The sequence below is a fragment of the Catellatospora chokoriensis genome, assembly GCF_011297315.1.
Lineage (GTDB): Bacteria > Actinomycetota > Actinomycetes > Mycobacteriales > Micromonosporaceae > Catellatospora > Catellatospora citrea.
Genome location: NZ_JAAOTI010000013.1, coordinates 57,223 through 114,775 on the forward strand (window position 1 = coordinate 57,223; position 57,553 = coordinate 114,775).

The 57,553-nt window shown below is 73.1% G+C and carries 48 protein-coding genes and 1 tRNA gene (1 of these 49 cut by a window edge); 17 read left to right on the top strand and 32 right to left on the bottom strand.

Translation table 11 applies throughout. The features are described from left to right. Positions 1-485 carry the 5' portion of a sigma-70 family RNA polymerase sigma factor gene (locus tag HAV39_RS20350; protein ID WP_191840787.1) on the bottom strand. The gene continues 52 nt to the left of window position 1, outside the view, so only the first 485 of its 537 coding nucleotides appear in the window; its start codon is at positions 483-485; the stop codon falls past the left edge of the window. Between the two features lie 145 nt (positions 486-630). Here HAV39_RS20350 and HAV39_RS20355 point away from each other — a divergent pair, with 145 nt between their 5' ends. The 3 genes from HAV39_RS20355 to HAV39_RS20365 all read left to right on the top strand — a co-directional run bounded on the left by HAV39_RS20355 (position 631) and on the right by HAV39_RS20365 (position 4,694). After that, positions 631-3,882: a S8 family peptidase gene (locus tag HAV39_RS20355; RefSeq protein WP_191840788.1), complete on the top strand. Its 3,252-nt coding sequence runs from the start codon at positions 631-633 to the stop codon at positions 3,880-3,882. A 141-nt stretch (positions 3,883-4,023) separates the two neighbouring features. Continuing rightward, positions 4,024-4,371: a type II toxin-antitoxin system RelE/ParE family toxin gene (locus HAV39_RS20360; RefSeq protein ID WP_191840924.1), complete on the top strand. Its 348-nt coding sequence runs from the start codon at positions 4,024-4,026 to the stop codon at positions 4,369-4,371. After that, a complete protein-coding gene (locus HAV39_RS20365) occupies positions 4,368-4,694 on the top strand; it encodes an XRE family transcriptional regulator (RefSeq protein ID WP_191840789.1) in 327 nt (108 codons plus the stop codon). Before HAV39_RS20360 ends, HAV39_RS20365 begins: the two co-directional genes overlap by 4 nt. A gap of 188 nt (positions 4,695-4,882) precedes the next feature. Here HAV39_RS20365 and HAV39_RS20370 read toward each other — a convergent pair whose 3' ends face one another. Then, positions 4,883-6,037, bottom strand: coding sequence for an acyl-CoA dehydrogenase family protein (locus HAV39_RS20370; protein ID WP_191840790.1), 1,155 nt, complete (start codon positions 6,035-6,037; stop codon positions 4,883-4,885). Between the two features lie 246 nt (positions 6,038-6,283). Between HAV39_RS20370 and HAV39_RS20375 the strand changes: the two genes are divergently transcribed. Beyond that, positions 6,284-7,636, top strand: a complete 1,353-nt coding sequence (locus HAV39_RS20375; RefSeq protein WP_373311694.1) for a UDP-glucose dehydrogenase family protein — start codon at positions 6,284-6,286, stop codon at positions 7,634-7,636. Positions 7,637-7,892: 256 nt separating this feature from the next. Then, positions 7,893-12,950 (top strand): SCO7613 C-terminal domain-containing membrane protein, encoded by a 5,058-nt coding sequence (locus HAV39_RS20380; protein WP_191840791.1) that lies wholly within the window; start codon positions 7,893-7,895, stop codon positions 12,948-12,950. A 149-nt stretch (positions 12,951-13,099) separates the two neighbouring features. Here the strand turns inward: HAV39_RS20380 and purE are convergent, their stop codons facing one another. The 5 genes from purE to HAV39_RS43295 all read right to left on the bottom strand — a co-directional run bounded on the left by purE (position 13,100) and on the right by HAV39_RS43295 (position 20,152). After that, complete coding sequence (purE, locus tag HAV39_RS20385) at positions 13,100-13,606, bottom strand: 5-(carboxyamino)imidazole ribonucleotide mutase (RefSeq protein WP_155369605.1); 507 nt, start codon at positions 13,604-13,606, stop codon at positions 13,100-13,102. 67 nt (positions 13,607-13,673) lie between these two features. Next, on the bottom strand, positions 13,674-14,819 hold the full coding sequence (locus HAV39_RS20390; RefSeq protein ID WP_191840792.1) for a 5-(carboxyamino)imidazole ribonucleotide synthase: 1,146 nt from the start codon (positions 14,817-14,819) through the stop codon (positions 13,674-13,676). A 15-nt stretch (positions 14,820-14,834) separates the two neighbouring features. Next, positions 14,835-17,012, bottom strand: coding sequence for an asparagine synthase-related protein (locus HAV39_RS20395; protein ID WP_191840793.1), 2,178 nt, complete (start codon positions 17,010-17,012; stop codon positions 14,835-14,837). Between the two features lie 128 nt (positions 17,013-17,140). Beyond that, positions 17,141-19,153, bottom strand: coding sequence for a thioredoxin domain-containing protein (locus HAV39_RS20400; RefSeq protein WP_191840794.1), 2,013 nt, complete (start codon positions 19,151-19,153; stop codon positions 17,141-17,143). A 132-nt stretch (positions 19,154-19,285) separates the two neighbouring features. Continuing rightward, complete coding sequence (locus HAV39_RS43295; protein WP_280528746.1) at positions 19,286-20,152, bottom strand: flavoprotein; 867 nt, start codon at positions 20,150-20,152, stop codon at positions 19,286-19,288. Between HAV39_RS43295 and HAV39_RS20410 the strand changes: the two genes are divergently transcribed. Further along, positions 20,084-21,172: a DUF3626 domain-containing protein gene (locus HAV39_RS20410; RefSeq protein ID WP_191840796.1), complete on the top strand. Its 1,089-nt coding sequence runs from the start codon at positions 20,084-20,086 to the stop codon at positions 21,170-21,172. The genes HAV39_RS43295 and HAV39_RS20410 overlap by 69 nt on opposite strands. A 98-nt stretch (positions 21,173-21,270) precedes the next feature. Here the strand turns inward: HAV39_RS20410 and HAV39_RS20415 are convergent, their stop codons facing one another. The 5 genes from HAV39_RS20415 to mca form a co-directional block, all read right to left on the bottom strand. Continuing rightward, positions 21,271-21,981, bottom strand: a complete 711-nt coding sequence (locus HAV39_RS20415; RefSeq protein ID WP_120316955.1) for a PspA/IM30 family protein — start codon at positions 21,979-21,981, stop codon at positions 21,271-21,273. 16 nt (positions 21,982-21,997) lie between these two features. Beyond that, complete coding sequence (locus HAV39_RS20420) at positions 21,998-23,608, bottom strand: TPM domain-containing protein (protein ID WP_191840797.1); 1,611 nt, start codon at positions 23,606-23,608, stop codon at positions 21,998-22,000. 61 nt (positions 23,609-23,669) lie between these two features. After that, positions 23,670-26,207 carry a putative bifunctional diguanylate cyclase/phosphodiesterase gene (locus HAV39_RS20425; RefSeq protein WP_191840798.1) on the bottom strand — a complete coding sequence of 846 codons (2,538 nt, stop codon included), beginning with the start codon at positions 26,205-26,207 and terminating at the stop codon, positions 23,670-23,672. Between the two features lie 108 nt (positions 26,208-26,315). Continuing rightward, a complete protein-coding gene (locus HAV39_RS20430) occupies positions 26,316-26,537 on the bottom strand; it encodes a hypothetical protein (RefSeq protein ID WP_120321494.1) in 222 nt (73 codons plus the stop codon). A gap of 5 nt (positions 26,538-26,542) precedes the next feature. Continuing rightward, positions 26,543-27,433: a mycothiol conjugate amidase Mca gene (gene mca, locus HAV39_RS20435; RefSeq protein WP_120316958.1), complete on the bottom strand. Its 891-nt coding sequence runs from the start codon at positions 27,431-27,433 to the stop codon at positions 26,543-26,545. Positions 27,434-27,512: 79 nt separating this feature from the next. On the opposite strand from mca, the gene HAV39_RS20440 reads away from it, so the two are divergent. Together HAV39_RS20440 and greA are read left to right on the top strand one after the other, a co-directional pair. Continuing rightward, a complete protein-coding gene (locus HAV39_RS20440; RefSeq protein ID WP_239120441.1) occupies positions 27,513-27,956 on the top strand; it encodes a DUF4307 domain-containing protein in 444 nt (147 codons plus the stop codon). 122 nt (positions 27,957-28,078) lie between these two features. Then, entirely contained in the window at positions 28,079-28,567 is a 489-nt protein-coding gene (greA, locus tag HAV39_RS20445; protein ID WP_191840799.1) for a transcription elongation factor GreA, read from the top strand. A 69-nt stretch (positions 28,568-28,636) separates the two neighbouring features. Here greA and ilvA read toward each other — a convergent pair whose 3' ends face one another. The 3 genes from ilvA to HAV39_RS20460 form a co-directional block, all read right to left on the bottom strand. Further along, positions 28,637-29,863: a threonine ammonia-lyase gene (gene ilvA, locus HAV39_RS20450; protein WP_191840800.1), complete on the bottom strand. Its 1,227-nt coding sequence runs from the start codon at positions 29,861-29,863 to the stop codon at positions 28,637-28,639. Positions 29,864-29,972: 109 nt separating this feature from the next. After that, the gene (locus HAV39_RS20455; protein WP_191840801.1) at positions 29,973-30,185 is read right to left on the bottom strand and encodes a hypothetical protein; all 213 of its coding nucleotides are present in this window, start codon (positions 30,183-30,185) and stop codon (positions 29,973-29,975) included. Positions 30,186-30,298: 113 nt separating this feature from the next. Further along, positions 30,299-31,690 (bottom strand): amidase, encoded by a 1,392-nt coding sequence (locus tag HAV39_RS20460; RefSeq protein ID WP_239120440.1) that lies wholly within the window; start codon positions 31,688-31,690, stop codon positions 30,299-30,301. A gap of 96 nt (positions 31,691-31,786) precedes the next feature. On the opposite strand from HAV39_RS20460, the gene HAV39_RS20465 reads away from it, so the two are divergent. After that, positions 31,787-32,407, top strand: a complete 621-nt coding sequence (locus HAV39_RS20465) for a hypothetical protein (protein ID WP_191840803.1) — start codon at positions 31,787-31,789, stop codon at positions 32,405-32,407. Between the two features lie 106 nt (positions 32,408-32,513). Here the strand turns inward: HAV39_RS20465 and HAV39_RS20470 are convergent, their stop codons facing one another. Next, positions 32,514-33,650: a cystathionine gamma-synthase gene (locus HAV39_RS20470; RefSeq protein WP_191840804.1), complete on the bottom strand. Its 1,137-nt coding sequence runs from the start codon at positions 33,648-33,650 to the stop codon at positions 32,514-32,516. Positions 33,651-33,680: 30 nt separating this feature from the next. On the opposite strand from HAV39_RS20470, the gene msrA reads away from it, so the two are divergent. Both msrA and HAV39_RS20480 read left to right on the top strand, forming a co-directional pair. Then, positions 33,681-34,337: a peptide-methionine (S)-S-oxide reductase MsrA gene (gene msrA, locus HAV39_RS20475; RefSeq protein ID WP_191840805.1), complete on the top strand. Its 657-nt coding sequence runs from the start codon at positions 33,681-33,683 to the stop codon at positions 34,335-34,337. 99 nt (positions 34,338-34,436) lie between these two features. Continuing rightward, positions 34,437-34,754 carry a hypothetical protein gene (locus HAV39_RS20480; protein ID WP_191840806.1) on the top strand — a complete coding sequence of 106 codons (318 nt, stop codon included), beginning with the start codon at positions 34,437-34,439 and terminating at the stop codon, positions 34,752-34,754. Positions 34,755-34,799: 45 nt separating this feature from the next. Here HAV39_RS20480 and HAV39_RS20485 read toward each other — a convergent pair whose 3' ends face one another. Next, entirely contained in the window at positions 34,800-35,258 is a 459-nt protein-coding gene (locus tag HAV39_RS20485) for a hypothetical protein (protein WP_191840807.1), read from the bottom strand. Positions 35,259-35,406: 148 nt separating this feature from the next. Further along, the gene (locus HAV39_RS20490) at positions 35,407-37,770 is read right to left on the bottom strand and encodes a beta-xylosidase/alpha-l-arabinosidase (RefSeq protein WP_191840808.1); all 2,364 of its coding nucleotides are present in this window, start codon (positions 37,768-37,770) and stop codon (positions 35,407-35,409) included. A gap of 366 nt (positions 37,771-38,136) precedes the next feature. Here HAV39_RS20490 and HAV39_RS20495 point away from each other — a divergent pair, with 366 nt between their 5' ends. Next, positions 38,137-38,661 carry a GNAT family N-acetyltransferase gene (locus tag HAV39_RS20495; RefSeq protein ID WP_239120439.1) on the top strand — a complete coding sequence of 175 codons (525 nt, stop codon included), beginning with the start codon at positions 38,137-38,139 and terminating at the stop codon, positions 38,659-38,661. A 15-nt stretch (positions 38,662-38,676) separates the two neighbouring features. Here HAV39_RS20495 and HAV39_RS43300 read toward each other — a convergent pair whose 3' ends face one another. Next, a complete protein-coding gene (locus tag HAV39_RS43300; protein WP_191840809.1) occupies positions 38,677-39,570 on the bottom strand; it encodes a peptidase associated/transthyretin-like domain-containing protein in 894 nt (297 codons plus the stop codon). A gap of 173 nt (positions 39,571-39,743) precedes the next feature. Here HAV39_RS43300 and HAV39_RS20505 point away from each other — a divergent pair, with 173 nt between their 5' ends. Then, complete coding sequence (locus tag HAV39_RS20505) at positions 39,744-40,655, top strand: ribonuclease Z (protein ID WP_191840810.1); 912 nt, start codon at positions 39,744-39,746, stop codon at positions 40,653-40,655. Between the two features lie 275 nt (positions 40,656-40,930). On the opposite strand, the gene HAV39_RS20510 is transcribed toward HAV39_RS20505, so the two are convergent. From HAV39_RS20510 to HAV39_RS20525, 4 genes are all read right to left on the bottom strand, one after another. Further along, entirely contained in the window at positions 40,931-41,269 is a 339-nt protein-coding gene (locus tag HAV39_RS20510; protein ID WP_239120438.1) for a hypothetical protein, read from the bottom strand. 102 nt (positions 41,270-41,371) lie between these two features. Further along, entirely contained in the window at positions 41,372-42,388 is a 1,017-nt protein-coding gene (locus HAV39_RS20515) for a choice-of-anchor A family protein (RefSeq protein WP_191840811.1), read from the bottom strand. Positions 42,389-42,578: 190 nt separating this feature from the next. After that, entirely contained in the window at positions 42,579-43,952 is a 1,374-nt protein-coding gene (locus HAV39_RS20520; protein ID WP_191840812.1) for a cystathionine beta-synthase, read from the bottom strand. 31 nt (positions 43,953-43,983) lie between these two features. Continuing rightward, positions 43,984-44,352 carry a YkvA family protein gene (locus HAV39_RS20525; RefSeq protein WP_120316972.1) on the bottom strand — a complete coding sequence of 123 codons (369 nt, stop codon included), beginning with the start codon at positions 44,350-44,352 and terminating at the stop codon, positions 43,984-43,986. 136 nt (positions 44,353-44,488) lie between these two features. Here HAV39_RS20525 and HAV39_RS20530 point away from each other — a divergent pair, with 136 nt between their 5' ends. From HAV39_RS20530 to HAV39_RS20540, 3 genes are all read left to right on the top strand, one after another. Then, positions 44,489-45,550: an SGNH/GDSL hydrolase family protein gene (locus HAV39_RS20530; protein WP_120316973.1), complete on the top strand. Its 1,062-nt coding sequence runs from the start codon at positions 44,489-44,491 to the stop codon at positions 45,548-45,550. A 67-nt stretch (positions 45,551-45,617) separates the two neighbouring features. Beyond that, positions 45,618-46,421, top strand: coding sequence for an SGNH/GDSL hydrolase family protein (locus HAV39_RS20535; RefSeq protein WP_191840813.1), 804 nt, complete (start codon positions 45,618-45,620; stop codon positions 46,419-46,421). 96 nt (positions 46,422-46,517) lie between these two features. Further along, a complete protein-coding gene (locus tag HAV39_RS20540; RefSeq protein ID WP_191840814.1) occupies positions 46,518-47,765 on the top strand; it encodes an acetyl-CoA C-acetyltransferase in 1,248 nt (415 codons plus the stop codon). A gap of 94 nt (positions 47,766-47,859) precedes the next feature. Here HAV39_RS20540 and HAV39_RS20545 read toward each other — a convergent pair whose 3' ends face one another. The 3 genes from HAV39_RS20545 to HAV39_RS20555 all read right to left on the bottom strand — a co-directional run bounded on the left by HAV39_RS20545 (position 47,860) and on the right by HAV39_RS20555 (position 49,687). After that, on the bottom strand, positions 47,860-48,156 hold the full coding sequence (locus HAV39_RS20545) for a hypothetical protein (RefSeq protein ID WP_191840815.1): 297 nt from the start codon (positions 48,154-48,156) through the stop codon (positions 47,860-47,862). 96 nt (positions 48,157-48,252) lie between these two features. Beyond that, positions 48,253-49,053 carry a Bax inhibitor-1/YccA family protein gene (locus tag HAV39_RS20550; protein ID WP_191840816.1) on the bottom strand — a complete coding sequence of 267 codons (801 nt, stop codon included), beginning with the start codon at positions 49,051-49,053 and terminating at the stop codon, positions 48,253-48,255. Between the two features lie 550 nt (positions 49,054-49,603). Next, positions 49,604-49,687: transfer RNA gene (locus tag HAV39_RS20555), tRNA-Leu, on the bottom strand. Between the two features lie 136 nt (positions 49,688-49,823). Here HAV39_RS20555 and HAV39_RS20560 point away from each other — a divergent pair. After that, entirely contained in the window at positions 49,824-51,647 is a 1,824-nt protein-coding gene (locus tag HAV39_RS20560; protein WP_191840817.1) for a hypothetical protein, read from the top strand. A gap of 89 nt (positions 51,648-51,736) precedes the next feature. On the opposite strand, the gene HAV39_RS20565 is transcribed toward HAV39_RS20560, so the two are convergent. The 6 genes from HAV39_RS20565 to HAV39_RS20590 all read right to left on the bottom strand — a co-directional run bounded on the left by HAV39_RS20565 (position 51,737) and on the right by HAV39_RS20590 (position 57,538). Beyond that, a complete protein-coding gene (locus tag HAV39_RS20565; RefSeq protein ID WP_191840818.1) occupies positions 51,737-53,062 on the bottom strand; it encodes an NAD(P)/FAD-dependent oxidoreductase in 1,326 nt (441 codons plus the stop codon). 84 nt (positions 53,063-53,146) lie between these two features. Further along, positions 53,147-53,692: a hypothetical protein gene (locus HAV39_RS20570; RefSeq protein WP_191840819.1), complete on the bottom strand. Its 546-nt coding sequence runs from the start codon at positions 53,690-53,692 to the stop codon at positions 53,147-53,149. Beyond that, positions 53,689-55,074: a DUF58 domain-containing protein gene (locus HAV39_RS20575; RefSeq protein ID WP_373311686.1), complete on the bottom strand. Its 1,386-nt coding sequence runs from the start codon at positions 55,072-55,074 to the stop codon at positions 53,689-53,691. Before HAV39_RS20575 ends, HAV39_RS20570 begins: the two co-directional genes overlap by 4 nt. Position 55,075: 1 nt before the next feature. Continuing rightward, positions 55,076-56,152: an AAA family ATPase gene (locus HAV39_RS20580; RefSeq protein WP_191840820.1), complete on the bottom strand. Its 1,077-nt coding sequence runs from the start codon at positions 56,150-56,152 to the stop codon at positions 55,076-55,078. Between the two features lie 2 nt (positions 56,153-56,154). Further along, positions 56,155-56,772 (bottom strand): hypothetical protein, encoded by a 618-nt coding sequence (locus HAV39_RS20585; RefSeq protein ID WP_191840821.1) that lies wholly within the window; start codon positions 56,770-56,772, stop codon positions 56,155-56,157. Between the two features lie 55 nt (positions 56,773-56,827). Beyond that, on the bottom strand, positions 56,828-57,538 hold the full coding sequence (locus tag HAV39_RS20590) for a DUF4129 domain-containing protein (RefSeq protein WP_191840822.1): 711 nt from the start codon (positions 57,536-57,538) through the stop codon (positions 56,828-56,830). Positions 57,539-57,553: the final 15 nt, after the last annotated feature.

The following is a 57,553-nucleotide window of genomic DNA, read 5'->3' on the forward strand; positions in this document are numbered from 1 at the left end:
GCGCGGCGACCCCGGGCGAGGTACGTCTTGACGGTCCCGACGGGCTTTTCCATCTCGGCCGCCACGTCGGCGACGCTCATGTCGTTCAGGTGGTGCAGCACGACGGCGCGGCGCTCGACGGCGCTCAACTGCTGTAACGCCTGCAGCAGGGCGACGTGGTCCTCGGTGAGTCCGGGCACGCTGAGGTCGACGGCGGCGCGGCGGTGCGCGCGGATGCGGTTGAACGCCTTGCGCCAGGTGCTCACCGCGATGCGGGAGGCGACCCGGCGGACCCAGGCCTCGGGGCTGTCCGCGTCGCGTACGGTCGACCAGCGCTGCCAGGCCCGGGTGAACGCCTCGGCGACGGCGTCCTCGGCTTCGGCGCGGTTGCCGGTCAGCGTGTAGACGTGACCCACGACCCGTCCCGCACAGGCGGCGTAGAAGGCGTCGAACTCCTCGGCGTCACTCGTCCGGCCCGTGCCCCCGAAGCCTCGTCCCGTGGTCACCCGGCGAATGCAACTCCGCCCGCGGGATCGGCCGACCGGCACCGGGCGGCATTGTGTCCGCCGTCACACACCGGTGATCAACCGGTGGACGGGCTCAAACGTCAGCGTGTCGTCCCGGGAGACACCCGGTGGCGGAGAGGACGACGTGCGACGACGGCAACGACACGCGCTCACGGCCGGGGTGCTCGCGACGGCGCTGGTCACCGCGGCCATCGCGGCTCAGCCCGCGACCGCTTCGGCGACGGGGAGCCTGGCCGCTCCACCGGGCAAAGGGCAGCAGAGCACCGGCACGCCCCGCGCCTTCACCCTGATCACCGGGGACCGGGTGTCCGTGGACGCGAGCGGTCACCTGGACATCCAGCGCGGACCGGGGCGGTCTGCCATGCGCTTCGTGAGCAGCCGGGAGGACGGCCACCAGTACGTCGTCCCGGCCGACGCGATGCCGCTGCTGCGCGACGGCCGGCTCGACCGGCGGCTGTTCGACCTCACCACGCTCGGCGGGTTCGGCTACGACGACCGGGCGGCCGAACTGCCGCTGCTGGTGGCGTACCCGGCGGACAGCTCCGCGCAGGCGCGGTCGGCCGTCACCAGCGGCGACGCGCGGGTGCGGGCCGATCTGCCCGCCGCCGACGTGCTCGCCGTACGCGCGGGCCTGGACGACCGGGCGGACCTCTGGTCGTCACTGACCCACGGCACCTCGGCGCAGCGCACGCTGACCGCCGGGGTCAGCCGCATCTGGCTGGACGGCAAACGGCGCGTCTCGCTGGACCACAGCGTGCCGCAGATCGGCGCACCGGCGGCCTGGCAGGCCGGTTTCGACGGTGCGGGTGTCACGGTCGGCGTGCTGGACACCGGCATCGACGCCACCCACCCCGACTTCGCCGGGCAGCTCGCCGCGGTCCGGGACTTCACCGGCGGGAACGACCCGACGGACAACGTCGGCCACGGCACGCACGTGGCCTCGACCATCGCGGGCACCGGCGCGGCCTCCGGCGGCCTGTACCGCGGCGTGGCCCCGGGCGCGAAGCTGGTCGTCGGCAAGGTGTGCGCCACGAACGAGTGCCAGGACTCCGACGTCATCGCGGGTATGGAGTGGGCCGCGTCCCAGGCCAAGGTGGTCAACGTGAGCCTCGGCGACACCGACCGGCCGGGCCTCGACCCGCTGGAGACCGCGGTCCAGGACCTGAGCCGCCGGTACGGCACGCTCTTCGTCGTCGCCGCGGGCAACGAGGGCAAGCCGAAGTCGATCTCCTCGCCCTCCACCGTGGACGAGGCGCTCGCCGTCGGCGCGGTCGACGCCGACGACCAGCGGGCGTACTTCTCCAGCAAGGGCCCCCGCCTCGGCGACAACCACATCAAGCCCGACATCAGCGCGCCGGGCGTCGACATCGTCGCGGCCGCCCCCGGCGGCGGCTACCAGCCCATGGCGGGCACCTCGATGGCCACCCCGCACGTGGCGGGCTCGGCCGCGATCCTCGCCGGGCAGCACCCGGACTGGACCGGCCCGCAGCTCAAGGCCGCACTGATGGACTCCACCAAGCCGGGCGGCGAGAACAGCCTCTACGAGCAGGGCGCGGGCCGACTCGACATCGGCCGCGCGGTCGCCCAGCCGGTCGCCGCCGAGATCGGCGCGATCGACTTCCCGGTCCAGCGCTGGCCGCACCCGGACGACACCCCGTTCACGCAGGTCATCGGCTACCGCAACACGGGCACCGCACCGGTCACGCTGACGCTGGGCGTGGAGAACGCCCCGGCGGGCATGGTCACCGTCAGCCCGGCCACCCTGGTGGTGCCGGCCGGCGGCCGCGCCGGGGCGACGGTCACCGTGGACACCCGGGTCGACACCCCCGACGGCGTCTACCAGGGCGCGGTCACCGCGACCGCGGCCGGCGACCTGCGGGTGCGCACCGTGTTCGCGCTCGACAAGGAGATCGAGAGCTACGACGTACGGCTGCCCCACCTCGGCCGCGACGGCAAGCCGGCCACGGACTACGAGACCGTGGCGGCGAACCTGGCCACCGGCGAGTTCACCACGCTGGCCGGAACTCCGGGCGGCGGCACGATGCGCCTGCCCAAGGGCCGCTACGCGCTGTACAGCACGATCCACGAGGGCACTGTCTCGACGCTGCTCGTGCAGCCGGTCCTGGACGTGCGCGGGCCGATCACCGAGGCGCTCGACGCGCGTACCGCCAAGCCGGTCGCGCTGACCGTGCCGCAGCGCGACGCCGCCCCGACGGCCATCAACATCAGCGCGAACTGGGACGACGGCCTGCGCTACCCGGGGGTCCAGCTCAGCGGGGAGTCGTTCCAGGACGTCTTCTTCGGCCGGATCGGGCCCGCCGTGGCCGCACCGGAGTTCGCGGTGACGCTCGGCATCGGGTTGGCCCGGCCCGGCAAGGACGGGACCTTCCGGAACAGCCCCTACACATACGACCTCGCGTACGTGAGCAAGGGTGACATGTTCACCGGCCTGGCCCGGACGCTGTCCCCGGCGAACCTGGCCACCGTCAAGGCGGAGTACCGCAGTCAGTCGGCCACGGCCACCGCTGTGCGCTACCACCGTGCGGCAGCCCCCGGCGGCCCCGGTCCGATCGGCTCGAACTCGGCGATCGACCTGCCGTTCCACGCCACCGAGTACTACAACACCGACGGCGGCCTGATCTGGACGACGACCTTCGTCGAGGGCCCGAACTCCACCACCCAGGAGACGACCTACCAGCCGGGCAAGACGTACACCCAGACCTGGAACGCGGCGCCGTTCGGGCCGACGGTGCTGGACGCCCCGAGCTGGTCGGCGACGGGATACGCGGGCCGTGACGGTGACGTGATCACGGTCCAGCCGGCCCTGTTCGCCGACGCGGCCGGGCGCCCCCTCGGGCGCGACGACCTCCAGGTCCACGTGCGGCTGTCGCGCAACGGCAAGGAGATCGGCACGGCCGAGGGCTCGTACGCCGAGTTCACGGTCCCCGCCGCGAAGGCCTCGTACAAGCTGGAGGCGACCGTCACCCGCGGCGCGCCGGACACCCTGTCCACGTCGGTCGCGGTCGCCTGGACCTTCACCTCGGCGCACACGTCCGCACCGGAGCGGTTCCCGCTGACCACGGCCCGGCCGACACCGCTGCTCGACGACACCAACACGGCGCGAGCGGGCCGGCCCATGGCCATCCCGGTGGCGCTGGACCGGCACACCACGACGGCGTCCGCGCCCTGCCGGGAACTCGGCGTCGAAGCCTCCTTCGACGACGGCCGGACGTGGGTCAGGCTGCCCGTGATCTGGGGAACGGCCCTCATCAGCCACCCGAAGCGGCCCGGCTTCGTGTCCCTGCGGGTGAAGGCCACCGACACGGCAGGCAACACGGTCACACAGACGATCGTGCGCGCCTACCGCATCGCCTGACCCAGCAGGACAGGGCCTGGCGGCTACCCGCCAGGCCCTGTCCGTGTCCGGGGCGCCAACCATCGACGATCGGCTTCCCGACGGTCTAGTATCTAGGAGTACTGAAGCCGTTAGCTTCTCCGAGTGAGCTATCGACTGGAGATGGTCAACGAGGTCCGGGACTGGTTACACCAGCTCCGGCACACCGATCGCCACACGGCGATCCTCGTCGGCCAAGCCATAACCGCCCTGCTCGACGAGGGGCCTGCCCTCGGGCGGCCGCTGGTCGATCGCATCAAGGGTTCATCGGTGCACAACTTGAAGGAGCTACGGCCGGGCTCCACCGGCGCGACGGAGATCCGGATCCTGTTCGTCTTCGACCCAGCACGCAACGCGGTGCTGCTGGTGGCCGGCGTCAAGGCGGGCAACTGGAACGCCTGGTATCGCGAGGCCATCCCCACCGCCGAGGCTCGATACAGGACCTACCTGCAGGAGAGGGATCAGGCATGAGCAGCACCTCCGGCTACGACCGGGACAGCTTCCTCACCGAGTTCTTTCCCGACCAGGCCGACCGCGCGGAGGTCGAGGCCGGCGCGGAACACCTGATCAACGTGAGTCGGGCCACACGTCTGGTCGAGATGCGCAAACGGCTCGGCCTCTCCCAGGCTGAGGTGGCCGAGCGGATGCATGTCAGGCAGGAACGCGTCTCCGCCATCGAGCGCGCCAAGGTCACGACCAGCGAACTGCGCACACTCGCCGCCTACATCGAAGCTCTCGGTGGCCGCATGGAGATCATCGCCGACTTCGGCGGAGAACGTCTCGTCGTCGGCTGAATCCGACCTGCACAACTCTCAAGAAGTCGCGCCCTCCTTGTTCGCATCGAACGTGCCGAGGTGCTTCCTGGTGCCGCAGGGTGCCTGATGCCGGCATGCCGCATTAGTCAAGGCTGACCGAACTCGGCCCATCAAAAAGCGTGCCCATGATCAATATTGACCATGGGCACGCGGTAGCCACAACGTACCTAGATGACGCCCTTGAGCAGCTGACGGGCCATGACGATGCGCTGGACCTGGTTGGTGCCCTCGTAGATCTGGGTGATCTTGGCGTCGCGCATCATGCGCTCCAGCGGGAAGTCCTTGGTGTAGCCGTAGCCGCCGAGGAGCTGCACCGCGTCGGTGGTGATCGCCATGGCCGTGTCGGAGGCGAAGCACTTGGCCGCCGCGCCGAAGTAGGTCAGGTCGGCGTCGCCGCGCTCGGAGCGGGCCGCGGCGGCGTAGGTCAGCTCACGGGCGGCGGTGAGCTTCATGCCCATGTCGGCGAGCATGAACTGCACGCCCTGGAAGTCCGCGATCGGCTTGCCGAACTGGCGGCGCTCCTTGACGTAGTCCAGGGCCGCGTCGAGCGCGCCCTGGGCGATGCCGATGGCCTGGGCGGCGATGGTGACCCGGGTGTGGTCCAGGGTGCGCATGGCGGTGGCGAAGCCGGTGCCGGGCTCGCCGATCATCCGGTCGGCGGGGATGCGCACGTTGTCGAGGTACACCTCGCGGGTGGGCGAGCCCTTGATGCCGAGTTTCTTCTCCGGCGCGCCGAAGCTGACGCCAGAATCGGACTTCTCGACCACGAAGGCGGAGATCCCCTTGGCGCCGATGCCGGGCTCGGTGACCGCGAAGACGGTGTAGTACTCGCTGACGCCGGCGTTGGTGATCCAGCGCTTCACGCCGTTGAGCACATAGTGATCTTCATCACGAACTGCCCGAGTTGTCATGGCGGCCGCGTCGCTGCCGGCCTCGGGCTCGGAGAGGCAGTACGAGAACATGCCCTCGCCGGAGGCGACCTTGGGCAGATAACGCTGCTTGAGCTCGGCCGATCCGGCCAGCAGCAGCGGCATGGTGCCCAGCTTGTTCACGGCCGGGATCAGCGAGGACGAGGCGCAGGCGCGGGCGACCTCCTCGATGACGATCGCGGTGGCGAGCGCGTCCGCGCCGGCCCCGCCGTACTCCTCGGGGATGTGCGGAGCGTGGAAGTCCGAGGCTCGCAGCGCGTCGAAGCTGGCCTGCGGGAACTCGCTCGTTTCGTCCGCTTCAGCGGCGTGCGGGGCGACCTTGGCGTCGCAGACCTCCCGCACCGCCTCGCGGATCGCCACGTGCTCCTCGGAGAGCTGGTACAGCGCGAACACCCGAGACCTCCTCTGAACCGTGCTTTCATATGGGGCGTACTGGTCGGTAGCTTAACGCTCGATCAGCAGAGGTCGTCCAGCGCCTGCCGCTAAACTTTCTTTGGGGTGGTCAAAGGCGTAGGCTCTCCAACTGCTCAAACCTGATGCCCCCACCCCTTGCGGATCAAGGAGACGAGAAGCGTGACGCTCCCGTACGCGAGTCAGCCTGCCCCGGTCACCCCGCCGTCAGGCGCCGCCCGGCCCCGACTGACCTTCATCGGCACCGGTTACCTGGGAGCCACCTACGCGATCTGCTACGCCGAACTCGGTTACGAGGTCATCGGGTTCGACGTGGACGTCGACAAGATCGAGAAGCTGGGCAAGGGCGAGGTGCCCTTCCACGAGCCCGGGCTCGACGAGATGCTGCGCCGCAACCTGGCCGCCGGCCGGCTGCGCTTCACCACGTCGTACCAGGAGACGGCCGACTTCGGTGACGTCCACTTCATCTGCGTGGGCACCCCGCAGCGCGCCAGCGGCCTGGGCGCCGACCTCACCTACGTCGAGGCGTCGGTCAGCAACCTGGCCCAGCACCTCAGCCGCAAGGCCCTGATCGTCGGCAAGTCCACCGTGCCGGTGGGCACCGCCGAATGGGTGGAGCAGCTGGTCGCCAAGCACGCCCGCCCGGAGCTGGCCGTGGAGGTCGCCTGGAGCCCCGAGTTCCTGCAGGAGGGCTTCGCCGTCGACGACGTCATGCGGCCCAACCGCATCGTCGTGGCCACCAAGACCGAGTGGTCGAACTCACTGCTGCACGCCGCCCACAAGGGCGTCTTCGACCTGGCCGCCACCGAGGATCGCGAGGTGCCGGTGGTCTCCACCGACTTCGCCACCGCCGAGCTGGTCAAGGTCGCGGCGAACTCGTTCCTCGCCACCAAGATCTCCTTCATCAACGCGATGGCCGAGGTCTGCGAGGTCGCCGGCGGTGACATCACCCAGCTGGCCCGCGCGCTCGGCTACGACCCGCGCATCGGCAACCGCTTCCTGCAGTCGGGCGTCGGCTTCGGCGGCGGCTGCCTGCCCAAGGACATCCGCGCCTTCCAGGCCCGCGCCCAGGAGCTGGGTGCCGGCGAGGCGCTCCGCTTCCTGCACGAGGTGGACCTGATCAACCTGCGCCGCCGCCAGCGGGTGCTGAACCTGGCCGCCGGCCTGCTCGGTCGCAAGTTCGGCCCGGCCGGCCCGGACCTGTCCGGCGCGCGCATCGCCGTGCTCGGCGCGACCTTCAAGCCCAACTCCGACGACGTGCGCGACGCGCCCGCGCTCGCCGTGGCGGCCATGCTGTCCCGCGCCGGTGCCGCGGTGCACGTGTACGACCCGCAGGGCATGGAGAACGCGAAGCGGGCGCTGCCCGAGGTCGAGTACGCCAAGTCGATGGTGGACGCCGTCACCGACGCCGACCTGGTCTGCGTGCTCACCGAGTGGGCCGAGTTCCGCAACGCCGACCCGGTCGCCCTCGGCGAGGTCGCCGCGACCAAGCTCGTCGTCGACGGCCGCAACTGCCTCGACGCGACCGCCTGGAAGTCCGCGGGCTGGACGCTGCGCGCGCTGGGCCGCCCGACGGTCTGACGTTCATGCGAAAGGGCCCGTCCGCATATCGCGGACGGGCCCTTTCGCATGCGTGACGCGCCGCGCGACCCGCCGAGCCACTAGCTGACTGAAATGGGGCTTTTCAAAGGTCACTCCTATTAGGCATGCTGCTGCTGAGTGGATCCATACGCCGCGTCGTCTCCGCTAGTGGCTCGTCCCCACGGCCCGCCTGGACGGCGGACCGTCGAGGACTGCCCACCAGCGTCCGGTGACGTGCCGGGAGTCGGAGGTAGCCATGGCTGCGGCCACCAGCACGTGCTCGATGTGTGGCCGGGAACGTGACCCCTCGGTGCGCTGCCCGCACTGCGGGAACACCCCTGAGCAGCTCGCGGCCGAGGTGTCCCGGCTCAACAAGGCCATCGCCGACATGAACGCCGAGGACCTGCGCCTGTCCGGCGAGCGCAAGAAGCTGAGCAGCAAGCTGCAGGCGGCGCTGTACCAGCGCGACATCCTCGCCCACGCCGAGGCGCAGCGGCAGAAGAAGGCCGCGCCCAAGCAGCGACGCTGGCTGCCGCGCCCGCCCGGCGCGCAGGCGCCCGCCGCACCGCCCGCCGCGCCGCCGGGCGCCCAGCGCCCGGACCCGCCGACCACCGCCGACGACCCCGGCGCGCCCCGGCAGGCGCCCACTGTCCCCCGCGAGCGCTCGGCCCCCCGCGACGGCGGCACGCGGCCGGCGGGCACGGCACGGCGGGAGGGCGGCACCCGGGTCGCGCCGCTGCCGCCGTCACTGTCCGAGCCGCCGCCCGAGGCGTCCGCCCGCTCGGTGCAGAACATCATGCTCGCGCTGGGTTCGCTGCTGCTCGGCATCGCCGCGGTGGTGTTCGCCGCCGTCGCGCTGAGCAACGTCGCCCCCGGCATCCGGCTCACCGTGCTGGCGCTGGCCACGGCCCTGCTGCTCGGCATCGCGCCGAGCCTGGTCCGGGGCGGGCTGTCGGCGACCGCCGAGGCGCTGGCCGCGGTCGGCCTGGCCCTGCTGCCGGTCGACGGATACCTGCTGGCGCAGCTCAGCCTGATCGACACGTCGCTGGCGATCGTGGCCGGGCTGGTCTTCGCCGCCACGGCCGCGATCGCCTACCTGTATCACCGGGCCACCGGCCTGACCATCCCGCGGTACGCGGTGGTGATCGCCATCCAGCCGGTGCTGCCGCTGCTGCTGTACGACCTGATCAACGGTCCCGCCGGCTGGGCCGTGGTGCTGACCGTGGTCGCCGCCCAGAACGCCGTGCTCGCGCGCGCCGTCGAGCTGGCCAACGTCCCCGCCCGCCCCGGCCCGCCGCCGCGCCTGGCCGCTCCCGCCACCGCGGGCGCCCCGACCACCGTACTTCCGCCGGACACGACGTCGGGCTCGCCGGCCGCGGACGGCGACAGCACCGCGACGGCGGCCCGGTCCACGCGGACCGCCGGGCTGCCGGAGGGCCTCGCCACCTTCATGCGGCGGCCCGAAACCGCCGCCACGGCGACCCGGCGGTCCGCGTTCTGGCTGCGCGAACTGGCCTGGGTGCTGCACGGGCTGGCCATCGCCGCCGCGACCGTGTACGCCGTGGCCGCCCTGCTCACCGCCGACACAGTGCCGTCGGTCCTGCGCGCCTCGGCGACGCTGCTGCTGGCGGTCGGGGTGGCGCTGGTCGGCGCGCTGATGCTGCGCCGGGCGCCGCTCAACGAGCTCGCGGCCGGGGCCATGGTGCTGGCCGTCATCGGCTCCGCGGCACGAGTCGCCGTGGTCGCCCTGCCCGACCGGGCGCTACTGGTCATCGCCGCCGCCGTGGCGATCACCGGCCTGGGCGTACGGGCCATCCCGGAGCCGACCCGGCGCGGGCCGCAGCTCGCCTCCACGCTCGCCCTGATCGTGATCAGCCTGTTCACCGCGGGCAGCGCGCTGCGCGCGGCGCTCGCGCCGGTCGCCGCGGCATGGCCGTTCGGCAGCGCCGACGTCGACGGGTTCGGCGCCGAGATCGCGCAGCGGGCCGGGCACCCCGGCTGGCCGCTGGTCGCCACGATCGCCCTGCTCACCATCGCGGCCGCGCTGGCGCTGCCGGCCGCCTGGCGGCACGAGACCGTCGTGGCGGGCGCGGCGCTCACCGCGCTGGCCGCACCGGCCTCGCTGGGGCTGCACTGGGTCGCCACCCAGTGGCTGCTGGCCGCCGCCGCGATCGCGCTCCTGGCCGCCGGGATCGGTGTCGCCGGGATCGGCTCCGCCGAGGGCGGCGCGCCGTGGGCCGCGGCCACCCCCCGGGCGGCCCGCGCCCACCTGATCGCGTCGTTCCTGGTCGGCGCCACGGCCGTCGGCGTCGCGCTGGCGCACACCTGGTCCACCGCCGGGCTGATGGTCGCGTACACCCTGGCGGGGGCGCTGCTCGCGGCCGCGCAGCGGGTGCTGCCCACACCGCCGGCGACCGGGCTGCTCGGCGACGCCGCGGCCGGGGCCGCCGCGTTCGCCGCGCCGGTCGCGGTCGGCACCGGTGTGCTCACCGTCTTCCCGGCGGCCGGGCGGCAGGTCGCCCTCGCCGCCGCCTTCCTCGCCTGTGCCGCCACCCTGGCCCTGGTCGCGGCCCGCCTGGTCGCGCATCGCCGCATCGGCACCCCGCTCTCGCTCGGCGCGGGCCTGGGCGCGCTGGTGGTGGCCGGGGCGGCGTTCGGCACGGGCGAGGCCGGCGTGCTCGACGCCGGGCTGGGCGCGCTGCTGCTGGTCTCGGCGATCCTGCTGGCCCTGGCCCCGTCCATCGACTCCGGCCGCCGCGCGGACCGCGCCCTGGACGGCGCGGACTTCGCCGCCGCCGCGGTCACCACGGCGCTGATCGCCGCTCTGGCCCGGGTCGCGCACCTGGTCGCCCCGCAGTACTGGCTGGTGCTGTCGGCTCTGCTGGTGCTCGCGGTGGGGGTCGCCGTCCGGCTGCTCCCGCAGGAGCTGCGTCGCGGGCCCGTCGCGGGCAGCGCGATGGCCGGCGGCATCCTCGTGCTCATCGCGGGCTACCCGGCGCTGGCCGGCGGGATCAAGGCGCTCGCCCTGCCCGGCGAGCTGTGGGCCGCCGACCTGGCCCCGGTCGGCGGCGGGGTGGAGTTCGGCTGGCAGGCGCCCGCCGCGCTGGTGGTGCTCGCCGTGGCCGCGGCGGTCGTGCTGCCCCCGCCGCGCAGCCACCAGGCCGCCGCGATCGCCGCGATCCTCGCCACCGTCGGGACCCCGGCCGCGCTCGGCTGGCCCTGGTGGGCGCCGATCGTGCTGGGCCTGACCATCGCCACCGGGTACGCCTTGGCGGCGGCCGTGGCCGAGGACGCCCGGGCCGGGTACACCCGCCTCGCGGTGGCCACCGCCGTCGCGCTGCACGCGCTCGGCGCGAGCCTGGTGCGCCCGTGGACCACCGCCGCGGCGCTCGGCATGATCGCCCTCGTCGGGGCGGCGCTGGTGCTGATGGCGGTGCTGATGACCCAGCAGGCCGAGCAGGCCGACGCGACGCCGCCCGCGCACCTGGACGTGCTCGGCGGCGCGGGCGTGCTCGCCGTGCTGCTGGCCGGCCCGGCGGCGCTGGCCGCGTTCGCCGCGAGCGCCGGCAAGGAGCCCGACGTCCTGCTGACCGCCGCGCTCGGCGGGGTCAGCATCGGGCTGGCGGCGCTGGCCGCGGCCCGCCGCCCCGCCGCGCCCTATCTCGGCTGGGGCACCGTCGGCGTGGCGATCTCCGGCACGCTGATCGCCCTGCTGGCGCTCGCGAACGGGCACCCCGCCGGGGTGTACGCCGCCGCCGCGGTGCTGCTCGTGGTGCTCGCCGAGCTGCTCCGCACCACCACCCGCGACCAGCTCGGCCTCACCCCCGAGCGGGTCGCCGCGCCGAAACCGCGCCGGGTGCCCAAGGAGGGCCCGCAGCGCTGGCGCGTCGGGTTCGACACCCGCCAGGAGCTGATCGAACGCAGCCGGCGCTTCCCGTCGTACCCGGGCGCGATGGCCGCCGCCGCGGCCGCCGCACCGGCCTTCATCGCGCTCACCTCGCTCGCGCCCGCGCTGCACACGGCGCTGGTCCGGCCGTACGACAGCCTGAACGCGATCTGGCAGGGACCGCCCGCGGCCACCACGGTCGCCACGGACGTCGCCGCGGTGCTGACCGCGGTCCTGCTCACCGTCGCCGCGGGCATCGCCGCGGTCGGCTTCGGCGGCGGCCCCACCCGGGCCGTCTCCGTCGTGGTGCCCGGCGCGGCGGTGACGCTGCTGATCGCCCCGACCGGCCTCGGGCTGGCCTGGCCGGCCAGCGTGCTGGCGGGGCTCGGCGTGTTCACGGTCTGCATGCTCAGCGTCGCGCTCACCGAGCCGCCGTCCGGTGAGGACGTCGACCGCCCGGTCCGAGCCGCGCGCGTCGCGGTGCTGCTGCTCGGCCTCATCGCGGGCGGCGCGGGCCTGGCGGGCGCGCTGGCCACGCCGGGGCTGACCATCTTCACGTTCGGCGGCGCGGTCGCCGTCGGCGCCGTCGCCGCGCTCGGCGGCAAGAGCCAGCGCGCCCGCATCCTGGGCTGGCTCGGCGCGGCGCTGGCCGCGCAGCTGTTCGTGCTGACCGTCAGCCTGCGCGTCGGCGCGAAGCCGGAATGGGCGGCGTTCGGCGTGCTGGGCGTCGGCGCGATCCTGATCGTCGGCGCGGCACTGCACCCCCGGTTCACCCGCCCCGAGGCGCTACGCGAGGCCAGCGCGGTCGAGTGGGCCGGCTACACCGCCGGGGTGATCGCCCTCGCCCTGGCCGTACGCGCCCCGTCACAGGTCGCGGCCCTGCTCGTCGGCTGGGGTGCGGTGCTCGGCATCGCGGCGACCCGGGCCGGCCGGCCCACCGCGCAGCGCCGGGTGCTGTTCTGGGCCGCCGCGGGCAGCGAGATCGCCGCCTGGTGGCTCATCATGCGCAGCTCCGACATCGCGCTGCCGGAGGCGTACACGCTGCCGTTCGCGCTGCTCGCGCTCGCGGTCGGGCTGCTGGAACTGCGGCAGCGCCCGCAACTGGGCAGCTGGGCAGCCTACGGGCCCGCGTTGATCGCGGGCTTCGGCCCGACCGTGGTGGTCGTGCTGGTCACCGACACCAACCCGATCCGCGAGGTCGGCCTGCTCGTCGCGGCCATCCTCACCCTGGTGATCGGCTCCCGCTACGGCCAGCAGGCCCCCGTGGCGATCGGCGCGGCCGTCACTGTCATCGCCGCCCTGCACGCCCTCACCCTGGTCGGCACCACCTGGCTGGGCGTCCTGGTCGGCGGCATCGTCCTCATCGTCCTGGGCGCCAACTCCGAACGCCGCCGCCGAGCCGCCGACCGCTACAAGCAATTCCGCTGACGCACCCACCGCCAGGCGGGCCCCAAGGTCATCCGAGTTGCCTGGCACCTGTGCGTATCAACGCGCAAGATACGCACAGGTGCCAGGCAAGTCCGGCGATCATGGCGCGCGCGGCGCGGGGCGGGGCGCGGGGCCGGCGACCGTCCCCGTCAGAGGGTGGCCTGGAGGGCGGCGTCCTTTTGGGCGACGAGTTCGGTGAGGCTGTGGGCGTAGTCGGTGAGCTTGGCGCGCAGGGTGGCGTCGTGGGCGCCGAGGATGCGGGCCGCGAGCAGGCCCGCGTTGCGGCCGCCCGCGATCGACACGGTGGCGACCGGGATGCCGGCGGGCATCTGCACGATGGACATCAGCGAGTCCATGCCGTCGAGGTACTTCAGCGGCACCGGCACACCGACCACCGGCAGCGGCGTCACGCTGGCGACCATGCCGGGCAGGTGGGCCGCCCCGCCCGCGCCCGCGATGATGACCTTGATGCCGCGGTCCGCCGCGGTCTGCCCATAATCGATCATGAGTTGCGGCGTACGGTGCGCGGACACGACCCGGACCTCGTAAGACACGCCGAACTCCGCCAGCGCTTCGGCGGCCGGCTTCATCACGGGCCAGTCCGAGTCGGACCCCATGATGATCCCCACCAGCGGTGCCGGGGTCTGCTCGCTCATGCCGAAACTCCGCTTCGCTGCGTTCCGGCATGTGCACCGGACCCCATGATTCGCTCGCTGCGCTCGCTCATGCTTCGAGTGCCTTTCCGTAGGTCAGCCAGTGGCCGGCGCGGGCCGCGCGGGCACGGCAGTCGGCGAGGTCGTCGCCGAGCGCGGTGACGTGCCCGATCTTGCGGCCGGGCCGGGTCTGCTTGCCGTACAGGTGCACCTTCACGCCCGGCTCGGCGGCCATCAGGTGGTGCAGCCGCTCGTCGATCGACATGCCGCCCTCGGGGCCGCCCAGCACGTTGGCCATCACCACGGCCGGCGCGGCGAGCGCGGTGTCGCCCATCGGGTAGTCCAGGACCGCCCGCAGGTGCTGCTCGAACTGGGAGGTGCGCGCGCCCTCGATGGTCCAGTGCCCGGAGTTGTGCGGCCGCATGGCCAGCTCGTTCACCACGAGCCCGGCCGGCGTCTCGAACAGCTCCACGGCCAGCAGGCCGACCACGCCCAGCTCGTTGGCGATGCGGATGGCCAGCTCCTGGGCCCCGAGCGCGACGTCCTCGGCCAGGTCCGGAGCGGGGGCGAGCACCTCGACGCAGATGCCGTCCCGCTGCACGGTCTCGACCACCGGGTACACCGCGACCTGCCCGTACGGCGAGCGGGCGACCTGCACGGCGAGTTCGCGGCGCAGCTCGACCTTCTCCTCGACGATCAGCTCGGCCCCGCTGGCCAGCAGATCGATGATCTCCTCGACGTCGTTGACGACGAACACGCCCCGGCCGTCGTACCCGCCGCGGGCCGTCTTCACGACCGCGGGCAGCCCGAACGCGACCAGCTCCGCGGCCGAGGCGATCGGCGCCCAGCGCGGCACGGGCGCGCCCAGCTCCGACAGGCGGCGGCGCATCAGGTGCTTGTCCTGGGCGTACTGCAGCGCGTCGGCCCCCGGGAAGACCTTGTGGCCCGCCGCGACCAGGGCTCGGATGTGCTCGCCGGGCACGTGCTCGTGGTCGAAGGTGACCACGTCGCACGACTTGGCGAAGGTGCGCAGGGCGTCCAGGTCGGTGTGGCTGCCCAGCTGGACGTCGGCCGCGACCAGGGCCGCGGACTCGTCGACGTCGTTGGCCAGCACCCGCAGGGACTGGCCGAGGGCGATCGCCGCCTGGTGGGTCATACGGGCGAGCTGGCCGCCGCCGATCATGCCGACGACGGGGAGGCCGGTGCGAGTGTCCATCGGCAAGGAGTCTAATCAGCGCCGACGTGCGGAAGCCTTAGCGCCCTTGCGTCCAGTGGACTGCGCCACGCGGCGCGGCGCGGCGAGCGCCAGCACCAGCGGGGTGCGCTCGTCGCCCTGGCCGAAGGGGTTGCGCTCGCAGAGCCGCTCCAGCAGCCCGGCGGGCGGCTCACCGGGCTGCGACCAGCCCAGCAGCCGCATGCCGCCGTCCCCCGCACCAACCACGGCGCAGCCGGCCAGCATGGCGTACACGTCGTCGGGCAGCGTCTTGCGCAGGGCCGCGACGATCTGCTCGGCGACCCGGTCGGCGTCGCGCGGCGGCGGCACCACGGCCAGGTGCGCGGGCGGGCAGGCCTGCTCGCGGGGCGGGCAGACGGAGCGGACCAGCGGCCCGGCGATGCGCTCGGACCAGGCGCGGCGGCCCAGCCGGGCGCACAGCACCGCCAGGCCGAGCCGCGTCGCGCCGCCGTGGTCGAGCGCCACCTGCATGCTCCACGGGTCGGCGAGCCCGACGGCGGGCCCGGCGAGCCGGACCAGCGCGCGGGCGTACGAGCCAGGCTCGATCTCCCAGATGGCCCGGGACAGGCCCTGTGCCACGGCGACCGGCTTCGCGGCGACGAGCAGGTGCCAGGGCCGACGCAGCGCCTGGCGCGCGCTCTTGTCCGCGCTGTGCGCGAACTCGGCGACGTACCAGGCGAACTTGTCGGCGATGCGGTCGCCGGCCGCGACGGGCTCGGTGACCACGGCGTGCGTGGTCCAGTCCTGCCCCGCCGCGGCGATCACGACCGGGCCGGGCGCGGGGCGGGACGCGGGCACGTCAGGGGTGCGCTCGTAGGGCGCGAGCACCGTAGTCAGCCAGCGCTCCAGCAGGTAGCGACGCCACAGCCGGGCGACGTCGGCCTCGTTGGCGGTCGGCAGGTGCTGCATGACGGCGAGGCCGTCGTGGTCGGTGCCGCCGTGGCGCGGATACAGCAGGGCACTGATCGTCTCGGCACGCAGCCGCAGCATGATCTCCCGCAGCGGCGGCTCCAGCGTCGCGGCGGCGGGCGCGGCCCCGGCGGCGCGCAGCGAGACCGGCGGCAGCGTGCGTTCGGCCAGGCCGCGCAGCTCGGCCCGCAGCGCCTCGTCGGTGGTCTCCAGGTCCCGGTACGGGAAGCGCAGCGCGACGCCGTAGCGGCTGGCGACCCGGTCGGCCAGGCGCGGCAGGTGGCCGACCGGCCCGCTCCAGCCGCCCGCGCCCAGCAGTGCGTCGACCTCGCCGCCGGTCGCCCGCGCCACCGCCCAGGCCAGGTAGGACGACAGGTCGGGCATGGGCTCGCCGACGTCGGCCAGGAACCCGTCGACGTCGATCTCGTCGGCGAAGAAGGGCAGCGCCCGATGCCGCACGCTGCTGTCGGGCAGCGGCCCGAGCAGCGCCGAGGCGTACGCGGACGAGTCCGCCGGCAGCCCCGGGAAGTTCACCGAGTACACCGGCAGGCCACGTGGCTCGGCGCGCTCGGACAGCGCCGTGCCGAGCACCGCCGCGCCGGGCAGGCCGGGGCCGAGCAGCACACCCAGCCGCCCCTCGCCGACCGCGCCGAGCAGCGCCATCCGGCCGGTGACCGGATGGCCCCGATGCCGGACCGGCGGGTGCGCACGGACCAGCCAGCCGTCAGTGTGCCCGGCCGAGATCTCGACGACCTGGTGCGGCAGCACCCGGCGGATGCCGTCGAAGAAGGTGGCCGCGCCCTCGTCGCAGCTGCCGACGGCCAGGAAGCGGGCGACGGTCTCCGGGTCGGGCCGGGCGGGCACCCCCGCGGCCAGCAGCGCGGTCGGCTCGCTGGCGACCAGCACCGCGCCGCGGCTGCGCGCGTAGTAGAGCGGCGGGCCGTCGCCGTTGCGGGCCAGCACCAGGCCGTCCGGATCGGCCATGATCAGGGTGTACGGGTCGGCCCCGCCGACCAGGCCCAGCGGCCCGCGCTCGGCGTACCGGTGGGCCAGGGTGCTCAGCTCGACGATGCCGTCCACGATCAGCGTGGTGACGTCCAGCCGGTGCACGATCGGCATCGCGGCGCGGATCAGCAGTTTCGCGGAGCCGCAGACGCCGCGGGCCTCCTCGGAGCCGCGCGGGGCGAGCGCGCGGGACAGTGCGGTGAGCGTGTCGGTGGAATTGCGATCGGAGCCGAAGCTCAGCAGAGCGGCGAGACCGGCCACGCGACCATCTCCTCAGGGAAGGCTGAGCGACGGTGGCGCCGTGCTGCGGGAGCAGCATCGGGCACGCCACGGTCGTCGGGGGAACCCTCAGCCTAGCCAGGATTGTCCGTTTGGCCGCCCATATCGTGCTATCGGGCGAGAATTGTCGCCAGTTCGACAGTTGTCGTCACCGGACGGTCGCAGACGAACCCCCGGCAGACGTACGCCGTGGGCTGGTCACCCTCCATCGGCCGGCCCGCCAGCAGCGGCACGCCCGGCGCGTCCGGGTGACCCGCCACGATCACCGCTCCGGGTGGCGCGTGTTCGATCGCGGTCAGCAGCAGCGGGTCGGTCTCCGGGTCCGTGGTCGCGATCGCGATCTCGTACGGCCCCGACAGCAGCGCCTCCGCCGCCGACGCGGCGTACCCGGCGAACCGGGGGTGCCGGGCCAGCAGCGGCACGATCGTCGACAGCGCCCGCTCGGCCATCTCGTGCCAGCGCGGCTCCCCGCTCAGCGCGGAATAGCTCAGCAGCGCGTTGACCAGTGACGACAGCCCCGACGGGGTGGCGTTGTCGGTCGGGTCGGCGGGCCGGATCACCAGCTGCTCCGCGTCGTCGGCGGTGTCATGGAAGCCGCCCTGGCCGTCCCGGAACCGCTCGGCCGCCGTGTCCAGCAGCGCGCCGGCCGCCGTCAGCCAGCGGCCGTCACCGGTGACCTGGTGCAACGCGCAGAACGCCTCGGCGACGCAGCCGTAGTCCTCCAGCACGCCCGCCGGCTGCCCGACCGCCCCGTCCCGGGACACCCGCCGCAGCCTGCCGTCCACGACGTGGGTGGACAGCAGCAGCTCGCCCGCCTCCACCGCGATGGCGCGGAAGTCCACGTTCTCCACGTCGGCCACGTCGCCGACCTCGGTGTAGTTGCGCCAGAACTCGCACAGCGCGGTGATCGCCAGCCCGTTCCAGGCCGCGACCACCTTGTCGTCGCGCATCGGCTGCGGCCGCTCCCGGCGCGAGGCCATCATCAACCCGCGCACCCGCTCCCAGCGCTGCTGCACCTCCGGCGCGACGTCGTCGATGTCGCGCTTGAGCACCAGCACCGACGTGCCGTGCTCGAACGTGCCTGCGTCGGTCACCCCGAACAGGTCCGCCGCGAACGCCGCGTCGTCGGAGCCCAGCACCTCCACCAGCTGCGCCGGGGTCCACGAGTACGTGGTGCCCTCCACGCCCTCGGTGTCGGCGTCCAGCGCCGAGGCGAACCCGCCCTCGGCCGTCTGCAGGTCGTTGACCAGGAACATCGCCGTCTCGGTCGCGATCCGCTGGGCCAGCGGGTCGGCGGTCAGCCGCCAGATCTCGTTGTAGACCCGCAGCAGCAGCGCGTTGTCGTACAGCATCTTCTCGAAATGCGGCACGGTCCACGTCGCGTCCACCGCATACCGGTGGAAGCCCCCGGCGAGCTGGTCGTAGATGCCGCCGCGGGCCATCGCCTCGCCGGTGTGCCGGACCAGCTCCAGCGCGTCGGCGTCCTTGGCCCGCTGGTGGTGGCGCAGCAGGAACAGCATCAGCATGTGCGGCGGGAACTTCGGCGCCCCGCCGAAGCCGCCCCGCACGCTGTCGTAGTCGGCGCGCAGCCGCTCCACCGCGTGGTCCAGCAGCTCCTTGGTGATCTCGCCGCCGCCCTCGATCGGGTTGCGCGCGATCGCCTCGACCACCGCCTCGCCCTGCTCCAGCACCTGCGTGCGCTGATCGCGCCAGGCCTCGGTGACCGCCTCCAGCAGGCGCGTGAACTGCACCTTCGGGTAGTACGTGCCGCACAGGAAGGGCTTGCCGTCGGGCGCGGCGAACACGGTCATCGGCCAGCCGCCCTGCCCGGTCATCGCCTGCGTCGCCGACATGTAGACCGCGTCCACGTCGGGCCGCTCCTCGCGGTCCACCTTGATCGCCACGAAGTGCTCGTTGACGAGGTCGCCGACGACCGCGTCCTCGAACGACTCGTGCGCCATGACGTGACACCAATGACACGCCGCGTAACCGACCGAGATCAGCACCGGCACGTCGCGCCGCTTGGCCTCCTCGAACGCCTCGTCACACCACGGCCACCAGTGCACCGGGTTGTCGGCGTGCTGCAGCAGGTAGGGCGAGGTCGCGTCCCCGAGTCGGTTCACACGTCCCACCCTCTCACAACACCCCGCCCCCTACCCCGGTGCCCCATTTGTCGCCGCGCTCGTCGGCACGCAGTTTCAGGGAAAGTGCACGAATGTCGATCGTGATCCGTGCAGTTTCCCCGAAACTGCACCTCACCGCAGACCGGCGGGGATCAAGTCCATGATCACGTTCCACTGGTATGGGTGGGCCGGGCGCTCAGGGCGCAGCGCGTCCCGTTCGGTCACCAGCGCGCCCCACTCCGCGAGCAGGGCGAGATTCCGGTGGAAGGCGGGGTGGGCGGCCAGCACGGCCTTCGCGTACGGGCTGATGATCGTCGGAACCTGGAGCCCGAACGTCGTGTTCAGCAGGCTCAGCGCCACGTTGTCGTTGATCCCGGCCACCCACTTGTTGATCGTGTTGAAGCTGGCCGGAGCGACGATCACCAGATCGGGCCGGCTCTCGCGCCGCGACTCACCGGGCCTGCGGGTCCGGCTCACGATCGGGTTGCCGGTCAGCGCCTCCAGCATCGGCAGATCCAGCCACTCGGCGGCGGCTGCCGTGGGGACGACCTGAACCGTCCAACCAGCTGCCATCAGCAGCTCGACCAGGTCGGACACCGCGGCTGCGGGAGGTGCCGCACAGACGACCACATGAGCGTTCCGCGTCAACGGCGCACGCCCATCCGTCGGCTCTCGCCGGCCGGGCGTGCCGGCCGGACCAACCCGACCATGGCGGCTCCGGCCAGGAGAACCTCGTGTCGTTTCATCTCCTCTTTCGCCTCCCAGGCCCGTACGAGATCGCCGTTGCCGCCGGCTCGCGGTCGAGTATGGGCGCGAGTTCGGCGGTGCGCGCCACGGCGCTCGCGGCCCAGGTGCCACTTTCCGCTGGACGAGTGGCCCCTCGTACAACGACGTTGCCGCCGGTGCGGTCGGTGTGATGAGGTCGCGGACATGACGGGGGCGGCTTTCCTGGATACGCGGACGGATTTGACGACGGCGCAGCGGGCGGCGCTCGCGCACGTGACCGAGGTCGCGACGCGGCAGCGGGCTCGGGCGCTGGAGCGGCTCGGCGACGTGCCGGATCTGGCCGTGCTCGTCGCGGCTGCCGCCACCCACGGGCGGGTCACCCTGAACTTCCACCCCGACCGGCTGATGGCCGACGGGCGCACCGTCGCCGCGTCGATGGCTGCCGACGGCCGCTACCGGAGCCAGTTCGAGACCGGTGTCACCAACGGCAGTCGCACCGCCTTCCTGGGCGGCGACCGCGACCGATGGGAGGCGGCCCTGTTCGGCGACGCCTACCACGCGCCCGGCACGCTGCCCCTGGAGCGTGTCCGCTACGGCGGCCTGAACCTGCTCGGGCACCCGGACGGGGCCTGCCCCCGATTCGGCTCCTGCCATGTCCGGCTGCGCCCGTCGGTCAACGGGCGCTGCACGGTCACCGTCGGCGACAGTCACCTCGGCCCCGCCGACGTCGGCACGCTCACCGTCTTCGAACCGGTGCTGGCCGGGCTCGTCGAGCAGGCCCGCGAGACGGGCGTGACCCTGGGCCGCCCCGACGCCGACCCGCTGGCGGTGCTGCGGGAACTCGCCGGAGCCGCGCCGGCGGTCGAGCCCGGCCGGGCTCTGGACGACTACCTGGAGGTGCAGGTGCACGGCGCGGTAGACCTCGCGGTGGACGCCGAGGCGCTGGTGCTCGACCCGAGCTTCCGTGGCACGCCGGACGGCGACCTGCTCACCGGGCTCGCCGCCCGGCTCGGCATCGGCCTGGAGTGGCATGCGGGCTTCGAGCTGACCGCCGCCGAGGTGGGCCCGGACTTCCGCGGCCCGGCGATCCCGCCGCTGGCCGCGGACCTCTGCCGGCGGTACGCGGGCCCGCGCGGCACCTTCGACGCCGAGCTGGTCGGCCGCGCCGCCGCCGACATGCTCCACCACCCGCAGGCCTGGTCCGCCCACGGCACCCCCGACGACCTCCTCCAGTACGTCAAACAGCTCTGGCACACCCTCGTCCACGCCGGCCGCCCGTTCACCGGCCGCTGACCGCGTCGGACACCCGGCAGTTTCGGGGAAAGTGCAGCCATGCGTCGTCCGATGGCTGCGGTTTCCCCGAAACCGCAGCCATCGGACGGGTGGTGACGTCAGCGGCCGGACTTCATGGCGGCCAGGCGGGACTCGATCTCCTGGTCGCGCGACGAGGCGGACAGCTCCTCGAACTGGGCGTCCAGGCTGGAGGCCTGCAACTCCTCGTGACCCTTGAGCCGGGCCTCCTCGCGGCGCACCATCTCCTCGAAGCGGCTGATCTCGGTGGTCGGGTCGAGCGTGTTGATGCTGTTGACCGAAGCCTGCACCCGGCCCCGCGCCTCGGTGACCTTGGCCCGGCCGACCAGTTCGTCGCGCTTGCGGCGCAGCTCGTCTAGCTTGCCCCGCATCTGCATGACGCCCTGCTTGAGCTGGTCGGTGACCTGCGTCTGCTCGGCGATCATCGGGCCGAAGCTCTTCACGTCGTTCTCGTACGCGATCTGCTTGCCGATCGCGATCCGGGCCAGGTTGTCGAACTTGTCCGCGTCCGCGGGATTGGCCGCGCGCACCTTGTCGGCCTTCGCGCTGGCTGCCTGCGCCTTGGTCTGCCACTCGGCGGCGTTCTTCGTCGCCTCCGCCGAATCGGCCTCCAGCAGGCGCAGGTTGGCGATGGTCTGCGCCACGGCGTTCTCCGCCTCGCCGATGTTCGCGGTGTAGTCGCGCACCATCTGGTCGAGCATCTGCTGCGGGTCCTCGACGTCGTCGAGGATCGCGTGAATGTTGGCGCGGGCCATCTGGGTGATCCGCCCGAGGATCGACTGTGCCGCCATGATCAATTTCCCCCTGTCATTCCTTCTCCGGTCTCATCCACGTGCTGGGGCCGCCGAACCGGCCCTGGACCGGCGGCGCACCGGGGGTCGTCGCGCCGCTGTCGGACTGGCCGGCCTCGCTGGTGAGGCCGATGCGGAAGCCGCCCATGCCGCCCCCACCGAGCACGCTGTCGAGCAGGATGCCGCCGAGGACGGCCCCGCCCATGCCGCCTGCCGCCGCCGTGCCGAAGCCGCCGGGACCGCCGATGATCACGCGGCCGCCGCCCGCCTGGCCGCTGTAGCCGGACGGGAACGACCAGCGCTCGATGTCGTCGCGGGCCGAGTCCATGGCCTGCGCGGCGAGGTCGTGCGCGCGCTCCGCTGCGGCCAGCGCGGCGACCGGGTCGCCGCTGCTCTCGGCACGGTCCAGCAGAGCGTGCGCTTCGGACAGCCGGGCCCGGGCGGTCGTGCCGACCGCTCCGCGGCGCGTCGTGATGTAGCCGGTCGCGGAGTCCACCGCGGCACGGGCCGCGTGCAGCGCCTGGTCGAGCTGGCGGCGGGCCTGCTCGGTGCGGTTGGCCGCGTCGCGTACACCCCCCATGGCCTCGGCCAGTCCGGACGCGGCACCCTCCAGGCGGCGCATCATGCCCAGCGGGTCGGTCTGCGGTTTGGCCAGTTGCGTGCGGACGTCCCCGGCGACCTGGTCGGCGCGGGCCACCGCAGCCGCCAGGTTCATCCGGTCCGCCCCGCCCGCCCTGCCCGCGGCCTGCATGGCGGCCTTGCCCGCGGCGACCTCGCCCTGCATCTCGTCCAGCAGCCGGGTCACGTTCTGCCCGGCCGTGTCCAGGTCGGTGGCGGACTTGTCGAGCACGTCCAGCAGGCTGCCCGCCTGGCCGAGCGCCTGCTCGGCGCCGCGCAGCGCGAGCGCCGCCTTGCCCCGGTCGCCCGCGGCGAGCGCGGTGGCGGACTGCCGCAGCTGCTCGTCGGCGAAGTCGAGCCGGGCGACGGCTTCGGTGACGTTGCCGGCCACCGGGATGAGCGCACCGTCGGTGTAGCGGTCGGTGAGCCGGGCGAGCGTGGTCTGCGCCCCGGGAAGCCGGCCGCGCAGTTCGCCGGCGCGGGCGAGCAGCGACTGGCCGAGCTCCTCGGCGTTGGCGCTCATCGCGCGCAGCTTCTCGAACGCGTCCGCCTCGGCGTCCAGCCGCCGGTCCACCGCGCCGCAGCGGTCGACGATCTCCCGCAGCAGCTGCCGCCGGGTCGTGTCGTCCTCGGGGATCTCGTCGTCGAGCTGGTGCCGGATGCGGAACGCCGCGGCCAGATCCTCCTTTGCGGAGGCGACCGCGGCGGCGAAGGCGGTCACGGCCTCGGCGCCGTACTGGGCGGTGGCGAAGCCGAGCTCCTGCTCGCTCGTGCGCACCGCGTTGTCCACGGCCACCAGCTGCCCGTTGGCGTACGTGGACAGCTGGACGGTGCTGTACGCGGCGAACGGGTCGGCCGGTCCGGGCTGCTGCGCCGTGTCCTTCGCCGGGCCCGCGTCGCGCCGTCGTCGCCGCCCGGCCACCGTCAGCGCCAGGACCACGCCCAGCACGATGATGGCGAGGCAGCACAGGACCGAGAAGAGATCGACCTCAGTGGTCTGCACCGGCACGTGATCACGATATCGCCCGCAATCACCCCGAACCCGGCGAATAGCCTGCCCTCGATCCGCCTCAGGCGGTGTGCGGACGGGCGCGGAGCGGGCGGACGGGACGAGCGGCCCGGGACAGGGTGTGCAGGGCCTCGGTGATCTCGTCGGCGGGCAGCGGGTGGGCGAAGTGGAAGCCCTGGCCGGCGTCGCAGCCGAGACGGCGCAGCGCGATCCGCTGGTCGGCGGTCTCCACGCCCTCGGCGACCACTCGCAGGCCGAGCTGGCGGCCCAGGTCGACGACCGCCTGCACGATGGCGGCGGCCTGGCGCGAGTCGGCCATCCGGGCGACGAAGGTGCGGTCCACTTTCAGCTCGTCGACCGCGATCCGGGTGAGGAAGGTGAGCGACGAGAAGCCGGTGCCGAAGTCGTCCACGGCGAACCGCACGCCGAGCCCTCGCAGCTCCCGCAGCACCTGGTCGGTGATGGGCAGCGGGCTGAGCACCACCGTCTCGGTGATCTCCAGGACCAGCCGGGACGCTGGTATGCCGTGGCGGCGCAGCAGCTCGTCGACGTCCGCCGGCAGTTGCGGGTCGAGCAGGCTGCGCGGGGACAGGTTCACCGCGACGGGCACGTCGAGGCCCTGCCGGGTCCACTCGGCCGCCAGCGTCAGCGCCTGGTCGAGCACGTGCCGGGTGAACCGCCCGAGCAGGTCGCTGGCCTCGACGGCGCGTACGAAGTGCTTGGGCAGCAGCAGGCCCCGGCGCGGGTGGTGCCAGCGGATGAGCGCCTCCACCCCGGACGGCGCGCCCGTGTCCAGGTCGACCGCGGGCTGCATGACCAGGTGGAGCTGGTCGTCGGTGGCCAGCGCGGCCCGCAGCTCGGCGACCAGCGCCAGCCGGTCGGTGCTGGTGCGGTCGCGGTGCGGGTCGTACGCCGCGACCCGCGAACCCGATTCCTTCGCCTGGTAGAGCGCGATGTCGGCCCGGCGCAGCAGCTCGGTGAGGTCGAACTCGCCCGCGGTCGCCACGGCCACCCCGACCGAGACCTCGGCGGACAGCGTCACCCCGGCAACCTCGGTGGGGCTGGCCAGCGCCGCGGTCAGCATGCGCGCGCGGCGCTGGGCGACGAGGTTCGCGGCGCTGAGCCGGTCGACCTCGTCGTGGTCGGCGGACAACCCGGGCAGGTCCGTGACCAGCAGCGCGAACTCGTCTCCGCCGAGGCGGGCCAGCAGCTCGCCGTGTCCGACGTCGGCGGACAGCCGCGACGCGGCGGTCTGCAGCAGTTCGTCCCCGGCGAGGTGACCCAGGGTGTCGTTGACCTCTTTGAAGTGATCCATGTCGAGCAGCAGCAGGGCGACCGGGATGCGGGCGTCGAGGCCGCGCAGCACCGCGTCGCCGCGGTCCATCAGCGCGTCACGGTTGAGCAGCCGGGTCAGCGGGTCGTGATGGGACTCGTACATGGTGCGCTCGCGCAGCTCGCGCAGGGCGCTGTGGGTCGCGGCGTCGTGCAGGGCGGCGGCCAGGGCGTCCCCGAACACGGCCAGCCGGTGCTGGTCGTTGGGGCCCCAGGCGCGCTGGCGCAGCAGCCGCAGGGTGAGCACGCCCACCCGGCCGCCGGCCACTTCCAGCACCCGGGTCACCGCGGGCGCCCGGCCCGCCTCAGCCGGCGGCACCGCCGACACCGGCTCGAACTGGACCTCGTCGCCGGTCCGCAGGCTGCTGCGGTATCGGGTCTGCGAGCCGAGCACGGTGAGCTCCACCGCCCGCACCGGGAACAGGGAACGGGCCGCATGCAGGCCCTCCTGCGCCACGGCCAGCTCGTCCAGCCGGTGCAGGGAACGGCTGGCCAGCGCGAACGCCCGCCAGGTGCGGCGCTCCTCGTCCTCGTGCACCCGGTGCACGTAGAGCTGGTGCAGCAGCCACAGCAGCGGCGGCAGCACCCACAGCCAGCTGCTGCCCCACAGCCGGACCGCGACCAGGCCGAGCGCGACGTTGCCGACGATCATCACGGGGGTGCCGCGCAGCGCCTGCCAGACCACCCCGATCATGTTCTGCCCGTCGCGCACCGCCAGGTGCACCGCGAGCAGGACGGCGCTGCTGAGCAGGTAGATCAGCGCGGCCAGCACCACCACGGCGGCGGCCTGCGCCGACATCGGCACCACCGGCACCCCGCCTGCCCAGACGACCAGCGCGGCGACGGCCGCCGACAGGGTCAGCGACGCGGCGGCGCGCACCGTCTCGATCGGACTGGTGCGGTTGCCGGAGACCACCGACACCACCGGCTTGGCCAGCAGCACGCCGATTCCGGCGGCGGCGGGGATCCACGTCACCGGGACCAGGATGAAACCGACGATCAGCGCGGCCTCGCCCCAGTCGACGTCGATGGTGGTGGAGCCGACCCGCATCCGCAGCCCGAACAGGTGGGCCAGCGTGATCAGGCAGATGAGCAGGCCGAACTGGCCGAGGTCACCCTCGCGCACGCCCAGGATCGCGCCGATGCCGGCGACCAGGACCGCGGTGACAACGAGACAGGTTATGACAATGCGGACACGTGACGACAACGAGGCAGCACCGGACCAGCGATAGAGTCCGTCCGCCGCGCGCGTGAGCCACCTGCCCATCCGTGCCCCCTGTCCGAGCGCACCTGAAGCGGAGGCCCGTCGTCTCCCGCTGAAGACGACGCGCTCTCCGCCTGACGCGACAGGCCGTGTCCGACTCCCTCGGTCCGCCTAGCGAGGGTCCGGCGTGACGGGCGAGTCCGTCCGCGCACCGTCACTCATGCTCGCCGAATCGAACGTCTCGGGCAACCGCTTCAGCCGCTGATTCATGTTGCGAATCAGGAAAACCGTTGCGGCGGCCAGGAGCAGGATCAACAGCAGCGCCATCGGCCCGGCGAGACCGTCGCCCGACCGGGTGTCGCCGAAGTTGTTGTCGGCCAGGAACTCCAGCATGTGCCTCACCTATCCGCTACCGCCGGCGCGCGTACGCCGGCGAACAGGTCGTCCTCGGGGATCGCGGTCGCCACGGTCGACCTGACCAGCTGATAGTCCTCGGTGGGCCAGGCCGCGCGCTGCACGGTCAGCGGCGCGCGGAACCAGGGGCCGTCCGGGTCGATCTGGGTCGCGTGCGCGCGCAGCGCGTCGTCACGCAGCTCGAAGTACTCGCCGCAGGGCACCCGGGTGGTGATCCGCGGCGACTTGTCGCCCACCCAGTCGTCGTTGAGCCGCTCGCCGTAGGGCGACTCCAGCCCCGCCGCCTCCATCGCCTCGTGCAGCGCGGTGAACTTCACCTTGGTGAAACTGATGTGGTAGTAGACCTTCGGCACCTCGAAGGCCGGGCCGAAGTCCGGGTAGCGCGCCGGGTCCGCGGCGGCCTCGATCGCGGCCATGCTGACCAGGTGGGTCTGGATGTGGTCGGGGTGCGGGTAGCCGCCCTCCTCGTCGTAGGTCAGCAGGACCTGCGGCCGGAACTCGCGGATCAGCTTGACCAGCGGCGCCGCCGCCTCCTCGACCGGCACCCGGGCGAAGCAGCCCTCGGGCAGGCCGGACGGGTCGTCGTGGGTGTAGCCCTCGACCCAGCCCGAGTCGACGAAGCCGAGCCACGCCTGGTCCACGCCGAGGATGTCGCGGGCCGCGGCCATCTCCGCACGGCGGATCTCGGCGATGTTCTCCCAGACGTCCGGGCGGTCCAGTTTCGGGTTGAGCACGTCACCCCGCTCGCCACCGGTACACGTGACTACCAGCACCTCCGCACCCTCGCGGACATACCGCGCCATCGTCGCGGCACCCTTGGACGACTCGTCGTCCGGATGCGCGTGCACCGCCATCAGTCGCAGCCGCTGCGTCACCGTGCTCTCCCCACGTGCGAGAATCGACCCTGACAGTGTTCCTCACGCGTCTGACGCGTCACACGAAGGACCCCCACCGGTGACCGAGACCTCCACCGACACCGCCGCCGGCCCGGTGGCCGAGCGCGCGCCGTGGCCGGCCGGGCGTTACGGCCGCCGCCGCGAGCAGCGTCCCGCCTCCCGCTCGACCGTGCTCGTGCTGGCCGTGCTGACCGTGCTCGCCATGACGTTCATCGGGGCCCGCCTCTACCGGGCGTACGGTGACGGAGACTACACAGCGTCGGTGACGGCGTTCGACGAGGTGACCGACACGCAGGTCGCGGTGACGTTCCTGGTCCGGATGCCCGCCGACGGCACCGCGGTCTGCCTGGTGCGCGCTCGGGACTCCACCGGCACCGAGGTCGGCCTGGCGGAGGTCACCGTCCGGCCGGGGCCCGATCCGGAGCGCACCATGGTGACGCATCGCCTGGTGACGACGGGACGCCCGGTGACCGGCGAGGTTAAGGGCTGCCACCCGGCGTGAGTCGCTGGTAGGTTGGTAACTTCGCCCATCGCGCTCACTGGGGCAGTTACCACTGCAGCGCCCGACGGGCAACGCACCGCCGCAACGTTTCCTAGAACCCGTAAGACCTGAGGAGAACGCCCGTGTCCACGACTGACGCCACCTGGCTGTCCCAGGACGCGTACGACAGGCTCCAGTCCGAGCTGAACGACCTCATCGCCGCTCGGCCCGCGATGGCCGCCGAGATCAACGCCCGCCGCGAGGAGGGCGATCTCAAGGAGAACGGCGGCTACCACGCCGCCCGCGAGGAGCAGGGCAAGGCAGAGGGACGCATCCGCCAGCTCCAGGAGCTGCTGCGGGTCGCCCACGTCGGTGAGGCTCCCCGCGGCGACAGCGTCTCCATCGGCAACGTCGTCGTCATCTACTTCGACGACGACACCGAGGACACCGAGACCTTCCTGCTGGGCTCCCGCGAGATCGCGGCGACCACCGACCTGACCGTATACTCCCCGGAGTCGGCCCTCGGCCAGGCCATCCTCGGCGCCCGCAAGGGCCAGACCGTCACCTACACCGCGCCCAGCGGCGTGGACATCAAGGTGACCGTGGTCTCCTTCGAGGCATTCGGCGGCTGACCCGCCCACGACGTGTTCAGGGCCGGCGCCGCGCACGCGGCGCCGGCCCAGCCATATCCCCTGCCTGGCTCAGCTGAACGCGTTGTCGACGTCCACCTCGTAGCCGGCCGCGCGCAGTGCGCTGACGAGCTGGTCGGAGTGCTCGGCGCCGCGGGTCTCCACGGACAGCTCGACCTCGACCTCGCCCAGGTGCAGGCGCGGGTCGTGGCGCTGGTGGGCCACGTCGAGCACGTTGGCGCGCTGCTCGGCGATCAGCGTGAGCAGCGCCGCGAGCTGGCCCGGCCGGTCCGCGCAGCGGACGTTGACGTGCAGGTAGCGCCCGGCGGCGCTGAGGCCGTGCTCGATCACCCGCAGCATCAGCAGCGGGTCGATGTTGCCGCCCGACACCACGGCCACGACCGGGGTCTTCACCTGCACGTGGCCGGCGAGCAGGGCGGCCACGCCGACCGAGCCGGCCGGCTCGGCGACCATCTTGCCGCGCTCCAGCAGCATCAGCAGGGCCCGGGAGATCTCCTCGTCGGTGACCGTGACGACCTCGTCGACCAGCTTGCTGATGTGTGCGAAGGTCAGGTCCCCGCAGCGGCCGACCGCGATGCCGTCGGCGATGGTGGCGATGCTGGGCAGGCGCACCGGTCGCCCGGCCCGCAACGCGGGCGGCACCGCGGCCGCGCCGGCCGCCTGCACACCGATGATCGTGATGTCCGGGCGCAGCGCCTTCGCGGCCACGGCGAGACCGGAGATCAGGCCGCCGCCGCCGATGCCGGTGATGATCGTCTGCACGTCGGGGCGCTGTTCCAGGATCTCCAGCGCGACCGTGCCCTGCCCGGCGATCACGTCCGGGTGGTCGAACGGGTGGATGAAGACCGCACCGGTGCGCTCGGCGAACTCCTGTGCGGCGACCAGCGCCTCGTCGACGGTGTTGCCGGCGAACTCCACACGCGCGCCGTACCCCTTGGTCGCCGCGACCTTCGGCAGCGGCGCGCCCATCGGCATGAACACGGTGGCCCTGGTCTTGCACAGCCCGGCCGCGAGCGCGACACCCTGCGCGTGGTTGCCGGCGCTCGCCGCGACCACGCCCCGCGCCCGCTCCTCCTCGCTCAGCCGCGAGATCCGCACGTAGGCGCCGCGCACCTTGTAGGAGCCCGCGCGCTGCAGGTTCTCGCACTTCAGCCAGGTCGGCCCGCCGAGCTTGGCCGACAGCGGCCGGCACGGCTCGATCGGGGTGGTGCGTACGACGGACCGCAGGCGCTCGCGCGCCGCCTCGATGTCGGCCAGGCTGACCAGCTCAGGTGTCACACACTGATCGTGCCACCAGGCGCTTCGGGCGCGATCGCGGGGACGCGCGCGGCCCGGCCGCGCTCGATGCGCAGCGCCTGCGCCCGGCTGACCTGGAGGATCAGAATGATCAGGCAGGCCCCGGACACGGCGAGGACGCCCGCCCCACCAGCTCGCCCGTGACCGCGCGGTCGAAGTACGACAGGAGCTCCTCGGCGGTGCCGCCCACGGCGGGCTCCAGCGCGTTCACGACCCGGCCGATGCAGTAGCTGCCCAGCCAGCCGCCCCACCACACGCCGGCGACCGCCTTGACCCGGCCGCGGTGCACGCTCTGGCCGGCCACCTGGGACACCATGCGAGACCGTGGGGGCAGCGCATAGAGATCTCCAGGTGGGGAAGCCCGGAGCCTAGGCGATCAAGAACCCGCGCGCTGTCCCCTCCCGCCACGGACGCCGTTCAGTTCGGGCGCGGGAACCCGGGCGCGTGCCGCCGCCACGGCGCGGCCAGCTCGATCTGGCCCGCCACCGCGAGCAGCAGGAGTTCCGTGCCGGGCGGGCCGATCAGCTGCACCGTGGCGGGCAGGCCGTCCGGGCGCACCCCGACGGGCAGGGTCATCGCCGGGAAGCCGGCGATGTTCCACGGCGCGGCGAACGGCGCGTTGCGTACGTTCGCCACCACGTTGGTCAGCCAGCCCCGGCGGTGCCAGTCGGCGGCCTTCAGCGGCGGTCCGGCCAGCACCGGCGTGAGCAGCAGGTCCACCCCGTTGCCGGCGAAGAAGTCCAGGCAGCCGTCGCGGAACTGCTTGCGGTCCTGCTCGCGTACGTATCCGCGCCGCCAGGCCCAGCCGCCCGCGGCGACGTGCCGCCGGGTGCGCTTCTGCAGCTTCCACCGCTCGGTCCCGGCCGCCTCGACGTCGCGGTACGCCGCGGCGAACCAGGTCGCCAGACCGCGCAGCCCGATCGAGGTCGAGTACGCCGGGTCGGCGGTCAGCGTGTCGTGGCCGCACTCCGCCAGCAGCCGGGTGGCGGTGCTCACCGCGCCCCGGTTCGCCTCGTCGGCGCTCGCCCCCACCACGGGCGACTTCAGCGACACCGCGATGCGCAGCCGGCCCGGCTGGCTGAGCGGCTGCGGCGTGCGCCCCGCCAGCACCGCGAAGCCCAGCGCCGCGTCGGCGACCGTGGTGGCCAGCATGCCGTGCTCGACCAGGCCGAACCAGTCGTCGGCGCCCAGGTTCACCGGCAGCACGCCCCGGCCCGGCTTGAGCCCGATCAGGCCGCAGCAGGCCGCCGGGATCCGGATCGAGCCCAGCCCGTCGTTGGCGTGGGCGATCGGCACCAGGCCCGCCGAGACCGCGGCGGCCGAGCCGCCGGAGGAACCGCCGGGGGTTCGGTCCAGCGCCCACGGGTTGCGGGTCACCGCGCTGTCGTCGTCGGTCACGCCCCACAGCCCCAGCTCGGGCATCCGGGTCGTGCCGACGACCACCGCACCCGCGCCGCGCAGCCTGCGTACCAGTTCGTGGTCCTCCTCGGCCACGGCCTGGCGCGCGCCCGCGGAGCCGTGCCACGTGGGCAGCCCGGCGACCGGGGTGTTCTCCTTCACCGCGATCGGCACCCCGGCCAGCGACAGGTTGCCCATCTCGCCCTGGTCGTCGACCTTCTCCGCCTCAGCGGCCGCCTCCGCGGCGCGCACCGTGCGGAATGCCGCGACGACCGGATCGGTGCGCGTCAGGTAGTCGAGGTGATCGGCCACGACCTGCGTCGCCGACGTGTCACCGCGTCGCACGGCTCGCGCGATCTGCTTGGCGGTGGCGCCGACCCAGGTGTCCGCCATCTCATTCCTCCACCACATCGTGACCCACAACCGGTGCTCCAGTATGGAGTGCGGTGACGCGACGTGAGCAACAGGAGCCTTGCCGCAACGGAATTCATTGGCGATGCTGGGCGGATGCAGCCGGAACAGCAACGTCGCGATTGGACCGTGCCCATCGTGGTCGGCGTGGTCGTGCTGATCGTCGCGCTCGTGGTGTGCCTCGGCGGCGCCGCTGCCGCCTATCTGCTGACCCGGCCCGATCCCGTCGCGCCGCCGTCGCCCTCGCCGTCGCCGAGCCCCGTCGCCGCGGTGCCGTCGCCGACGCCGGTCTCACCCGCGCGGTGCCTGATAGGACAGTGGCGCGAGACGTCCTACACCTCCAGCGCCGAGCTGTTCGGGGTGACCGTGCAGCTGACCGGGGCAGGCACGCTGCTGAGCTACGGCGCGGACGGCACCCTGGTCACCGTGGACAAGGTCACCCGCACGGGCACCCGCAACGGCGACCGGTACGAGGTGATCCACAACGGCTCGACGCGGCTGAACTACGAGGCCGACGACGAGATGATCAGCTACAGCAACGCGTCCGCCACGGGCACCACCACGTGGAAGGTCAACGGTAGCGTCCGCGACCGCGAGAACCTCAGCACCACGATCACCCCCGAGCGCTACACCTGCAAGGGCGACAAACTTCGCGTCTACGGCGACGGCTACTCCATCGAGGCCGACCGCATCCTCCCACCCGGCCGCCCGGTCTGACCCCGTCCCCGCCCCAAAGTGAAGATCGCCGTCTCGTGTCCGAACCTGCGGTTCAACCCGAGGTTCGGACACGAGACAGCGATCCAGGACTTCCGTGTCCGGAAGGTCAGCCCAGCGCGGTGGCCAGGTCGGCGAGGAGGTCGTCGATGGTCTCGATGCCCACGGAGAGGCGGATGAGGTCGGCGGGGACCTCCAGCTCGGAGCCCGCGACGCTGGCGTGGGTCATCTTGCCCGGGTGCTCGATCAGGGACTCGATGCCGCCCAGGGACTCGGCCAGCGTGAACACCTTGGTCGTGTTGCACACCCGCTCGGCGGCCGTCGGGTCGCCCATCCGGAAGCTGATCATGCCGCCGTACCGGCGCATCTGCTTGGTGGCCAGCTCGTGGCCGGGGTGCTCGGGCAGGCCCGGGTAGAGCACCTGCTTGACCTTCGGGTGCCGGGTCAGGAACTCGGCCACCTTCTCGGCGTTGTCGCAGTGCCGCTCCATGCGTACGGCCAGGGTCTTCACCCCGCGCAGGGTCAGCCAGGCGTCGAACGGGCCGTTCACCGCGCCCATCGCGTTCTGGTGGAACTTCAGCGCGTCGGCCAGCGCCAGGTCGTTGAGCACCAGCGCGCCACCGACCACGTCCGAGTGGCCGCCCACGTACTTCGTGGTCGAGTGCACCACCACGTCCGCGCCCAGCGCCAGCGGCTGCTGCAGGTACGGGCTCGCGAAGGTGTTGTCGACCACCAGCAGCGCGTGCGCGTCCCGCGACACCGCGGCCAGCCCGGCGATGTCGGCGATGCCGAGCAGCGGGTTGGTGGGCGTCTCCACCCAGATCATCTTCGTGTTCGTGGTGATCTTGGCCCGCACGTCGTCGACGTCGGAGATCCGGGCCGCCGTCCAGGACAGGCCCCAGCGCTCGGCCACCTTCGCGAACAGCCGGAACGTGCCGCCGTACGCGTCGTCGGGAATGATCACGTGGTCGCCGGGCTTGCACACGGTGCGGATGAGCGTGTCCTCGGCGGCCAGGCCGCTGGCGAACGCGAGCCCGCGCGAGCCGCCCTCCAGCGCCGCCAGGCACTCCTGCAGGGCGTCGCGAGTCGGATTGCCGGACCGGGAGTACTCATAGCCCAGCCGCGGCGAGCCGACCGCGTCCTGCTTGTAGGTCGACGTCTGGAAGATCGGCGGGATCACCGCACCGGTGCGCTCGTCCGGTTCTTGGCCTGCATGGATGGCGAGCGTTTCAAACCCGTAAGACATTCCACCAGCGTAGAGGAGGACACTGGAGACATGTTCCTTCGCCACAAGAAGCTCGATGTCGTCAACGCCGCCGAGGCCCTGCCCGGCCGGGACACCGCGATCGTGCCGCCGGCCGAGCACTTCGTGCTGGGCACCCCGCTGACCGGGCCCTGGCCCAAGGGCTATCAGGTGGCCGTCGTGGCCATGGGCTGCTTCTGGGGCGCCGAGCGCCTCTTCTGGAAGCTCGACGGCGTCTACTCGACCTCGGTCGGCTACGCCGGCGGCATCACGCCGAACCCGACCTACCAGGAGGTCTGCTCCGGCTACACCGGGCACACCGAGGCCGTGGAGATCGTCTTCAACCCCGAGGTCATCTCGTACGCCGAGATCCTGCGGGTGTTCTGGGAGAACCACGACCCGACCCAGGGCATGCGCCAGGGCAACGACGTCGGCACCCAGTACCGGTCGGCGATCTACGCGACCACGCCGGAACAGCTCAAGGAGGCCGAGGCCTCGCGCGACGCGTTCCAGCCGGTGGTGACCGCCGAGGGCTACGGCCAGATCACCACCGAGATCGCGATGCTCGGGGACTACTTCTACGCCGAGGACTACCACCAGCAGTACCTCGCGAAGAACCCCGACGGTTACTGCGGCATCGGCCCCAACGGCATGAGCTGCCCGATCGGCGTCGCGAAGACCGACGCCTGACCTGCTGTGACGCCGCAGGCTGTGCTGGACGGGTGGCCCCGTCCGGCACAGCCTGCGTTGCGGGCGAGGGCGATACGATTCCGTCGGGAGGTGGGGTCAATGGCCGCGACGCCGTCTCGGGCAAGAGGGCGGCACGCCAAGCCAGTAGTGCTGCCCGATGAACTCGCTCTGCTGACCGGGCCGACGTCCGGGATCGTGTCGCTTCCCCGCCACCTGAAGTGGTCCGGCACCGCGCGCGAGCTTGCCCGCCGGGCGGACCCCGGCTTCGACGTGCATGTCTTCGCCACCGCCCTGCGCTCGCTGGAAAGGATCACCGACACCGACTTCGCCGAGTATCAGGTCACGCCGGAGCGTCTGGCTGCGCTACGCAAGGACTTCGGAGACTGGGCTCACGCACTCCAGAAATCGGCGGCATGAACCGCCCCGGATCAATCGGGTGGTGGGTCTCGGTGTGCCCGCCCGTCACCCGGTGCATTCCCGCTCGCATCGGGCGTACGCGGTCCAGCTGTTGCCGCCCGGGCCGACGTAGAACACGCACAGGTAGGTGACGCCGTCCTGGTCGAGTGCGCTCAGCTCCAGGTAGGTCTCCACCTCGTGGGTGCCGAGTTGCCGGAAGGTCAGCCGGACGACCGTCTGCGGGCCGTCGGGCGCGGTGGCGGGAGCCTCGATGCGCCACGTCCCCGCGCCGTCGATGCGGGCGTCAGGGGTGAAAGCGCCCCGGTGCGCCTCGTGCAGCGCGTGATACGGCAGGCGGGTGGCGGTGAACGCGCCGTCCTCGCCGAACACGATCTCCCGGTCGTCGGCGCGCCAGGTGCCGACCACGTCCGCCGGGCGCGGCTCGACCGGGTCCCCGTAGTCCGCGAAGATCTCGCCGAGCGTGCAACCTCCGGCCAGCACCACCGCCACGACCAAGGCCGTCATCTGCCGTCCCGTGCCACCCATCGCCGTCCCCGTCCGCCGTCGCGCCGGTGTGCGTCACCCACGGTCTACTCCCGGCGGGCGGCGGACACCAGCCGGTGCGGACGCCTGGTGAAGCAGTCGTGCGTGGATGGTGACGGCGCTGCCGCACTCACTCCGCTACGTCGGCGAGGGTGACCTCCGAGGTCATCTTGCGCTGGTGGCCGACGACGCGCTCCGGGCCGTGCAGACGCACCCGCACGGTGTGCCGGATGTCGGCGCTGGACGCGCCGAGGCGCAGCTCCAGGTCGCCCGGCTCGACGATGCGCCGCCCGTCGCGGCCGGTGAACGCGGACAGGTCGGCGGGCACGGTGAACTCCACCCGGCGCGCCGCGCCCGGCTCCAGCGCCACCCGGGCGTACCCGATCAGGCGCTGCACCGGCCGGGTGACCTGGGCGACCGGATCGTGCAGGTAGAGCTGCACGATCTCGGTGCCGGCGCGCTCGCCGGTGTTGCGCACTGTCAGCGCCACCCGCACCGCCCCGTCGGTCGGGCAGTCCGTCTCCGGCTCGGGCCGCGGCTCGGGCTCCCAGGCGAAGCTCGTGTACGACAGCCCGTGGCCGAACGGGAACAGCGGCGTCGGGTCGACGGTGCTCACCTCGGTGGCGTGGCCGAGCGGCGGCATGAGGTAGCTCGCGGGCTGCCCGCCCGGGTGCCGCGGCACGCCGACCGGCAGCCGCCCCGACGGGTTGACCCGCCCGGCCAGTACGCCCGCCACCGCAGGGCCGCCCTCCTGGCCGGGGAAGAACGCCTGCACGACCGCGGCCAGCCGGTCCACCCACGCACCCAGGGCGTACGGGCGTCCCGACAGCAGCACGGCGACGACCGGCCGTCCGGTGTCCAGCAGCGCCTCCAGCAGCCGCTCCTGCATCCCGGGCAGCCGCAGCTCGGGCACGTCGCAGCCCTCGCCGGAGGTGCCCTTGCCGAACAGGCCGGCCCGGTCGCCGAGCACCACGACGCAGACGTCGGCCTGCTCGGCGAGCGCGACGGCGGCGGCCAGATCCGCGGTGTCCGTGCCGTCGACCGCGCAGCCCGCGGCGTGGGTGAGCGTCGCCTTGGGCAGCTCGGCGCGCAGCGATTCGAGCACCGTGGGGATGGACACGCCGAGCGGCAGGCCCGGGTGGTGCAGGCCGACGTGGCGCGGGAAGGTGTAGCAGCCGAGCATGCCGTCGGCGTCGTCGGCCAGCGGCCCGACCACGGCGATCGAGGCGGTCGGCGGCAGCGGCAGCACCCCGTCGTCGGCCAGCAGCGTCACCGACTGCTCGGCGAGCTGCCGGGCCAGGTCGCGGGTGGCGGGCGGGTCGAGGTCGACGGTGCCGGCGCGCGGCGGGGTCCAGCCCGGGTCGAGCAGGCCGAGCTCGCACTTCTGCCGCAGCACCCGGCGCACCGCCCGGTCCACCAGCGTCATCGAGACGGCGCCGTCCTGCACGGCGTCGGTCAGCGGCCGCCCGTAGCAGCGCACGATCGGCAGCTCGACGTCGACGCCGGCGGCCAGCGCGAGCCCGGCGGCGGCGGTGAGGTCGCCCGCGACGCCGTGCAGCGAGTGCAGGAAGGTGATGCCGAAGTAGTCGGCGACCACCGTGCCGTCGAAGCCCCAGGCGCCGCGCAGCAGGTCGGTGAGCAGCCTGCCGTCGGCGGCGGCGGGCACGCCGTCGATCTCGGCGTACGAGTGCATGACCGAGCGCGCGCCGCCGTCGCGCAATGCCATCTCGAACGGCGGCAGCATCACGTCGGCCAGCTCGCGGGGTCCCATCGCGACGGGGCCGAAGTTGCGCCCGGCCCGGGACGCGGAGTAGCCCGCGAAGTGTTTGAGCGTGGCCACGATCCCGGCCGACTCCAGCCCGCGCACGTACGCGGTGCCGACCGTCGCGACCAGGTACGGGTCTTCGCCGATGGTCTCCTCGGTGCGCCCCCAGCGGGCGTCTCGGGACACGTCGAGCACCGGGGCGAGGCCCTGGTGCACGCCGACGGCGCGCATGCCCTGGCCGATCGCGGCGGCCATGCGCTCGACCAGGTCGGGGTCGAAGGTCGCGCCCCAGGCCAGCGCGGTCGGGAAGATGGTCGCGCCGTGCGTGGTGAACCCGGTCAGGCACTCCTCGTGGACCAGGGCGGGGATGCCGAACCGTCCGGACGCGACGATCGCCTCCTGCAGGCCGGCCAGCCGGGCCATGCCTTCGGCGGGGGTGACCGGGGCGGTGCCGAACGGGCGGGTCAGCTGCCCGAGCCCGTCGGCGATCAGGGTCTGCCAGTCGAACCCGTCCTCGACCATGTCCTGCTGATACGGCGCGACGTCGTCGCCGTCCGAGCCCGCGCCGGGCCACACGCTGTAGAGCTGGGCGATCTTCTCGGTCGGGGTCATCCGGCGGATCAGGTCGTCGACGCGTCGCTCGACCGGCAGCGTCACGTCGCGCCAGGGCTGGTCGTCGGATCCGAGGTCGGTCACGGCCGCGGTGGCGGCGTCCTTGTGGGTCGACATCGCCCTGCCTGTCTTCCACCCGGAATGACTGAACTTCCGGTAGTTTCCGGTATTCACGCCTCGCCACTGAGGCATCAGCCATCGCACCCTAGCACCCTGATCCGGCGTACAGACAAGGGTTGCGAGCCACTTTGTCACCCACACCGTCGAATTCGGAGGCCGCATCGCGGTTCCGAAACTTTCGTAGACGCGTCCCCGCGTTTCCGGAACCCGCCGCCCTCCCTCCCGACCGGAAGCGGGTCCCCATGATCGTCCGATTTGCCTGGCAAGTGGGCGAAAGGCGGCTCAAGATACGCACAGGTGCCTGGCAAGTTGAGCGATCATGGGGCTCCACGGCGGACAGCGGCAGCCGGTAACGTGCCGGGCATGACGCTGACGATCCGCCGGGGCGGCGCGCCCGAGGACGTGGCCGCGATCGGTGAGCTGCACGCGCGGAGCCGCCGGTCGGCGTACCGGGAACTGCTCACGCCGCAGGAGCTGGCGGAGATCACCGCCGCGGACCAGCAGGCGAAGTGGGCCCGGCGATGGGCCGTCGAGGCGGACACGCACCGCCTGCACCTGGCCGTGCGCGGCGACACCGTGCTCGGCTTCTGCTACCTGGGTCCCGCCGGGGCCGAGGAGCAGGCCCCGGCGGGCACCGGGATGCTGAACGCCATCCACGTCCGCCCGGACGCGGTCGGCTCGGGCGTCGGGCTGGCACTGATGAACACCTGCCTGGCCGAGTTCGCCGCCCTGGGCCACCACCGGGCGATGCTGTACGTCGTCAGCGACAACACCCGGGCCCGGCGCTTCTACGAGCGGGGCGGCTGGGCCGCCGACGGCGTCACCCGCACCACCCCGATCGGCCCCGCGGACGTGCCGGTCGTGCGGTACGCCCGCCCGATCCCCTGATCGGCCGCCGGGCGCTCAGCTGCCGTCGGCGTCCGAGTCGGCGGCCAGCACCAGCACGGCGAGGTGGCCGTCGCCGTCCTCGGTGACCTTCAGCAGCATGGTGTCCTGGAAGATGCCGTCGCCGTCGTTGAAGGTGTCCCGCCCGCTGTGCGACGCGTACGGCGCCGCCGCGAACACCTTCGTGTTGAGCGCCTCGTCGAACATCAGCTGGGTGGTCAGCACCCGGGAGTTGCTGACGTGCACCATCGCGTGGATGTGCACGGTGCGGCCGCGATACCAGCCGGGCCAGATCGTGGTGAACTCGACGATGCCGTCGGCGTTGGTGACCTGCGCCCCGCGCAGGTAGCGCTTGTCGTCGACCGGCTGCAGGTCGGCCATGCCGTCGTTGGCACCGCCGCCGGGCGGGGTCCCGCCGGGCGGGGTCCCGCCCGGACCGCCGCCGGGCGCGCCGCTGGGCGGAGCGCCACCGGGCTGCCCGCCGGCTCCCGGCTGCCCGCCGCCGCCCGAGGACAGCGATTCCGCGCCGGAGTACAGGCCCGCCGCGTCGCAGTGCCAGATCTCCACGACCGCGTTGGTGAGCGGCTTGCACTGCTCGCTGTCCTGGACCTTCAGCACGACCCGAAGCCGGCTGCCGGCCCGGTCCTCCCGGATGTCACTGCGGATCTTGTCCGCGTCGAAGTAGTACGGCCCCTGCGTGGTGGACGGCGACAGCCGGCACGTGTTCGCGTCGGTGAACAGGCCGGTCAGGTCCGCCGAGGTGGTCGCGTCCGGCGACACCGCCTCGCCGCTGGTCGTCGTCGCGGGCGTGCCGTCGCCGCAGGCGGCGAGCAGGCTGCCCAGCCCGATCGAGCTGATCCCCGCGAAGATCGACCGGCGGCTCACCCGCTGGCCCTCGTGGTCGTGTCCCATCGCCTCGTCCCCCTGCCTCTGGTTGCCCTCGCGGGCGGCACCCCTTCGTGACCCTGTGCGGGCGACGTTAGGCAGGCGACGTCGGCGCGACGTCGGCGCTTGCTGGAAGAACACTGGGCGTCTCCCGCGCGGTACCCTCCCCCGGTGAAGACGATCTCCGTGTGGGGGCGTGGATGAGCCGGGAGCTGATCGTGCTCGGCACGGCGAGCCAGGTGCCCACCCGCCAGCGCGCGCACAACGGCTACCTGCTGCGCTGGGACGACCAGGGCATCCTGTTCGACCCGGGCGAGGGCGCCCAGCGGCAGCTGCTGCTGGCGGGTGCCGCGGCGAGCGACATCACCCGGATCTGCGTCACGCATTTCCACGGCGACCACTGCCTGGGCCTGCCGGGCATCGTGCAGCGGCTGTCGCTGGACCGGGTGCCGCACGAGGTGCCGATCCACTTCCCCGGCTCCGGAGCGGAGTTCCTGCAGCGGCTGCGCCACGCCAGCCACTTCCACGACCAGGCCCGCCTCGCGGAGTGTCCGGTCGAGGGGGACGGAGTGCTGGCCACCGAACCGTTCGGCACGCTCAGCGCGCGGCGGCTGCGGCACCCGGTCGAGTCGTTCGGCTACCGCCTGGCCGAGCCCGACGGCCGCCGGATGCTGCCGGAGCGGCTCGCCGCGCTCGGCGTGCGCGGGCCGGACGTCGGCGTGCTGCAGCGGGTGGGCACGGTGGTGGCCGACGGCCGGCTGGTGACCCTCGACGAGGTCAGCGAGCCGCGCCCGGGACAGGTGGCCGCGTTCGTGATGGACACGGGCTGGTGCGACGCCGCGATCGGGCTGGCCGAGGGTGCCGACCTGCTGGTCATCGAGTCGACGTTCCTGGAGTCGGAGGCGGCGCTGGCGGCGGAGGCCGGGCACCTCACGGCGGCGCAGGCCGCCCGGATCGCCACCGAGGCGGGCGTACGCAAGCTGGTGCTCACCCACTTCTCCCAGCGGCACCCGGACGCGGCCGTGTTCGGCGACGAGGCCGCGGCGCACTTCGACGGGGAGATCGTGGTGGCCGAGGAGCTGGCCCGGATCGCGGTGCCACCGCGCCGGTGACCGGGACGGGCTGAAGACGAGTCGGGGCGAGGGTACGTGACCGGACTGCGGGGAACCGGAGATCACGTACCCTCGCCCACTGACGCATCCGCACGACTGGGGAGAACGCCTGGCCGGAGGCGCTTGGAGTCGACGGAGGCATGTCGACTTCCGATCAGCCGTACAGATGCACGCGGCACGCCTACGCTGGCGGAGCGCAACGGCGTCGCCGCTGGGACGGGGCCCGATGACCACGTGCCGGGGGACGGCGGGGCATCGGAACACCCTGTGGTTGGCTAGTCGAAGAGGCTCCTGCGGGTGCCGTTTCGCATGATGGAGCCGCCACGCTCGCCGAGGTCAGCACGCCAGGCGGGCAGTGAACGCATCCCGTTGATGTCGTGCCGCACGGTCCAGGCCTCCCGCCAGTGCCGGCTGGCCGCGGCTTCCGCGCGCTCGGCCAGCTTTCGTGGCGGGCACGGCCAATGCTGACCGCACCAGTTGCAGAGATGATCGTCGTCAGGTCTGTTGTGCCGCCCCAGCATCTGCTGCGCGTCGCGCCACAGCAGGTGGTCGGTTATGTCGGAGGGTTCGATGTGGCTGGTATCGGTCGGTGGTGCATGGTCGACGGTGACCACGATCCACGCTCCCCTCGGTAGCACTGCCGCTTCCGTACGCTTAGTCAACACTCGCCACAAGCAGACCAGTCGCACAGGCTGTGCGACTGCCGCCGAAACGAGCTAACGGAACCTGCGACGTGCCCGGCTACCAGCGACAACTGCGATAAGCAGGGCCAGCCCCAGCAGCATCCCGGCGACCCCGAACCAGGTAACAGGGCGTGACGCCAGTGCCGTCAGCCGCTCACTCACCGGCTTGGCCGACGCCGCCGCCGACCCGGTTGCGCCCGGCTCGGCAGCGCCCGACCCGGGCGCGAGGCTGGGGTCCGCGGTGGTCGACGGGCTCGGCGAGGCCGACGGCGGCGGAGCGCAGTCCAGCCCGTCGGGCAGCACGACGGGGGCTGCCCGCACCACCGGCGGGACGACCCGCACGGCCACCGGTCGGGCAGCCAGGAGCGGCCCCTGCTCGGCAGGCGGACCCCCTACCGGGCCTGCGGGAGCCCGGGAGCCGGAGGGTGCCGGCGTGGCGGCCGGCGACAGGCTGGGCACGGGCGACGCGCTGGGCGAAGGGCTCGGCGAGGGCGACGGGCTCGCCGCGACGAGCACCTCGGCCCGCGGCGCGAAGATCACGCCGGGGGCCTGCGGACCGGTCACCAGGATGCGCACCGCGCTCGGGAAGTGCCAGACCACGCTGCCGACCGGGCCGCCGCCGATGTCGGTCACCCGGGGCACGACCCAGGCCACGCGGTCGTCGACCAGCCGGGTGTCCACGTTCACCAGCAGCGGCGCGGACTCGGTGGGCGGCGTGGCGAGGATCAGCTCGGCGATCCGGTTGAGCTCGCCCGAGCGCAGGGTGAGCACGTTCGCCTGGTCCTGGCGCAGGTACAGCAGCGCCCGGACGCCGCGGGCCAGTGGGCGGGGCAGCGGCTGGCCGTCGGGGCCGCGCAGGTCGACGTTGGGGGCACAGGCGGCCAGCGACACCGACCGTTCGAGGTCCACCGGGTCCGGGGCCGGCGCGCCCGCGTGGGCGGGCGCGGCGGCGAGCGCCATCGCCAGCGCCAGCAGCACCCCGCACACGGCCCGTCCAGGCACGCCGGCACTCCGGCGCACCCAGCGGCTCAGCACGTTCGGCCTCCGCATGTCCGGAGGGTAGCCCGCCGCCGCACGTCGATCGTGAAAGTGGCGTTTCCGACACACCGCCATGACCGTTCGACCCCGGGCCGTGACCGCGGGTTCCGGCCACGCCCGGCGGGACGGCCCGCATTCACCCGCCGCCTCGCGCAGGCCGCGTGGTGCGGAGCCCGTGACGGGCTCCGCACCACGGTCGGCTTCAGCCCAGCTGGGCCAGCAGGTCCTGGCGGGTGAGCACACCGTGGGGCTTGCCGTCGATCAGGACCATCGCCGCGTCGGCCTTCTCCAGCAGCGCGACGATCTCGGCCACCGGCTGGCCGCCGCCGATCATCGGCAGCGCCGGGCCGACGTGCCGGTCCAGCGGGTCGTGCAGCGCGGCCGCGCCGGTGAACAGCGCGTCCAGCAGGTCCTTCTCGGCCACCGCCCCGGCCACCTCGCCGGTGACGACGGGCGGCTCGGCCTTCAGCACCGGCAGCTGGGAGACGCCGTACTCGCGCATGATGTCGATGGCGTCGCGCACGGTCTCGGTCGGGTGCACGTGGATCAGCTCCGGCAGCGCGCCCTTGGTGTGCGACTTCGCGGTCAGGATGTCGGCGACGGTCGCGCCGTGCTCGTCCGTGCGCAGGAAGCCGTAGCGGGCCATCCAGTCGTCGTTGAACAGCTTCGACAGGTAGCCGCGGCCGCCGTCGGGCAGCAGCACCACGACCACGTCATCCGGCCCGGCCTGGGCGGCCACCTTCAGCGCGGCGACCGCGGCCATGCCGCACGAGCCGCCGACCAGCAGGCCCTCCTCACGGGCCAGCCGCCGGGTCATCGCGAACGACTCCTTGTCGGTGACCTCGACGATCTGGTCGCAGACGGTCCGGTCGTAGGTCTCCGGCCAGAAGTCCTCGCCGACGCCCTCGACCAGGTACGGCCGGCCGGTGCCGCCGGAGTAGACCGAGCCCTCCGGATCCGCACCGATGATCTTCACGCGGCCCTGGGAGACCTCCTTGAGGTAGCGCCCGATGCCGCTGATGGTGCCGCCGGTGCCGACGCCCGCCACGAAGTGCGTGATCCGGCCGTCGGTCTGCTCCCACAGCTCCGGGCCGGTCTGCTCGTAGTGCGAGAGCGGGTTGTTCGGGTTCGAGTACTGGTTCGGCTTCCACGCGCCGGGGATCTCCCTGGCCAGCCGGTCCGAGACGTTGTAGTAGGACCGCGGGTCCTCGGGCGCGACCGCGGTCGGGCAGACCACGACCTCCGCGCCGTACGCCCGCAGCACGTTCTGCTTGTCCTCGCTGACCTTGTCGGGGCAGACGAAGACGCACTTGTACCCCTTGAGCTGGGCGACCAGCGCCAGCCCGACACCGGTGTTGCCACTGGTCGGCTCGACGATGGTGCCGCCGGGCTTGAGCAGGCCGTCCCGCTCGGCCGCCTCGACCATCCGCACGGCGATGCGGTCCTTGACGGAGCCGCCCGGGTTCAGATATTCGACCTTGGCGAGCACGGTGGGGCCGCCGGGATCGGTGACATTCCGGAGCTTGACCAGCGGGGTGTTACCGATCAGCTCGACGACGTTCTCGTAGTAGCGCACGCGTCAAGCGTAGACCGGCGGTTAATCCCCGTTAAGCGACGTCGCCGTCGATGATCGGACCGCCCACCGGCGCCTTGACGCCGTTCTCCCACATGAGGAAGCGGTCGGTCTCGCTGATCAGGGCCCCCGCGATCCAGCTGACGATGATCACGTCATCAGCGAGGCCGAGGACCAGGAGGAAAGCCTCCGGGACCATGTCGACCGGGGAGACCACGTACACCGTGGCCGCGGTGATCGCCATGAGCCGGCCGAGGCCGTCGTACCGGCCGCGCAGCGTGGCCAGCACCATGCGCGGCATCGCGCCCAACCGGTCCGCCAGGCTGGCGTTGCTGCCGTTCCCCGTGATGAGTGCCTTCCACAGCGCGGTGAACGCCGCGGTACGACGCAATGTGCGTCCCATCTCGCCTCCATCCGAGCGCAACCGAAGAGCGCTACCTTTCTCGCATGAGCGAGCGTTACCAGCTGACGATCCGCTGGGTACGTAGGAGCCTCAGAGAGGATTCCCCGACGGGTCTCCCGAGTGAGGCGGGTTCACTATGAGCGAGCGTACTGCGCTGGGCGCCACGGCGGCACAACGTCGCGGCAGGGACCTGGCCAAGCTGGCCGTCTATGGCGGCGGCGCGCTGGGCGCGCTCGGCCTGGCCACCGTCGGGGTGCTGCTCGGCCAGGTCGAGGCCGCCCGGCGCACCATCCCCATCGCGCAGGCCCCGCCGCCGCGCTCGGACGGCCTCTACGGCGGCCGGTTCGGCGGCGAGCCGGTGCACATGGCCATGCTCGGCGACTCCTCGGCGGCCGGGTTCGGCGCGCTGCGGGCCCGGCAGACCCCGGCCGCGCTGATCGCCACCGGGCTGTCCCGGCGTCTGGAAAGGCCGGTGCGGCTGCACAGCCTGGCCGTGGTCGGCGCGACCTCGGGAATGCTGGTGCACCAGGTGGAGGAGGCCCTCGAACTGCGCCCCGACCTGGCCGTGATCCTGATCGGAGCCAACGACATCACCCACCGGGCCGGGCAGGCCGCGTCCGTACGCCACCTCGCCGACTCGGTGCGGCGGCTGCGCGAGGCCGGCGCGACCGTCGTCGTGGGCACCTGCCCCGACCTCGGCGCGGTGCAGCCCATCCGGCCGCCGCTGCGCTGGCTGGCCCGCAGCTGGAGCCGCCAGCTCGCCGCGGCGCAGACCGTCGCCGTGGTGGAGGCCGGGGGCCGCACCGTGTCCCTGGGCGAGCTGCTGGGGCCGACGTTCTCCGCCCAGCCGCACCGGCTGTTCGCCCGGGACCGCTTCCACCCGTCCGCGGAGGGCTACGCGCTGGCCGCGTCGGTGCTGCTGCCGACGGTGGTGGCCGCCCTGCGCAGCCCGGCCGGGCCGCAGCGCGTGGAAGCGGGCGCACGAACCGCCGTGGACGGGGTACGGTCGCTGCCACAGGCCGCGGTCGAGGCGGCGCGCCACGCCGGCACCGAGGTGAGCGGTGTACGCGTCGACGGCCGTGATCGCGGCCCGGCCGGCCGGTGGGCGCAGCTGCGCCGCCGCATGTGGGAAGTCGTCCGCCAGGGCGAGGCCCCGGCCGGCCTGGCAGACCGGGCGAACGTAGTGGAGCAGGCATGAGCGAGCTTGTCGAGCGAATCATGATGCTCGGCGGACATGTCCGCGACGAGCGGAGCGAGGAGTGGACATGAGTTCCGTGGCACGGAGGATCGGGAAGGCCGCCGCGATCACGCTCATCGCGGGCACGGTGGGCGGCGCGGCACTGCTGGCGGCCGAGGCGGTGGTGGCGCGCAGCCGCCGGTACGCCAAGCCGGGGCTGGGCCTCGCGCTGCGCACCACCGTGGGCGCGGACAACGCCACCCCGTTGCGGCTGGTCATGCTCGGCGACTCCGCTGCCCTGGGTGTGGGTGTGGACCGGGTCGCCGACACCGTCGGCGGCCAGCTGGCCGCGCTGCTGTCCGGCGGCGAGTCCGGCAAGGGCGGCCCGGTGCAGGCCGTGGCGCTGTCCAGCGTCGGTGTCGCCGGGTCCCGCTCGTCGGACCTGGCCACCCAGGTCGCTCGGTGCCTGCTGGGCGACCGCCCGGACGTCGCGGTGATCCTGGTCGGCGGCAACGACGCGATCACGCTGCGCCGTCCGGCGGACGCGGCGGCTTACCTGGGCGCGGCGGTGCGCCGCCTGCGCGAGGCCGGGGTCGAGGTCGTCGTGGGCACCTGCCCCGATCTGGGCGCGGCCCGCGCCATCGCGCCGCCGCTGCGCCAGGTCGTCGGCTTCCTGGGGCGCCGGGTGGCGCGGGCGCAGGTGCGCGCGGTGCACGCCGCCGGCGGAGCCGTGGTGGACCTGGCCGCCGAGACCGGCCCGGTGTTCCGCGCCGACCCGAACACGCTGTCCGTCGACCGCTACCACCCCTCCGCGGACGGCTACCGGGTGTGGGCGTACGCCCTGCTCCCGTCCGTCGCCCACGCCGCCGGAGTGACCCCCCGCCTGCCCTGACCCACCGCGGCGCCCGCGCCAAGATCCGCAGACGGGTGGGTGATGACTTTCTCACCCGGTCTGGTGGGCAAGTTACCGGCGAGTTAACGTTCGTTCATGTCAGATGCTGTCATCGTCGCCACCGCCCGGTCCCCCATCGGCCGGGCCGGCAAGGGCTCCCTGAAGGACCTGCGCGCGGACGACCTCACCGCCACCATCGTCCAGGCCGCCCTCGACAAGATCCCGGCCCTGGACCCTGCCGAGATCGACGATCTCTACCTGGGCTGCGGCCTGCCCGGCGGCGAGCAGGGCTTCAACATGGGCAAGGTGGTCTCCACCCTGCTCGGCCTGGACTCGCTGCCCGCCGCCACGGTCACCCGTTACTGCGCGTCCTCGCTGCAGACCAGCCGGATGGCGTTCCACGCGATCAAGGCGGGCGAGGGCGACGTCTTCATCTCGGCGGGCGTCGAGATGGTGTCCCGGTATGCCCGGGGCAACTCGGACTGGCTGCCCCCGGACGCCGCGGCCGCCGTCGGCGGGAGCTGGAACAACCCGCGCTTCGCCGCGGCCCAGGCCCGCTCCGCGCAGCGCGCCGGGGCGGACACGCCGGTCTGGACCGACCCGCGCGAGACGGGCGAGCTGCCCGACATCTACCTGACCATGGGTCAGACCGCCGAGAACCTGGCCCAGATCCACGGCGTGACCCGCGAGGACATGGACGCTTTCGGCGTACGGTCGCAGAACCTCGCCGAGCAGGCGATCAAGAACGGGTTCTGGGCCCGCGAGATCACCCCGGTGACCCTGCCCGACGGCACCGTGGTCAGCCAGGACGACGGCCCCCGGGCGGGGGTGACGCTGGAGGGCACCGCCGGGCTGAAGCCGGTGTTCCGCCCGGACGGCCGGATCACCGCGGGCAACTGCTGCCCCCTCAACGACGGCGCGGCCGCGGTCGTGATCATGAGTGACACCCGGGCCCGCGAGCTCGGGCTCACCCCGCTGGCGCGGATCGTCTCCACCGGCGTCACCGCGATGAGCCCCGAGATCATGGGCATCGGCCCGGTCGAGGCGACCCGCCAGGCGCTCAAGCGGGCCGGCATGACCATCGACGACATCGACCTGGCCGAGATCAACGAGGCGTTCGCGGCCCAGGTCATCCCGTCGTACCGCGAGCTGGGCCTGCCGCTGGAGAAGGTGAACGTGATGGGCGGCGCGATCGCCGTCGGCCACCCGTTCGGCATGACCGGCGCCCGGATCACCGGCACGCTGCTCAACAACCTGCAGTGGCACGACAAGAGCATCGGCCTGGAGACCATGTGCGTCGGCGGCGGCCAGGGCATGGCCATGGTCCTCGAACGCCTCTCCTGACCCACCCCCGGCAGGTCGAGCCGGTTGAGCGTTGAGAAGGGCACCTTCCTCCACGGAATCCACGGATTCCGTGGAGGAAGGTGCCCTTCCTTCGTCAGGTGAGGGTCTGGCGGAGCGCGGCCAGTTCGTCGGCGGCGGCCGAGGTGATCTCGTCTGGTGGGGCGGCGGCGGCGAGGTCGGCGACGACGACCCTGAGTTGATCGGGCAGGGCCAGATCGGACAGCCGGGGCACGTCGCGGCGCGGGGCGCCGGAGAGGTCCGCGGCCTGGTCGGCGAGGCGCTGGATCAGCTTGTGCAACGGTTCGCCCTGGTCGCGCCAGCGCGCCGGGGTCCAGTGTCCGACCTGGTTGGCCAGGAGGTCGACGGCGCGCGTCAGCTGCTCGATGCTCACGCCACCGATTGTCCCGGCCGGGAAAACGGACCGCCGCCCCGGGGCAGTCCCCGGGGCGGCGGTCGTCGGGTGCGCCCACGTTCGCGGGCGCACCGGTCAGTCTTCCGAGAAGTACGAGATCAGGCGCAGGATCTCCAGGTAGAGCCAGATGAGCTCGACGAGGATGCCGAACGCGCCGAGCCAGCCGTACTTGCGGGGCAGCCCGGCGGCGATGCCGTCCTCGATCTGCTTGAAGTTGACCACGAACATCAGCGCCGCGACGACGATGCAGACCAGCGAGAAGATGATCGCGATGCCGCCGCCGTCACGCAGCGGGCCCGCCGCGCCGGTGATCATGCTGATCACGAAGTTGGCGACGATGACGACGGCCAGACCGGCCGCCGCCCCGATGACCACCTTCATGAACTTCGGCGTGGCCCGGACGATCTTGAGTTTGTACAGCGCAGCCATGATCAGGAACACCCCGAGCGTGGCGACGACCGCCTGCGTGACGATGCCCTCGAAGTAGTGGTTGTAGAGCTTGCTCACCACGCCGAGGAAAACGCCCTCGATGACGGCGTACGCGCCGATCACGATCGGGTTGGTCACCTGGGCGAACGAGATGACCAGGCCGATCGCGACCCCGACGAACATCGAGGTGTACCAGACCGGGGAGAGCGCCTGCCACGGCACGACGGCCGCGGAGATCGCCGCGGAGATCGCGGTCAGCGCGATCAGCGTCACGGTCTTGACGACGACGTCGTCGACGGTCATCCGGTCGACGTGTCCGGACTGGACGACCTCCGGGTAACCGCCGCCCGCCGGGTAACCCGCCGGGGCGCCCTGGCCCGGCACGGTGTACCGGGGCTGCTGCGCCGCCGCACTGATGCGGCTGAGCACCGGGTTGGAACTCTTCACAGCGGGTCTCGCCTCCTCCACAGGGAATGTGCCGACAGAGTAGCGGATCGGCGCACCCGCGGAGATCACAGTTTTCGGACCGTTTCGCAGGCGGCAGCCGCCGCCCCGGTGTCGGAGATCACCCCGGTGAAGAGGTGGCCGCCGGGACGCCACGGCGCGTCCCCGCTCCTCCCGCCGGGAGCGCGCCACGCGCCGCCCGGACGCCACATCGACGCGGCGGCGACAGAACCGGCGCCGGGCGTGACAATCGCCGCGCCCGATCCTTAATGAAACCTAATAGAAAGCCTGTGAATTCGCGTCGCAACAGTGCGGCCATCGATCGATACCACACCTCGGAGAAATCGGCGCGAAAAGCAGGCGACCAAGGGGTGACAGACCGCCGGACGCTCGCTATGCTCGTCCACAACGCGCTCCAATCGCCCGCTTCCCCCGTGGCAGGCGATCGGAGCGCGTCACTATTTCTGAAGCTTTTCGCCACACCATTCGCGGGACGGCCACCGGCCCGCGCCGATGCCATTCGGCCCGTCGGCGCGCGTCGTCGAGGACCCGCTGGTGCCCGGGGCGGGGGTCGAACCCGCACGCCTTTCGGCAGTCGCTTTTAAGGCAACCGTGTCTGCCGTTCCACCACCCGGGCGCGTCACACGCGTAGCTGTGCCCTGCCACGGTAGCGGTTCCCCCCGGCCCGAAGCACGCCCGTTGTCGCTATCCGGAGAACGCGGGCACAGCGGCCGACAGGCCGCAGGCGCACCCGAAGCGCTAGGGTCAAGCGCGTGACGAGCACCGCGCCCGCCCTCACCACCGCTCCGGAAGACGCCGTACTGCCTGGCCAACGGGGTGGTACGGACGTGTCCGCGGCAGGGCGGCCCACCCGGCGGCACGAGTGGACCCGCGACGCCCTCCCCTGCCTGGCCTTCCTGGCCCTCGCCGGCTGGCTCACCCTCGGGCTCTGGCCGGACCCGGACACCCGCACGCTCGCCCTCAACCCGCCCGACCAGATCCTCTACGAGTGGTTCCTGGCCCACGACACGATGCTGTGGAGCGGCGACTTCTCCCTCGTCACCGACCGCCTCAACGCGCCGTACGGGGTCAATCTGCTCGCCAACACCACGGTCATCCTGCTCGGCGGCCTGCTCGCCCCGGTCACCGCCGCATACGGCGCGGCCACCACGTTCGCGCTGCTGGTCGCGCTCAACCTGGCCGGCACCGCGATCGCCTGGTACCTGCTGCTGCACCGCACGCTCGGCGCGAGCCGGGCCGCGGCCGCCGTGGGCGCGGCGTTCTGCGGTTTCGCCCCGGGCATGGTCTCGCAGTCCAACAGCCACCTGCACATGACCGCGCAGTGGCTGATCCCGCCGATGCTGTGGTGCGTCGTCGAGCTGGCCCGGGCGGCCCGCTCCGGCACCGCCCGGCCGCGCCGGTTCATCGGCTGCGGCGTGCTGTTCGGCGTGCTGGTCAGCCTGCAGGTGTTCATCGGCGAGGAGACCCTGTTCCTCACCGCGCTCGCGCTGGCCATCGTGACCGTGGTCTACCTGGCGATCGTCCGGCCGCCCCGGGCGGTGCTGGCCCGCTTCGCCGCCGGGCTGTCCATCGCCGTCGCGGTGGCCGTGGCGCTGCTGGCGTACCCCCTGTGGGTCCAGTTCAGGGGCCCGCAGTCGGTCTCCGACGGGGTGTTCAGCCCGCACTACTTCTCCGCCGACCTGGCCGGGTTCACCGCGTTCTCGCCGCTGACCCTGGCCGGCGACGACACGGCGGCGAAGCTGACCACCGGCCCGGCCGAATACAACACGTTCCTGGGCTGGCCGCTGGTGCTGCTGTCGCTCGGGCTGCTGGTCTGGCTGCGCCGGAACGCGCTCGCGGCGGCCTGCGGGGCGGGCGCGCTGGCGATGAGCGCACTTGCGCTGGGCCCGCAGGTCACGCTGCACCACGAGCGCACCCTGCTGCCGGGCCCGTACCGGCTGCTCATGCACCTGCCGGTGGTGGACGGCGCGCTGCCGATGCGTTTCGCCCTGGCCGCGATCCCGCTGCTGGCCGTGCTGCTCGTGCTCGCGCTGCGCCAGGCGGCGCGGTCCGACCTGCGCGGCGTGCGGGTCGGTGTCCCGGCGCTGGTCGCCGCGGCGCTGCTGCCGCTGTTCCCGACCCCGCTGCCGACCACCGATCGGGCCGCGGTGCCGGCGTTCTTCGCCGACGGCCTGTGGCGGCACTGCGCCACGGACGGGGACGTCATCGTGCCGGTGCCGCTGCCGACCCCGGAGCAGCCCCTGCCGATGCGCTACGCGACCTCGGCGCTGACCGCGTTCGCCCTGCCCGAGGGCTTCTTCATCGGCCCCCACGGGCCGGGTGGCAAGGCGACCATGGGCATCGAGAAGCGGACGACGTCCTGGGTGCTGTCCGAGGTGGCCCGCACCGGGGTGGTGCCCGCGATCAACGACGACCACCGCCTGGACGCCCGCAAGGACCTCACCAAGTGGAACGCCGCGTGCGTGGTGCTCACCCCCGGACACGCCCGCCACGCCGAACTCCAGCGCACCCTGGAAGCCCTCCTCGGCCCCGGCACCCCCTCCGCCGACGTCCTCTACTGGCCCCGCACCTGGTAACCCCACCCCGGCCCCGGGGCCGCCACCCTCGGCCCGCGGAAGGAGGGGGCCTGACCTGGCCCGGCGGCCTTTGGGGGCCGCTGGGTGGGTTACGGCTGCTGGGTGGGCTGGGTGACCTGGGCGAAGGGGTCCATGGGCTGGTGCAGGGCGCCCAGGGAGACGACTTCGCGCTTCAGGAACAGGGCCAGGGTCCAGTCGGCGATCACGCGGACCTTGCGGTTCAGCGACGGGATGCGGCTCATGTGGTACGTGCGGTGCATGAACCAGGCGACCCAGCCCTTGGCCTTGAAGCCATACACGTGCGCCACGCCCTTGTGCAGGCCGAGGCTGGCCACCGAGCCGACGTGCTTGTGCCGGTACTCCCGGATGCCCTTGCCACGCACGGTGGCGATCAGGTTGTCGGCCAGCAGGCGCGCCTGGCGCACCGCGTGCTGCGCGCTCGGCGAGCACATCTCGCCCGCGGCCGCGGTCAGGTCGGGCACCGCCGCGCAGTCGCCGGAGCTCCATGCGCCCTCGACGACCTGGCCGCCGTCGACGACCCGCAGCGTCGGGTCACAGGTGAGCTTGCCCTGGGCGTTGCGGGGCAGGTCCGTCGCGGCGATCATCGGGTGCGCCTTGACGCCGGCGGTCCACACGATGGTGTCCGCGGCGAACTCGCCGCCGTCCGACAGCTTCACCACGCCGTCGACGCAGGACTCCAGCCGGGTGCCCAGGCGGAGGTCCATGTTGCGCTTGAGCAGCGCCTCGACCGTGTACGCGCCCATCTGCGGCCCGACCTCGGGCAGCACCCGCTGCGTCGCCTCGACCAGCACCCAGTGCATGTCGTCGGCCTTCAGCTCCGGGTAGTAGCGCAGCGCGTCGCGAGCCATGTCCTCCATCTCGCCCAGCGCCTCGACCCCGGCGAAGCCGGCGCCCACGACCACGAAGGTCAGCGCCCGCTGCCGCGTCTGCGGGTCGGTCGTGGCGGCCGCGATGTCGAGGCACTCCAGCACGTGGTTGCGCAGCCAGATGGCCTCGCCGATGGTCTTGAAGCCGACCGCGTGCTCGCGCAGGCCCGGGATGGGCAGCGTACGGGAGACGCTGCCGGGCGCGACGATGATGTGGTCGTACGGGATCTCCCGGGACGGGCCCACCACCGGCTGCACCGTGGCGACCTTGCGGGAGTGCTCGACCTTCGTCACCGCCCCGTGCACGATGTGGCAGTCGCGCAACTCCCGGCGCAGCGGCACCACGGTGTGCCGGGGGGAGATGTTGCCTGCCGCCGCCTCAGGAAGGAACGGCTGGTACGTCATGTGCGGCTGCGGGTCGACGACCGTGACCTCAGCCTCGGTCGAGCGCAACTTGCTGGACAGGCGCAGAGCGGCGTAGAGGCCGACGTGGCCGGCGCCCACCACCAGGATCCGTACAGGCTTCACACATTCACGCTACCGCCGTGCCCTCGCTCTGATCAGCGCCGATGCCTGTGATCCCGGACAGCGACGACCGTCACGCCACCCTGATCAGGGCCGCTTGCCCAGCCGAGTGAGCAGCGCCACGGCGGCCGCCACCACCGCCAGGCCGACCACCAGCGCCACCGTCGGCGTGGTGATGTACATGCCCGGCAGCACCGTGACCAGCACGACGGTGAGCCCCCCGGCCGCCCCGAGCACCAGCGCCGAGCGCACCGCCCAGCGCAGCAGCACCTGGTTGTCCACGATCGCGTCGTAGGGCAGCACGGCCGCCAGCGCCGCCGCGTTGTGCAGCAGGTAGAGCGCCGCCGCGGTGCCCAGCAGCCGCCCCGTCGACGGCTCGGCCAGGAACAGCATCGTGTCGGCCAGCCACATCGCGACCGTCGCCAGCATCACCAGGGTCACCGCCACGCCGCCCGGTGCGATCGCGGGCACGGCGGCCAGGGCGAGGAAGCCGAGCATCATCCGCGCGGGCAGCCCGCCGGGCGCGGCCAGCAGCAGGCCGGTGAAGGCCGCCACGAAGACCACCCCGCGCACCAGCAGCGGGCCGCCGGTGATCCGCCCCAGGTCGCGGACCTGCGTCAGCAGCTGTTTCACCGCAGCACCGCCTTCGGCGCGGCGGCCAGCCGCGACACGTCCCGGAGCACGGCGTCCAGGCTGCCCGCGCCCGCCCAGGCGACCACCGGCACACCGTGCTCGCCCAGCTGACCCATGGTGTTCTCCCGTTCGGCCTTCCACAGCCGGTATGACACGTCGCTCCAGGTGTTCACCGGTGGCGAGGTCAGGTCGGAGGGCAGCGTGTCCACGGCGACGACGAAGCGGCCCGAACGGGCCAGGCCCGCCAGCATCGACGCCGACCGGGCGTCCAGCAGCGGGGTGAGCACGACGACCAGGGCCGCCGCGGAGATGCCCGCGGCCAGCTGCGCGCCGCCCCGCTCCTGCGCGGTCGGGCTCGGGTGGGCGTCCAGCAGCCACTCCAGCACGGTCAGGTACTGCCGCCGGCCGCTGGCCGGACGCAGCCGGCGGGCCTGCGCGCCGTACTCCAGCACCGAGACCCGGTCACCGCGGTGCAGGTAGTGCTCGGCGATCGCGGCCGCCGCGCGCACGGAGCGGTCCAGCACCGACGAGGCGCCGCCGATGCCGCCGGAGCGCCCCGCGTCAGCCAGCAGGTCCAGCAGGACCACGACCTCGGCGTCACGGTCGGACAGCGTCGCCGCCACGTGCAGGCGCTCGGTGCGCAGCGACACCCGCCAGTCGACGCGGCGCAGCCGGTCGCCGGGGCCGAACTGGCGTACGCCCGCCAGCTCGCCGCCCTCGCCTGGGCGCCGCGAGCGGTGCTGGCCGACCAGGCCGGCCGCCCGGGGCATCGCTTCGTCGGCCTTGAACGGGTCGGTCAGCGGGTACACCTTCACGCCCAGCGCGCCGGTCACCACGGCCCGGCTGACCAGCAGCCCGTCCCCGGCGACCGCGTGCGCCGACGCCGGACCCAGCCAGTGCCGCCCCCAGCGCACGGCGGGTCCGGCCAGCTCGACCGCGGTCGCCACACCGCGTGGCACCAGGGTCACGTAGGGCCGGTTGCCGCCGCGCCGGGGCGGGCCCGCGTCGGCTGCCCCGCCCTCCAGCCGCAGCCAGGGCGAGTGCTGCAGGTGCACCACGGTCAGGTCGTACCCGGTGACGTCGCGGTTCTCCACCTCGACGGTCGCGCCGAGGTCACCGCCCTCGACCGGGAACGACTCGACCGTGGACAGCCGCAGCCCCGGCAGCGAGCGCGGCCGTTTGGCCAGCGCGAACGCCACGCTCAGCGCCAGCGGCGCGGCGAGGATCACCAGATCCGTGCGGCCCAGCAGCACGGCGGCGACCAGCAGCAGTCCTGCCACCAGCACCGCCCGGCCCAGCGCCCGGGTGGGCGCCCAGTTCTCGCCGGTGTCGGTGGACGCGACGGGCTCCAGGTCGCCCTCGGGGGAGGCTCCCTGGGACACGTCAGCCTCGCAGCCCGGTCGACCGGTACGGCGGGTCCAGCAGCTCGTCCTCTAACTCGGCCAGCCGGTTGCGCCCCGGAGTCGGCCGCTGGCCGGGGGCCGCGGCGTGGCTCGGCAGCGCGCCGCTGACCGGGGCCGGCGTCGCGGCCAGCACCTCGGCCACCACCGCGACCGGGTCGATGCGCTTGAGCCACATCTCCGGCCGCAGCGTGATCCGGTGCGCCAGCGCGGGCAGCGCGACCCCCTTCACGTCCTCGGGAATGACGTAGTCGCGCCCGGCGAGCGCCGCGCGGGCCCGCGACAGCAGCAGCAGGGCCAGCGAGCCGCGCGGCGAGGAGCCGACCAGCACCGCCGGGTGCTCGCGGGTGGCCGCGGCCAGCGACACCAGGTAGCGGCAGATGGAGTCCTCGACCTCGATCTGTTCCAGGCCGGCCTGCATGCGCAGCAGCGTGGCCGCGTCGACGACCGGCTCGACCTCGGACTCCTCCTGGCGGCGCACCATGCGCCGGCGCAGCACGTTCAGCTCCTCGTCGGCCTCCGGGTAACCGAACGACACGCGCAGCATGAAGCGGTCCAGCTGCGCCTCGGGCAGCGGGTAGGTGCCCTCGTACTCGATCGGGTTGGCGGTGGCCAGCACGTGGAACGGGGCCTCCAGGCGGTACGTCACGCCCTCGACGGAGACCTGCTTCTCCTGCATCGCCTCCAGCAGCGCCGCCTGCGTCTTCGGCGGCGTGCGGTTGATCTCGTCGGCGAGCAGCAGGTTCGTGAAGACCGGGCCGGCCCGGAAGGTGAAGTCGTGGGTGCGCTGGTCGTACAGGAACGAGCCGGTCACGTCCGCGGGCAGCAGGTCGGGCGTGAACTGCAGGCGGCGGAAGTCCAGGCCCAGCGCCTGGGCGAAGGTGCGCGCGGTCAGCGTCTTGCCCAGGCCGGGCAGGTCCTCCAGCAGCACGTGGCCGCCGGCGAGGATGCCCGCCAGCACCAGCTCCAGCGAATCGCGCTTGCCCACCATCACGGTGCCGACCCGGTCGAGCACCTGCTGGGCGAGACGGCCCACCTCAGCGGCGGGGATCGGTTGCATGCTCACAGTTTCTCCAAGGCATTGACGATCACATCGAGTTCGCGAGGGCTGGGCGGGCGCTTGGCCGGCACCGTGAGGAGCGTCCAGAGCGGATCACCGAGCAGCCTACGCGCGCGTTCGGGCTCGGTCGCGCGGTTGACGCCGTGGCGCTGGCGCAGCCGCTCGTCGACGACCTCGGCCAGGCGCGGCTGCACGCGGCGCTGGAAGCGGGCGGCGTCGGTGTGGCTCCACTCCAGGATGGTCTCCCAGCGGGCCACCGCCAGCCGCAGGCCGTCGGTGACCTCGGACTGGTCGTCCGCGACGGTCCGGCCCGCGCGGCGGGGCGGCAGCGGGGCCTTGAGCGAGCGGGCCATCCGCCACACCCCCACCACGGTCAGCGCCACCGCGAAGACCAGTGGCAGCGGCATGCTCAGGCTGAACACCTGGAGCGTGAGCCAGCCCGCGGCGGTCCAGGCGACGGCGAACCCGAACAGGCTCAGCCAGCGCGTCGCCTTCGGCCGGGGCGGGCGGGCCGCGACGGGCCCCTCCGGCCGGCTGAACCCGCCGAGGAGGTCGCCCAGAGTCGCGCCCTCGTCGACGTCACCGTCGACGAAGTCGTCGTGCTCCCGATGCTGGCTCATGTCCCCTCCTCGCAGCGCTCGTCGAGGACATGCCCGAAGTTCATGACTCGCTCGCTCATGCCCCGGCCTCGCTTCGGGTGCCGGCGGTCAGCTCGTCGCGCAGGCGGTGCAGGGACGCCCTGGCCTGCAGGCGCATGTCGTCGTCGACGCGGTGGGTGGCGTAGCGGGCGCGGCGGTACACGTCGGCGAAGCCGTTGAGCACCCCGGCGTCCAGCCGGCGGCGGTGGAGCATGCGCACGACCAGGTCGGTGGCGGTGTCGTCGGGCAGCCGCGGCACGCCCGCCGCCGCGGCGGCCTGCTCCAGGCGCACCCAGCAGGCGATGACGGCGGTCCGCGGATCGGCGGCGTCGTCGTCGAGATCGAGCAGGCCCGCGTCCAGCGCCGCGACGACCTCTTCCGCGTCGGTGAGCTGCGCGATGCGCACCGGCGGCTTCTCCCGGATGGCCCGGCGGCGGAACTTCGTGGTGGACTTCGCGGCTGCCTTGAGCAGCACGATCAGCACGGCCGCGCCGATGACCAGCAGCACACCCAGCCCGACCGCGCCCAGCCAGCCCGAGTCGGCGGCCTGCTCCGGGGCGGCCGAAGGCGACGGGGACGGCGACCGCGGCGACGGCGTCGGCGAGGCGGTCGGGGTGGGGTTCGCCGACGCGGACTGCTCCGGCGCGGCCCGGCCGACCGGCAGCACCGAGACCGAGGCCGTCGCGGCCGCGAGCATCAGCAGCGCGGCCACGGCCAGCAACGGCCACCAGCGACGCAACGCTCCCATGGTTCCCCGCTCCGA

What these genes read in the sequence shown, in the direction of transcription:
- HAV39_RS20360 (WP_191840924.1), top strand. Translation starts at nt 4,024, where the DNA reads ATGGTCAACGAGGTCCGGGACTGGTTACACCAGCTCCGGCACACCGAT.
- HAV39_RS20365 (WP_191840789.1), top strand. Translation starts at nt 4,368, where the DNA reads ATGAGCAGCACCTCCGGCTACGACCGGGACAGCTTCCTCACCGAGTTC.
- HAV39_RS20380 (WP_191840791.1), top strand. Translation starts at nt 7,893, where the DNA reads ATGGCTGCGGCCACCAGCACGTGCTCGATGTGTGGCCGGGAACGTGAC.
- purE (WP_155369605.1), bottom strand. Translation starts at nt 13,606, where the DNA reads ATGAGCGAGCAGACCCCGGCACCGCTGGTGGGGATCATCATGGGGTCC.
- HAV39_RS20390 (WP_191840792.1), bottom strand. Translation starts at nt 14,819, where the DNA reads ATGGACACTCGCACCGGCCTCCCCGTCGTCGGCATGATCGGCGGCGGC.
- HAV39_RS20410 (WP_191840796.1), top strand. Translation starts at nt 20,084, where the DNA reads ATGACGGGGGCGGCTTTCCTGGATACGCGGACGGATTTGACGACGGCG.
- HAV39_RS20415 (WP_120316955.1), bottom strand. Translation starts at nt 21,981, where the DNA reads ATGGCGGCACAGTCGATCCTCGGGCGGATCACCCAGATGGCCCGCGCC.
- HAV39_RS20425 (WP_191840798.1), bottom strand. Translation starts at nt 26,207, where the DNA reads ATGGGCAGGTGGCTCACGCGCGCGGCGGACGGACTCTATCGCTGGTCC.
- HAV39_RS20430 (WP_120321494.1), bottom strand. Translation starts at nt 26,537, where the DNA reads ATGCTGGAGTTCCTGGCCGACAACAACTTCGGCGACACCCGGTCGGGC.
- HAV39_RS20460 (WP_239120440.1), bottom strand. Translation starts at nt 31,690, where the DNA reads ATGTGGTGGAGGAATGAGATGGCGGACACCTGGGTCGGCGCCACCGCC.
- HAV39_RS20465 (WP_191840803.1), top strand. Translation starts at nt 31,787, where the DNA reads ATGCAGCCGGAACAGCAACGTCGCGATTGGACCGTGCCCATCGTGGTC.
- HAV39_RS20470 (WP_191840804.1), bottom strand. Translation starts at nt 33,650, where the DNA reads ATGTCTTACGGGTTTGAAACGCTCGCCATCCATGCAGGCCAAGAACCG.
- msrA (WP_191840805.1), top strand. Translation starts at nt 33,681, where the DNA reads ATGTTCCTTCGCCACAAGAAGCTCGATGTCGTCAACGCCGCCGAGGCC.
- HAV39_RS20480 (WP_191840806.1), top strand. Translation starts at nt 34,437, where the DNA reads ATGGCCGCGACGCCGTCTCGGGCAAGAGGGCGGCACGCCAAGCCAGTA.
- HAV39_RS20485 (WP_191840807.1), bottom strand. Translation starts at nt 35,258, where the DNA reads ATGACGGCCTTGGTCGTGGCGGTGGTGCTGGCCGGAGGTTGCACGCTC.
- HAV39_RS20490 (WP_191840808.1), bottom strand. Translation starts at nt 37,770, where the DNA reads ATGTCGACCCACAAGGACGCCGCCACCGCGGCCGTGACCGACCTCGGA.
- HAV39_RS20495 (WP_239120439.1), top strand. Translation starts at nt 38,137, where the DNA reads ATGACGCTGACGATCCGCCGGGGCGGCGCGCCCGAGGACGTGGCCGCG.
- HAV39_RS43300 (WP_191840809.1), bottom strand. Translation starts at nt 39,570, where the DNA reads ATGGGACACGACCACGAGGGCCAGCGGGTGAGCCGCCGGTCGATCTTC.
- HAV39_RS20505 (WP_191840810.1), top strand. Translation starts at nt 39,744, where the DNA reads ATGAGCCGGGAGCTGATCGTGCTCGGCACGGCGAGCCAGGTGCCCACC.
- HAV39_RS20515 (WP_191840811.1), bottom strand. Translation starts at nt 42,388, where the DNA reads ATGCGGAGGCCGAACGTGCTGAGCCGCTGGGTGCGCCGGAGTGCCGGC.
- HAV39_RS20525 (WP_120316972.1), bottom strand. Translation starts at nt 44,352, where the DNA reads ATGGGACGCACATTGCGTCGTACCGCGGCGTTCACCGCGCTGTGGAAG.
- HAV39_RS20530 (WP_120316973.1), top strand. Translation starts at nt 44,489, where the DNA reads ATGAGCGAGCGTACTGCGCTGGGCGCCACGGCGGCACAACGTCGCGGC.
- HAV39_RS20535 (WP_191840813.1), top strand. Translation starts at nt 45,618, where the DNA reads ATGAGTTCCGTGGCACGGAGGATCGGGAAGGCCGCCGCGATCACGCTC.
- HAV39_RS20540 (WP_191840814.1), top strand. Translation starts at nt 46,518, where the DNA reads ATGTCAGATGCTGTCATCGTCGCCACCGCCCGGTCCCCCATCGGCCGG.
- HAV39_RS20580 (WP_191840820.1), bottom strand. Translation starts at nt 56,152, where the DNA reads ATGCAACCGATCCCCGCCGCTGAGGTGGGCCGTCTCGCCCAGCAGGTG.
- HAV39_RS20585 (WP_191840821.1), bottom strand. Translation starts at nt 56,772, where the DNA reads ATGAGCCAGCATCGGGAGCACGACGACTTCGTCGACGGTGACGTCGAC.
- HAV39_RS20590 (WP_191840822.1), bottom strand. Translation starts at nt 57,538, where the DNA reads ATGGGAGCGTTGCGTCGCTGGTGGCCGTTGCTGGCCGTGGCCGCGCTG.